The organism is Neisseria subflava, from assembly GCF_003044935.1.
Classification (GTDB): domain Bacteria; phylum Pseudomonadota; class Gammaproteobacteria; order Burkholderiales; family Neisseriaceae; genus Neisseria; species Neisseria subflava_E.
The window spans coordinates 1-57671 of sequence record NZ_POXP01000003.1 but is presented as its reverse complement, the minus strand read 5'-3'; the positions used below and the strand labels follow the sequence as shown (position 1 = coordinate 57671).

At 51.4% G+C, this 57671-nt stretch carries 50 protein-coding genes and 3 tRNA genes; 33 read left to right on the top strand and 20 right to left on the bottom strand.

Annotation, left to right across the window (positions count from 1 at the left end; translation table 11 throughout):
- Positions 1 to 13: 13 nt before the first annotated feature.
- Positions 14 to 2404, top strand: a complete 2391-nt coding sequence (gene gyrB, locus DBY95_RS08180; RefSeq protein ID WP_107723999.1) for a DNA topoisomerase (ATP-hydrolyzing) subunit B — start codon at positions 14 to 16, stop codon at positions 2402 to 2404.
- Positions 2405 to 2614: 210 nt separating this feature from the next.
- On the opposite strand, the gene queA is transcribed toward gyrB, so the two are convergent.
- Complete coding sequence (queA, locus tag DBY95_RS08175) at positions 2615 to 3643, bottom strand: tRNA preQ1(34) S-adenosylmethionine ribosyltransferase-isomerase QueA (protein WP_107723998.1); 1029 nt, start codon at positions 3641 to 3643, stop codon at positions 2615 to 2617.
- A gap of 355 nt (positions 3644 to 3998) precedes the next feature.
- Between queA and accB the strand changes: the two genes are divergently transcribed.
- The 4 genes from accB (at position 3999) to katA (ending at position 7926) form a co-directional block, all read left to right on the top strand.
- Positions 3999 to 4457: an acetyl-CoA carboxylase biotin carboxyl carrier protein gene (accB, locus tag DBY95_RS08170; RefSeq protein WP_049350800.1), complete on the top strand. Its 459-nt coding sequence runs from the start codon at positions 3999 to 4001 to the stop codon at positions 4455 to 4457.
- 71 nt (positions 4458 to 4528) lie between these two features.
- Positions 4529 to 4723 carry a YqaE/Pmp3 family membrane protein gene (locus DBY95_RS08165; RefSeq protein ID WP_039862547.1) on the top strand — a complete coding sequence of 65 codons (195 nt, stop codon included), beginning with the start codon at positions 4529 to 4531 and terminating at the stop codon, positions 4721 to 4723.
- A gap of 28 nt (positions 4724 to 4751) precedes the next feature.
- Positions 4752 to 6113, top strand: coding sequence for an acetyl-CoA carboxylase biotin carboxylase subunit (accC, locus tag DBY95_RS08160; RefSeq protein ID WP_107723997.1), 1362 nt, complete (start codon positions 4752 to 4754; stop codon positions 6111 to 6113).
- A gap of 298 nt (positions 6114 to 6411) precedes the next feature.
- Positions 6412 to 7926, top strand: coding sequence for a catalase KatA (gene katA / locus DBY95_RS08155; RefSeq protein WP_107723996.1), 1515 nt, complete (start codon positions 6412 to 6414; stop codon positions 7924 to 7926).
- 305 nt (positions 7927 to 8231) lie between these two features.
- Here the strand turns inward: katA and groL are convergent, their stop codons facing one another.
- Positions 8232 to 9866 carry a chaperonin GroEL gene (groL, locus tag DBY95_RS08150; protein WP_107723995.1) on the bottom strand — a complete coding sequence of 545 codons (1635 nt, stop codon included), beginning with the start codon at positions 9864 to 9866 and terminating at the stop codon, positions 8232 to 8234.
- Between the two features lie 98 nt (positions 9867 to 9964).
- Positions 9965 to 10252 carry a co-chaperone GroES gene (gene groES, locus DBY95_RS08145; protein ID WP_003744509.1) on the bottom strand — a complete coding sequence of 96 codons (288 nt, stop codon included), beginning with the start codon at positions 10250 to 10252 and terminating at the stop codon, positions 9965 to 9967.
- Positions 10253 to 10668: 416 nt separating this feature from the next.
- On the opposite strand from groES, the gene DBY95_RS08140 reads away from it, so the two are divergent.
- The 7 genes from DBY95_RS08140 (at position 10669) to DBY95_RS08110 (ending at position 19539) form a co-directional block, all read left to right on the top strand.
- Complete coding sequence (locus DBY95_RS08140) at positions 10669 to 12684, top strand: TonB-dependent receptor domain-containing protein (protein WP_107723994.1); 2016 nt, start codon at positions 10669 to 10671, stop codon at positions 12682 to 12684.
- Positions 12685 to 12799: 115 nt separating this feature from the next.
- A complete protein-coding gene (locus DBY95_RS08135; RefSeq protein ID WP_107723993.1) occupies positions 12800 to 13762 on the top strand; it encodes a siderophore ABC transporter substrate-binding protein in 963 nt (320 codons plus the stop codon).
- Positions 13763 to 13994: 232 nt separating this feature from the next.
- Positions 13995 to 14963, top strand: coding sequence for an ABC transporter permease (locus DBY95_RS08130; RefSeq protein ID WP_063068311.1), 969 nt, complete (start codon positions 13995 to 13997; stop codon positions 14961 to 14963).
- Positions 14953 to 15924 carry an iron chelate uptake ABC transporter family permease subunit gene (locus DBY95_RS08125; RefSeq protein ID WP_107723992.1) on the top strand — a complete coding sequence of 324 codons (972 nt, stop codon included), beginning with the start codon at positions 14953 to 14955 and terminating at the stop codon, positions 15922 to 15924. Before DBY95_RS08130 ends, DBY95_RS08125 begins: the two co-directional genes overlap by 11 nt.
- Before the next feature lie 142 nt (positions 15925 to 16066).
- On the top strand, positions 16067 to 17932 hold the full coding sequence (locus tag DBY95_RS08120) for an acyltransferase family protein (protein ID WP_107723991.1): 1866 nt from the start codon (positions 16067 to 16069) through the stop codon (positions 17930 to 17932).
- Between the two features lie 140 nt (positions 17933 to 18072).
- A complete protein-coding gene (locus DBY95_RS08115; RefSeq protein ID WP_107723990.1) occupies positions 18073 to 18699 on the top strand; it encodes an FmdE family protein in 627 nt (208 codons plus the stop codon).
- Between the two features lie 81 nt (positions 18700 to 18780).
- The gene (locus tag DBY95_RS08110; RefSeq protein ID WP_003684210.1) at positions 18781 to 19539 is read left to right on the top strand and encodes an iron ABC transporter ATP-binding protein; all 759 of its coding nucleotides are present in this window, start codon (positions 18781 to 18783) and stop codon (positions 19537 to 19539) included.
- A gap of 68 nt (positions 19540 to 19607) precedes the next feature.
- Here the strand turns inward: DBY95_RS08110 and DBY95_RS08105 are convergent, their stop codons facing one another.
- The 4 genes from DBY95_RS08105 to DBY95_RS08090 form a co-directional block, all read right to left on the bottom strand.
- The gene (locus tag DBY95_RS08105; RefSeq protein ID WP_107723989.1) at positions 19608 to 20900 is read right to left on the bottom strand and encodes a valine--pyruvate transaminase; all 1293 of its coding nucleotides are present in this window, start codon (positions 20898 to 20900) and stop codon (positions 19608 to 19610) included.
- Between the two features lie 141 nt (positions 20901 to 21041).
- A complete protein-coding gene (locus DBY95_RS08100; protein WP_039862543.1) occupies positions 21042 to 21200 on the bottom strand; it encodes a DUF1328 domain-containing protein in 159 nt (52 codons plus the stop codon).
- Between the two features lie 72 nt (positions 21201 to 21272).
- Positions 21273 to 21467: a CsbD family protein gene (locus tag DBY95_RS08095; RefSeq protein ID WP_107723988.1), complete on the bottom strand. Its 195-nt coding sequence runs from the start codon at positions 21465 to 21467 to the stop codon at positions 21273 to 21275.
- A 302-nt stretch (positions 21468 to 21769) separates the two neighbouring features.
- Positions 21770 to 22069: a porin gene (locus tag DBY95_RS08090; protein ID WP_004520970.1), complete on the bottom strand. Its 300-nt coding sequence runs from the start codon at positions 22067 to 22069 to the stop codon at positions 21770 to 21772.
- A gap of 94 nt (positions 22070 to 22163) precedes the next feature.
- On the opposite strand from DBY95_RS08090, the gene DBY95_RS08085 reads away from it, so the two are divergent.
- The 4 genes from DBY95_RS08085 (at position 22164) to DBY95_RS08070 (ending at position 26078) form a co-directional block, all read left to right on the top strand.
- The gene (locus DBY95_RS08085; protein ID WP_107723987.1) at positions 22164 to 22994 is read left to right on the top strand and encodes a carbon-nitrogen hydrolase family protein; all 831 of its coding nucleotides are present in this window, start codon (positions 22164 to 22166) and stop codon (positions 22992 to 22994) included.
- 9 nt (positions 22995 to 23003) lie between these two features.
- A complete protein-coding gene (gene ruvC, locus DBY95_RS08080) occupies positions 23004 to 23549 on the top strand; it encodes a crossover junction endodeoxyribonuclease RuvC (protein WP_107723986.1) in 546 nt (181 codons plus the stop codon).
- 78 nt (positions 23550 to 23627) lie between these two features.
- Positions 23628 to 24512 (top strand): lipid A biosynthesis lauroyl acyltransferase, encoded by an 885-nt coding sequence (locus DBY95_RS08075; protein ID WP_283122214.1) that lies wholly within the window; start codon positions 23628 to 23630, stop codon positions 24510 to 24512.
- A 771-nt stretch (positions 24513 to 25283) separates the two neighbouring features.
- On the top strand, positions 25284 to 26078 hold the full coding sequence (locus tag DBY95_RS08070; RefSeq protein ID WP_039863832.1) for a 3'-5' exonuclease: 795 nt from the start codon (positions 25284 to 25286) through the stop codon (positions 26076 to 26078).
- Positions 26079 to 26161: 83 nt separating this feature from the next.
- On the opposite strand, the gene prmC is transcribed toward DBY95_RS08070, so the two are convergent.
- The 3 genes from prmC to tldD are packed head-to-tail and all read right to left on the bottom strand — an operon-like array spanning position 26162 to position 28920.
- Positions 26162 to 26974, bottom strand: coding sequence for a peptide chain release factor N(5)-glutamine methyltransferase (gene prmC, locus DBY95_RS08065; RefSeq protein WP_107723984.1), 813 nt, complete (start codon positions 26972 to 26974; stop codon positions 26162 to 26164).
- Positions 26964 to 27425 (bottom strand): hypothetical protein, encoded by a 462-nt coding sequence (locus DBY95_RS08060; RefSeq protein ID WP_107723983.1) that lies wholly within the window; start codon positions 27423 to 27425, stop codon positions 26964 to 26966. Before DBY95_RS08060 ends, prmC begins: the two co-directional genes overlap by 11 nt.
- A gap of 52 nt (positions 27426 to 27477) precedes the next feature.
- A complete protein-coding gene (gene tldD, locus DBY95_RS08055; protein WP_107723982.1) occupies positions 27478 to 28920 on the bottom strand; it encodes a metalloprotease TldD in 1443 nt (480 codons plus the stop codon).
- A 261-nt stretch (positions 28921 to 29181) separates the two neighbouring features.
- On the opposite strand from tldD, the gene DBY95_RS08050 reads away from it, so the two are divergent.
- Positions 29182 to 29703, top strand: a complete 522-nt coding sequence (locus DBY95_RS08050; protein WP_107723981.1) for a DUF4189 domain-containing protein — start codon at positions 29182 to 29184, stop codon at positions 29701 to 29703.
- 395 nt (positions 29704 to 30098) lie between these two features.
- Here the strand turns inward: DBY95_RS08050 and DBY95_RS08040 are convergent, their stop codons facing one another.
- The 6 genes from DBY95_RS08040 to DBY95_RS08010 all read right to left on the bottom strand — a co-directional run bounded on the left by DBY95_RS08040 (position 30099) and on the right by DBY95_RS08010 (position 33748).
- Entirely contained in the window at positions 30099 to 30941 is an 843-nt protein-coding gene (locus DBY95_RS08040) for a hypothetical protein (RefSeq protein WP_004520957.1), read from the bottom strand.
- Positions 30942 to 30956: 15 nt separating this feature from the next.
- Entirely contained in the window at positions 30957 to 32717 is a 1761-nt protein-coding gene (locus DBY95_RS08035; protein ID WP_107723980.1) for a bifunctional biotin--[acetyl-CoA-carboxylase] ligase/type III pantothenate kinase, read from the bottom strand.
- Positions 32714 to 33220 carry an adenylyltransferase/cytidyltransferase family protein gene (locus DBY95_RS08030; protein WP_107723979.1) on the bottom strand — a complete coding sequence of 169 codons (507 nt, stop codon included), beginning with the start codon at positions 33218 to 33220 and terminating at the stop codon, positions 32714 to 32716. The genes DBY95_RS08035 and DBY95_RS08030 overlap by 4 nt, the downstream gene beginning before the upstream one ends.
- A 261-nt stretch (positions 33221 to 33481) precedes the next feature.
- Positions 33482 to 33557, bottom strand: a tRNA-His gene (locus DBY95_RS08020).
- A gap of 9 nt (positions 33558 to 33566) precedes the next feature.
- Positions 33567 to 33643: transfer RNA gene (locus tag DBY95_RS08015), tRNA-Arg, on the bottom strand.
- A gap of 27 nt (positions 33644 to 33670) precedes the next feature.
- Positions 33671 to 33748 (bottom strand) — tRNA-Pro (locus DBY95_RS08010).
- A gap of 200 nt (positions 33749 to 33948) precedes the next feature.
- Here DBY95_RS08010 and folD point away from each other — a divergent pair.
- The 12 genes from folD (at position 33949) to aroG (ending at position 46201) form a co-directional block, all read left to right on the top strand.
- Positions 33949 to 34800 carry a bifunctional methylenetetrahydrofolate dehydrogenase/methenyltetrahydrofolate cyclohydrolase FolD gene (folD, locus tag DBY95_RS08005; protein ID WP_107723978.1) on the top strand — a complete coding sequence of 284 codons (852 nt, stop codon included), beginning with the start codon at positions 33949 to 33951 and terminating at the stop codon, positions 34798 to 34800.
- An 84-nt stretch (positions 34801 to 34884) separates the two neighbouring features.
- On the top strand, positions 34885 to 35958 hold the full coding sequence (locus tag DBY95_RS08000) for an AI-2E family transporter (protein ID WP_107723977.1): 1074 nt from the start codon (positions 34885 to 34887) through the stop codon (positions 35956 to 35958).
- A gap of 129 nt (positions 35959 to 36087) precedes the next feature.
- Positions 36088 to 37329, top strand: coding sequence for an aromatic amino acid transporter (locus DBY95_RS07995; protein ID WP_107723976.1), 1242 nt, complete (start codon positions 36088 to 36090; stop codon positions 37327 to 37329).
- A 93-nt stretch (positions 37330 to 37422) separates the two neighbouring features.
- Entirely contained in the window at positions 37423 to 37875 is a 453-nt protein-coding gene (locus DBY95_RS07990) for a cell surface protein (protein WP_107723975.1), read from the top strand.
- 11 nt (positions 37876 to 37886) lie between these two features.
- Entirely contained in the window at positions 37887 to 38465 is a 579-nt protein-coding gene (gmhB, locus tag DBY95_RS07985) for a D-glycero-beta-D-manno-heptose 1,7-bisphosphate 7-phosphatase (RefSeq protein ID WP_039863836.1), read from the top strand.
- 71 nt (positions 38466 to 38536) lie between these two features.
- Positions 38537 to 39268 carry a lysophospholipid acyltransferase family protein gene (locus DBY95_RS07980; protein WP_070826336.1) on the top strand — a complete coding sequence of 244 codons (732 nt, stop codon included), beginning with the start codon at positions 38537 to 38539 and terminating at the stop codon, positions 39266 to 39268.
- 38 nt (positions 39269 to 39306) lie between these two features.
- Positions 39307 to 40029, top strand: a complete 723-nt coding sequence (locus tag DBY95_RS07975; RefSeq protein WP_432760676.1) for a M48 family metallopeptidase — start codon at positions 39307 to 39309, stop codon at positions 40027 to 40029.
- A gap of 172 nt (positions 40030 to 40201) precedes the next feature.
- Entirely contained in the window at positions 40202 to 40573 is a 372-nt protein-coding gene (locus DBY95_RS07970; protein WP_107723974.1) for a hypothetical protein, read from the top strand.
- A gap of 156 nt (positions 40574 to 40729) precedes the next feature.
- Positions 40730 to 42205 carry a surface lipoprotein assembly modifier gene (locus DBY95_RS07965; protein ID WP_234394612.1) on the top strand — a complete coding sequence of 492 codons (1476 nt, stop codon included), beginning with the start codon at positions 40730 to 40732 and terminating at the stop codon, positions 42203 to 42205.
- A gap of 290 nt (positions 42206 to 42495) precedes the next feature.
- Entirely contained in the window at positions 42496 to 43992 is a 1497-nt protein-coding gene (locus DBY95_RS07960; RefSeq protein WP_199903879.1) for a subtype B tannase, read from the top strand.
- 209 nt (positions 43993 to 44201) lie between these two features.
- Complete coding sequence (locus DBY95_RS07955; protein WP_107723971.1) at positions 44202 to 44879, top strand: TIGR02117 family protein; 678 nt, start codon at positions 44202 to 44204, stop codon at positions 44877 to 44879.
- Between the two features lie 278 nt (positions 44880 to 45157).
- Positions 45158 to 46201, top strand: a complete 1044-nt coding sequence (aroG, locus tag DBY95_RS07945) for a 3-deoxy-7-phosphoheptulonate synthase AroG (RefSeq protein ID WP_003683923.1) — start codon at positions 45158 to 45160, stop codon at positions 46199 to 46201.
- Between the two features lie 189 nt (positions 46202 to 46390).
- Here the strand turns inward: aroG and DBY95_RS07940 are convergent, their stop codons facing one another.
- A complete protein-coding gene (locus DBY95_RS07940; protein ID WP_107723969.1) occupies positions 46391 to 48568 on the bottom strand; it encodes a TonB-dependent siderophore receptor in 2178 nt (725 codons plus the stop codon).
- Between the two features lie 211 nt (positions 48569 to 48779).
- The gene (gene wrbA / locus DBY95_RS07935) at positions 48780 to 49385 is read right to left on the bottom strand and encodes an NAD(P)H:quinone oxidoreductase (protein WP_004520937.1); all 606 of its coding nucleotides are present in this window, start codon (positions 49383 to 49385) and stop codon (positions 48780 to 48782) included.
- A 99-nt stretch (positions 49386 to 49484) separates the two neighbouring features.
- Here wrbA and DBY95_RS07930 point away from each other — a divergent pair, with 99 nt between their 5' ends.
- The 4 genes from DBY95_RS07930 to xth all read left to right on the top strand — a co-directional run bounded on the left by DBY95_RS07930 (position 49485) and on the right by xth (position 54200).
- Positions 49485 to 50687 carry a YihY family inner membrane protein gene (locus tag DBY95_RS07930; RefSeq protein WP_107723968.1) on the top strand — a complete coding sequence of 401 codons (1203 nt, stop codon included), beginning with the start codon at positions 49485 to 49487 and terminating at the stop codon, positions 50685 to 50687.
- A gap of 99 nt (positions 50688 to 50786) precedes the next feature.
- Positions 50787 to 52568, top strand: a complete 1782-nt coding sequence (locus DBY95_RS07925; protein ID WP_107723967.1) for an extracellular solute-binding protein — start codon at positions 50787 to 50789, stop codon at positions 52566 to 52568.
- 415 nt (positions 52569 to 52983) lie between these two features.
- A complete protein-coding gene (locus DBY95_RS07920) occupies positions 52984 to 53262 on the top strand; it encodes an ArsR/SmtB family transcription factor (RefSeq protein WP_049331758.1) in 279 nt (92 codons plus the stop codon).
- A 167-nt stretch (positions 53263 to 53429) separates the two neighbouring features.
- Positions 53430 to 54200, top strand: a complete 771-nt coding sequence (gene xth, locus DBY95_RS07910) for an exodeoxyribonuclease III (RefSeq protein ID WP_107723965.1) — start codon at positions 53430 to 53432, stop codon at positions 54198 to 54200.
- 553 nt (positions 54201 to 54753) lie between these two features.
- Here the strand turns inward: xth and DBY95_RS07905 are convergent.
- Both DBY95_RS07905 and uvrB read right to left on the bottom strand, forming a co-directional pair.
- Positions 54754 to 55335, bottom strand: coding sequence for a hypothetical protein (locus DBY95_RS07905; RefSeq protein ID WP_107723964.1), 582 nt, complete (start codon positions 55333 to 55335; stop codon positions 54754 to 54756).
- 24 nt (positions 55336 to 55359) lie between these two features.
- On the bottom strand, positions 55360 to 57387 hold the full coding sequence (uvrB, locus tag DBY95_RS07900) for an excinuclease ABC subunit UvrB (protein ID WP_107723963.1): 2028 nt from the start codon (positions 57385 to 57387) through the stop codon (positions 55360 to 55362).
- Positions 57388 to 57671: the final 284 nt, after the last annotated feature.

The window sequence follows — 57671 nt, the reverse complement described above, 5'->3', positions numbered from 1 at the left end:
GCAAGAAAAGACCATGACTGACCAAAAACACGAAGAATACGGCGCCGACAGCATACAAGTGCTGGAAGGCTTGGAAGCGGTACGCAAACGCCCCGGTATGTATATCGGCGACACGCAGGACGGCAGCGGCCTGCACCACATGGTGTTCGAGGTGCTCGACAACGCCATTGACGAAGCGCTCGCCGGACATTGCGACAAAATCACCGTAACCATCCATGCCGACAATTCCGTCAGCGTGGCCGACAACGGCCGCGGTATGCCGACCGGCATCCATCCGAAAGAAGGCCGCTCCGCCGCCGAAGTCATCATGACCGTCTTGCACGCAGGCGGCAAATTCGACAACAACAGCTACAAAATCTCCGGCGGCTTGCACGGCGTGGGCGTATCCGTCGTCAACGCGCTATCCGACTGGGTAACGCTGACCATCTACCGCGACGGTAAAGAACACTTCGTCCGCTTCGTGCGCGGCGAAACCGAAGAGCCGTTGAAGGTCGTCGGCGATTCCGACAAAAAAGGCACAACCGTACGCTTCCTCGCCAGCAGCGAAACCTTCGGCAATGTCGAATACAGCTTCGACACCCTCGCCAAACGTATCCGCGAACTCTCCTTCCTGAATAACGGCGTAGACATCGAGCTGATCGACGAACGCGACGGTAGACACGAAAGCTTCGCCCTCTCCGGCGGCGTGGCCGGCTTCGTGCAATACATGAACCGCAAAAAAACGCCGTTGCACGAAAAAATCTTCTACGCATTCGGCGAAAAAGACGGCATGAGCGTCGAATGCGCGATGCAATGGAACGACAGCTACCAAGAAAGCGTGCAATGTTTCACCAACAACATTCCGCAACGCGACGGTGGCACCCATCTGACCGCGCTGCGCCAAGTGATGACCCGCACCATCAACAACTATATCGAAGCCAACGAAGTGGCTAAAAAAGCCAAAGTGGAAACCGCCGGCGACGATATGCGTGAAGGCCTGACCTGCGTTTTGTCCGTCAAACTGCCCGATCCGAAATTCTCATCGCAAACCAAAGACAAACTGGTTTCTAGCGAAATCGGCCCCGTTGTCAATGAAGTCATCAACCAAGCCCTGACCGACTTCCTTGAAGAAAACCCAACCGAAGCCAAAATTATCACCAGCAAAATCGTCGATGCCGCGCGCGCGCGCGAAGCCGCCCGCAAAGCCCGCGAAATTACCCGCCGCAAAGGCGTGATGGACGGTTTGGGTCTACCGGGCAAACTGGCTGACTGCCAAGAAAAAGACCCTGCCCTGTCCGAACTCTACCTCGTCGAGGGAGACTCCGCAGGCGGTTCCGCCATGCAGGGCCGCGACCGCAAATTCCAAGCGATTTTGCCGCTCAAAGGTAAAATTTTGAACGTCGAAAAAGCACGTTTTGAAAAAATGCTGGCCAGCCAAGAAGTCGCCACGCTGATTACCGCTTTGGGCGCGGGCATCGGCAAAGAAGAATTCAATGCCGAAAAACTGCGCTACCACCGCATCATCATCATGACCGATGCCGACGTGGATGGCGCGCACATCCGCACCCTGCTCCTGACCTTCTTCTACCGCCAAATGCCCGAGCTGGTCGAACGCGGCTACATCTACATTGCCCAGCCGCCTTTGTACAAAGCCAAATACGGCAAACAAGAGCGCTATCTCAAAGACGAACTGGAAAAAGACCAATGGCTGCTCGGTTTGGCCTTGGAAAAAGCCAAAATCGTTTCAGACGGCCGCACCATCGAAGGCGAAGAGCTTGCCAATACTGCCAAACAATTCCTGTTGGCCAAAACCGTCATCGAGCAAGAAAGCCGCATCATTGACGAACTCGTCCTGCATGCCATGTTGCATGCTTCGCCGGTCGATCTCAGCACGGCAGAAAGTGCAGACCGCGCAGTTGCCGAATTGAGCGGCCTCTTGGACGAAAAAGAAGTCGCGCTCGAACGCATCGAAGGCCACGAAGGACACCAGTTCATCAAAATCACACGCAAGCTGCACGGCAATGTGATGGTGAGCTACCTTGAGCCTAAGTTCCTCAACAGCAAAGCCTACCAAACCCTTACCCAAACCGCCGCCGCACTCAAAGGCATGGTCGGCAAAGGGGCGAAGCTCTACAAAGGCGACAACGAATACGACATCGACAACTTTGAAGGCGCTTTGGACATCTTGATGAGCGTTGCCCAAAAAGGCATGTCCATCCAACGATACAAAGGCTTGGGCGAGATGAACCCGGAACAACTTTGGGAAACCACGATGGATCCTACCGTCCGCCGCCTTCTGAAAGTCCGCATCGAAGACGCCATCGCCGCCGACGAAGTGTTCGTTACCCTGATGGGCGACGAAGTTGAACCGCGCCGCGCCTTCATCGAAAACAACGCCCTGCTGGCGCAAAACATCGACGCCTAAGCATGGAAAGATAAAAGGCCGTCTGAAAAACGATTTTCAGACGGCCTTTTTGTTTTGTGCTTTATTTCTTACAACTCAAATTCCAATAACTTCGCGTGTTTACTTCAATAATTTATTTTAATTCGCGTATTTTAGTAGAGCGTTCAAACTGATTCAGATTCGGGACAACCCAAATAACCTCTGTTTGAAACGCTCCAATCCGTTTCCGATTTATTCCGCTTTCCCCAAAATCATCGCATCGCCATAGCTGAAAAAGCGGTATTCCTGTTCCACCGCATGACGGTAAACGCTGCGGATATGTTCCATGCCCGAAAACGCGCTGACGAGCATTAGCAAGGTTGATTTGGGCAGGTGGAAATTGGTAATCAAGCGGTCGGCAACATTGAAGCGGTAGCCCGGCGTAATGAAAATATCGGTATCGCCGCGACCGGCTTTCAGACGGCCTGTCTCGCGTGCGGCGGATTCCAAGGCGCGCATGGAGGTTGTGCCCACAGCCCACACCTTATTGCCGCGCGCTTTGGCAGCCTCAACGGCGGCAACAGTCTCGACCGGTACGTCAAACCACTCGCTGTGCATTTTGTGTTCTTCAATTTTATCGACGCGCACGGGTTGGAATGTGCCGGCACCGACGTGCAGGGTCACTTCTGCGGTTTCTACGCCTTTGGCTTTCAGACGACCCAACAATTCATCGGTAAAGTGTAAGCCTGCCGTCGGCGCGGCCACTGCGCCTTGATACTTGGCGTACACGGTCTGATAGCGGCTGTCGTCTTCATCATCGGCCGCGCGTTCGATATAAGGCGGCAAGGGCAGATGGCCGTTTTGCTCTAAAAGTTCGTAAACGGTTTGCTCGCCTTCAAATTTCAGGCAAAACAATTCTTCCGCACGCTCCATCATGACGGCACGGATATCGCCTTCAAAAATCAATTCTGTACCCGGTTTCGGCGATTTGGACGAGCGGATGTGCGCCAATGCAGTATGCGCGTCCAATACCCGCTCAATCAGGGCTTCGATTTTGCCACCGCTGGCTTTTTGGCCGAACAGGCGTGCCTTCATCACTTTGGTATTGTTAAACACCAGCACATCGCCCGGTGCGACATAATCGGGTAAATCGCCGAAATGTTTGTCTTCAATCGGCAATGTAGGCAAGGCAACCAGAAGCCTGCTACTGCCGCGCACTTCCGGAGGATGCTGAGCAATCAGTTTTTCGGGCAATTCAAAATCAAAATCGGAAATATCCATTGTCGTGCATACTTTAAAAAAACAGGCGCCATTATACGCGCAAAGTTGGTTTTCAGACGGCATGTTTTGTCGAAAAACCAATAAATTAGAATAAACGCTCTTGAAAAAATCACTTTTTAACGAAAATCAGCGTTCCTTTCTTTTTTCGCCGAAAAACGCCTTTTTTCTATCTTTTACTGGACATTTACCGACAAGTTCGGGAAAATAACCAGATTCATTTCTCAGGCTCCGCCCTGTTCCGACATTATTTAAACGCCGGATGGCAAACCTACCTTCCGACGTCTCAGGAAATCATCTAAAACCACAGCGGCGCATACCCAATATGCACTTTATGCCGCGCTAAAAAGGAAAAGCAATGGATTTGCGTAAATTAAAAAAACTGATTGATTTGGTCGAAGAATCAGGCATTGCAGAAATTGAAGTTACCGAAGGCGAAGAAAAAGTCCGCATTACGCGCACCACTGCCGCCGCAGCTCCTATTTATGCTGCTCCGGCACCTGCCGCAGCCGCTCCGGTTGCCGCCCCTGCCGCTGCTCCGGCCGCAGCCGCTCCAGCTGCCGCCCCTGCCGCTCGCGATTTGTCCAACGCGCAGAAATCGCCTATGGTCGGTACGTTCTACCGCGCCCCCGGCCCGAACGCCGCCGCTTTCGTCGAAGTAGGTAAACAAGTAAAAGCCGGCGATACTTTGTGCATCATCGAAGCCATGAAGCTGATGAACGAAATCGAAGCCGAGAAATCCGGTGTCGTTAAAGAAATTCTGGTTGAAAACGGTACTCCGGTCGAATACGGCGAGCCGCTCTTCATCATTGAATAATCCGTTTTTTCAGACGGCCTTTATCTTTAAGGCCGTCTGAAATTCCTTTTTCTGTTCATTAAGGACAAACCATGCGTCTGATTTTGGCTATTTTCTTGCCATGGCTGCAGTTTTTCACCATCGGCCGTCCGTTTGCAGGCATCATCTGTCTGATTCTGCAATGTACGCTGGTTGGCTGGATACCGGCAGCCATGTGGTCGGTTTACGCTTTGAGCCAATACAAAACCGACCAGAAAATCCGCAACGCATTAGGCGGCCGCCAATAGGCCGTCTGAACCATCCGGAAAGATTATCATGCTGAAAAAAGTATTGATCGCCAACCGGGGCGAAATCGCCCTGCGCGTCCTGCGTGCCTGCCGTGAAATGGGCATCGCCACCGTCGCCGTCCATTCCGAAGCCGACAAAGACAGCCTGCACGTCAAACTCGCCGACGAATCCGTGTGCATCGGCCCTGCCGCATCCGCACAAAGCTACCTCAACATTCCCGCCCTCATTGCTGCCGCCGAAGTCACCGAAGCCGACGGCATCCACCCGGGCTACGGCTTCCTCGCCGAAAACGCCAATTTTGCCGAACAAGTCGAACAATCCGGCTTTGTCTTCATCGGCCCGAAAGCCGACACCATCCGTCTGATGGGCGACAAAGTATCCGCCAAACACGCCATGATCGAAGCCGGCGTGCCTTGCGTTCCCGGCTCTGAAGGCGCATTGCCGGACGATGGTGAAGAAATCCTGAAAATTGCCGATAAAGTCGGTTATCCCGTCATTATCAAAGCCTCCGGCGGCGGCGGCGGCCGCGGTATGCGCGTCGTCGAGAAAAAAGAAGACCTCCTCCAGTCTGTCGAAATGACCAAAGCCGAAGCAGGCGCGGCATTCGGCAACCCGATGGTTTACATGGAGCGCTATCTGCAGCGTCCGCGCCACGTCGAAATCCAAGTGATTGCCGACGAACACGGCAACGCCATCTACCTCGCCGAGCGCGACTGCTCCATGCAGCGCCGCCACCAAAAAGTCATTGAGGAAGCACCGGCCCCGTTCATCACTGAAGAAGAACGCGCCAAAATCGGCAAAGCCTGTGCCGACGCTTGCAAACGCATCGGCTATCGTGGCGCAGGTACGTTTGAATTCCTGTACGAAGACGGCGAATTCTTCTTTATCGAGATGAACACACGCGTTCAGGTTGAGCATCCGGTTACCGAGCTCATCACCGGCGTGGACATTGTCCAAGAGCAATTACGCATCGCATCCGGCCTGCCTTTGCAATACAAACAGGAAGACATTCAAGTCGAAGGCCACGCGTTTGAGTGCCGTATCAACGCCGAAGACCCGTACAACTTCATTCCAAGTCCGGGCCTGATTGAAAGCTGCCACCTGCCCGGCGGCTTCGGCGTCCGCGTCGACAGCCATATTTACCAAGGCTACCGCATCCCTCCTTACTACGACAGCCTGATCGGCAAAGTCTGCGTCGTCGGTAAAGACCGCGACCAAGCCATGGCAAAAATGCGCGTAGCCCTTGCCGAGCTGGCGATTACCGGCATCAAAACCAATACGCCGCTGCACCGCGACTTGTTCAGCGACCCAGGTTTCCAAAAAGGCGGCGTCAGCATCCACTACTTGGAACACTGGCTGGAAGAACGCAAAGCCAAACAGGATAAATAATCCTTTGTTTTGACTAAAAATCAGGCCGTCTGAAACGCAAAATAAAGTTTCAGACGGCCTTTTTTTACAGCCTTACCATTAATAAAAACTAATGAAATTTAATTCCTAATTGTCAATATTAATTCTAAATCGATTTCATAGTTCCAATAGCTAAAACCTTTCTGTATAGTTCGACTCATAGCTTAATACAAACGAAATTTAAATATCGATATTAAATTTTTATTATCCGTTCGGATATAAGCATCCCGTCCGGCAAACCGTCTCATCAACCTATGAAAACTTCACAAAGGAAATAACTATGTCCATCTCCAAATGCCCTGTCACCCATCTGACCATGAACAACGGCGCGCCCGTTGCCGACAATCAAAACAGCCTGACCGCCGGTCCGCGCGGCCCTCTGCTGGCGCAGGATTTGTGGCTGAATGAAAAACTCGCCGACTTCGTGCGCGAAGTCATCCCCGAACGCCGTATGCACGCCAAAGGTTCAGGCGCGTTCGGTACGTTTACCGTAACACACGACATCACAAAATACACCCGCGCCAAAATCTTCAGCGAAGTCGGCAAGCAAACCGAGATGTTCGCCCGTTTCACCACCGTGGCAGGCGAGCGCGGCGCAGCAGATGCGGAACGCGACATCCGTGGCTTTGCATTGAAGTTCTATACCGAAGAAGGCAACTGGGATATGGTCGGCAACAACACGCCCGTGTTCTTCCTGCGCGACCCGCGTAAATTCCCCGACCTAAATAAAGCCGTCAAACGCGACCCGCGTACCAATATGCGTTCTGCCACAAACAACTGGGACTTCTGGACGCTGCTGCCCGAAGCCCTGCACCAAGTCACCATCGTCATGAGCGACCGCGGCATCCCCGCCAGCTACCGCCATATGCACGGCTTTGGTTCGCATACTTACAGCTTCTGGAACGAAGCGGGCGAGCGTTTTTGGGTGAAATTCCATTTCCGCAGCCAGCAAGGGATTAAAAACCTGACTAACGAAGAAGCCGCAAAAATCATCGGAGACGACCGCGAAAGCCACCAGCGCGACTTGTACGAAGCCATCGAACGCGGCGAGTTTCCGAAATGGACGATGTACATCCAAGTTATGCCTGAGGCTGATGCGGAAAAAGTACCTTACCATCCCTTCGACCTGACCAAAGTTTGGCCGAAAAAAGACTATCCGCTGATTGAAGTGGGCGAATTCGAGTTGAACCGCAATCCCGAAAACTTCTTCGCCGATGTGGAACAATCCGCCTTCGCCCCGAGTAACCTCGTGCCCGGTATCGGCGCCAGCCCCGACAAAATGCTGCAAGCCCGTCTGTTCAATTACGCCGACGCGCAACGCTACCGCTTAGGCGTGAACTTCCGCCAAATCCCAGTCAACCGCCCGCGTTGCCCCGTCCACAGCAACCAGCGCGACGGACAAGGCCGCGCCGACGGCAACTACGGCAGCCTGCCGCACTACGAACCCAACAGCTTCGGCCAATGGCAGCAACAGCCCGACTTCGCCGAACCGCCTTTGAAAATCAACGGCGACGCGGCGCACTGGGACTACCGACAAGACGATGACGACTATTTCAGCCAACCGCGCGCCTTGTTCAATCTGATGAACAACGCGCAGAAACAGGCTTTGTTCGACAACACCGCCGCAGCCATGGGCGATGCACCAGACTTCATCAAATACCGCCACATCCGCAACTGCTACCGTTGCGATCCGGCATACGGTGAAGGCGTAGCCAAAGCCCTTGGACTGACTGTCGAAGATGCTCAAGCGGCACGAGCTAACGACCCGGCTTTAGGTCAACCTGGTTTACTGTAAGGAGGCATTATGTGGATAGAAATTGAAGAAATCTTGTCTCAAGCTGTCCGATACAGCCGTTCGGGCAAAAAGTAACGGTTTAAATCATTAAGCAGGCCGTCTGAAACATAAAATAAAGTTTCAGACGGCCTTTTTTGATGATGAAGTTTATTTGATTACTTCTAATTAAATTGAACTGGTTACCCTTATTTCTCTGCAAATCATGGCATACCCCCTCACCATCTCACGCTTCTTACTGGCAAATAAAAAACCGCACGGCTACTTGCCGTGCGGTTTTGCTTTTTATCTGAAGGTTTCAGACGGCCTTACAGCATGCCGCCCATACCACCCATGCCGCCCATATCAGGCGTAGCAGGTTTTTCTTCAGGGATTTCAGCGATCATACAGTCTGTAGTCAGCATCAGGCCGGCGATAGATGCGGCGTGTTGCAGCGCAGAACGGGTTACTTTGGCAGGGTCAAGTACGCCCATTTCGATCATGTCGCCGTATTCGCCGGAGCCTGCGTTGTAACCGTAGTTGCCTTTGCCTTCCAACACTTTGTTCACCACCACGCTAGGTTCGCCGCCTGCGTTGGCAACGATTTGGCGCAGCGGAGACTCAACGGCGCGCAATACGATTTGTACGCCTGCGTCTTGATCGGCATTGCCGGTGTGCAGGTTTTCCAGAGCGGCACGTGCGCGCAACAGGGCTACGCCGCCGCCTGCAACCACGCCTTCTTCAACGGCTGCGCGGGTAGCGTGCAGCGCGTCTTCCACGCGGTCTTTTTTCTCTTTCATTTCAACTTCGGTAGCAGCACCAACTTTAATCACTGCCACACCGCCGGCCAATTTAGCCACGCGCTCTTGCAGTTTTTCTTTGTCGTATTCGCTGGTCGCGGTTTCGATTTGTTGGCGGATTTCGGCAACACGCGCTTCGATTTGGGCTGCGTCGCCGAAGCCGTCGATGATGGTGGTGTTTTCTTTACCGATTTCGATGCGTTTGGCTTGACCCAAGTCGTCCAAAGTCGCTTTTTCCAGAGACAGGCCGACTTCTTCGGAAATTACCACACCGCCGGTCAGGATAGCGATGTCTTGCAACATGGCTTTGCGGCGGTCGCCGAAGCCAGGGGCTTTAACGGCAACGGTTTTCAGAATACCGCGGATGTTGTTCACCACCAAAGTCGCCAAGGCTTCGCCTTCTACGTCTTCAGCGATAATCAAGAGCGGACGGCTGGCTTTGGCCACTTGTTCCAAAACAGGCAACAAATCGCGAATGTTGCTGATTTTTTTGTCGAACAACAATACAAACGGATTGTCCAAAGCAGCGATTTGTTTTTCAGCGTCATTGATGAAGTAAGGGGACAGGTAACCGCGGTCGAACTGCATACCTTCAACCACGTCCAGCTCGTTTTCCAAAGATTTGCCGTCTTCAACGGTAATCACGCCCTCTTTGCCGACTTTTTCCATCGCTTCGGCGATAATCGCGCCGACTTGTTCGTCAGAGTTGGCGGAAATAGAACCGACTTGGGCGATTTCTTTAGAAGTGTCGCAAGGTTTGGCGATGTTTTTCAGCTCGTCAACCAAAGCGGCAACGGCTTTGTCGATACCGCGTTTCAGGTCGGTCGGATTCATGCCGGCGGTCACGTATTTCATGCCTTCGGCAACGATGGATTGCGCCAATACGGTTGCAGTAGTGGTACCGTCGCCGGCTACGTCGTTGGTTTTAGACGCAACTTCTTTCACCATTTGCGCGCCCATGTTTTCAAATTTGTCTTTCAATTCGATTTCTTTTGCAACAGACACACCGTCTTTAGTGATGTGCGGGCCGCCGAAAGCGCGGTCAAGTACCACGTTGCGGCCTTTAGGGCCCAGAGTTACGCGTACGGCGTTTGCCAATACATTGACGCCGTTTACCATTTTTTGGCGAACTTCATTGCCGAATTGTACGTCTTTTGCTGCCATTTAAATTCTCCAAATCAATATTAAAAATCTGTTTGAGGCCGTCTGAAAACTTCATGTTTGATTCAGACGGCCTTTGGTTCTGAAACTTAATTCAACAATTATTCAACGATACCGAAGATGTCTTCTTCGCGCATTACCAACAGCTCTTCGCCGTCGGCTTTTACAGTTTGGCCGCTGTATTTGCCGAAGATCACTTTGTCGCCGACTTTGACATCCAGCGGACGGCGCGCGCCGTCTTTACCGATTTTGCCCGCACCCACGGCGATTACTTCGCCCATGTCGGGTTTTTCAGCAGCCGCACCCGGCAAAACGATGCCGGAGGCGGTTTTTTCTTCAGCTTCTAAGCGTTTGACGACTACGCGGTCGTGTAAAGGGCGGATGGTCATGTCTTAATGCTCCGATAAATAAATAGATTGAAAACAATTGTCTGTCGGACATGACAGACACGGTTTGCTTGAAAATAGCGGCACACTTAGTAGAAAGCCTGCCGTAATGGCGGGTAGATTTGGGTTGTCTGCGACAAATTCAAGGGAAAAAGTAAAAATTTCTATGCAGTCTTTCCAAATATTTTCATACGCAAAAATGCCCGAACACATATTTTTCAGACGGCCTGATATACCAACTGCAAAGTTCGTTTAAAAACAACCCATTTCCTTTACAAATTCAATACAACTCTTTACAACCGTTTCTTTTATATGCATTATTATAAATGATGATTATTCTTAATTGCATATTTTAAAGATAATTTCTCTTTATTTGCTTTTATTTTTTATTACTGTCATTTTATTAAGGACATTTCTCAATGAATACGCCCCTGTTTCGACTAAGCCTGCTGTCACTGACACTGGCGGCCGGTTTTGCACACGCAGAAAATGAAGCCAAAGACAATGTTGTGCTTGATACCGTTACCGTCAAAGGTCAGGCCACAAGCGCCACACACCGTGTAACGACAAAACGTATGGAAGAAACGACTTCCACTGATTTAAAAGACGTATTGTTCAACGAACCCTCTATCAGTTTCGGCGGCGGCAACGGTCAGTCGCAGTGGGTAACCATCCGCGGCATGGGACAAGACCAAATAGACTATAAAGTTGATGATACTTACACCGACAGCCAGATTTTCCACCACAACGGCCGCTTTATGCTTGACCCCGCATTGGTAAAAGTCGTTGCCGTGCAAAAAGGTACGGGTTCAGCCTCTGCAGGTATTGGTGCAACCAGCGGCGCAATTGTTGCCGAAACGGTTGAAGCCAAAGATTTGCTGAGAGAGGGTCAAAACGTCGGTTTCAAAGTCAATGCCGGTATCAGCAGCAATAAAGGCTATTCACGCGGCGCAAGCGTTTATGGTCAGGCAGGTGGTTTTGACGCTTTGGTTTCAGGTAATTTCGTACGCGACAAAGAATACACAGCAGGCAAAGGCTACCGTAATCTGCTCGGAAGCGATAAGGTTTTAAACAGTGGATTGGGTTCACGCGGCTTGTTGGGCAAAATCGGCTATCGTTTTAACGAAGACAACCGCATTGAATTAAGCCACCGCCAAGAAAAACAATATGGAGAACGCGCCCTGCGCGAAGAGTTCGATTTCTCACAAGTCTTCCAAACCGACCGCCGCACGGGTCAATACGTTTTGGATGCCAACGGCAACCGCATTCCGAATACCGCCAACAACGCGCCGCGTTACCGCACGCTGACCCAAGACACCACCAACTTGGAATTCAAAGGCGGAAACTTGGGCTTTATCGACAAAATCAAAGCCAATGTTTACCGTTTGAACACCAAACGTGATGAAGTCCCCAATCCAAATTATGAATTGGACGGCGAAGTACGGACATACGGAGCCAATCTGAATCTCGACAGCCGTCTATTTGACCGCCATACCTTGAAATACGGAGTAAACTGGCGCACTCAAAAAAGCAGCTCAAAAGGAGAAAACAGCGAGAAGAAAAGCGATGCCGGCGTATATGTAGAAGGTATTTGGGATTTCTCTCCAGTTACACTGACCACAGGTTTGCGCTATGACCGTTGGAAAATGAAAACCAGCAGTAATACAGAAAATTCAGACGGCAACCTCAATCCGAGCATCGGGTTGGTTTATGACATTACTCCTGATTTCTCCATCAACACCAGTCTGAACTATGCAACCCGCAGCCCCCGCCTGTACGAAGCAGCTTTAGCAAACAACAGGCCGATTGTTTCATCGCCTGACTTGAAAGCAGAACGCTCGCGAAATGCAGAAATCGGCTTTAACTACCACTGGAATTCTGCCCTGACGCTCTCCGGCAGCTATTTCCATCAGCAAATCAAAGATGTACAGGCCATCCGTCAAGAAGGGCGAAACAACGTCTGGTATAACGGCGGCAAGCTGAAAAACACAGGTTACGAACTGAACGCAGCCTACCGCTGGAAAGGTCTGACCGCACGTGCAGGCGTAGCCTACAGCAAACCGAAGCTGAACGGCGATACCGCCGACAAAGTAACGACCGCCATCCCGATGGGACGCACATGGACAACCGGCCTGTCTTACCAATTCGACAATCCGAACCTGGAAATTGGCTGGCGCGGACGTTATGTCCAAAATGCAGGCTATGCACCGACCTCGCGCGGCTCTGACGTGGCTCTGAATGTCGTCCGTGCAGGCTACGGTGTCAACGATATCTTTGCCAACTGGAAGCCGACAGGCAAAGACGATTTGAACGTCAACTTCGCTGTCAATAATGTCTTTGATAAAAACTACAAGCCGCACAGCCAGCGCGCAGGTGCCAGCGCCCTATCTGAACCAGGCCGTGATGTCCGCTTGAGCGTAAACTACCGCTTCTAAGCAATCAGCTTGAAAAGGCCGTCTGAAAGCAAAAGTTTTCAGACGGCGTCTGGCTTTATAGTCCGATACAAGTTATCATTTCGATTTACTTTATTCCCGACCACGGAGAAACCCTATGTTACGTTTGACCGCTTTAGCCGTATGCTGCACCCTTGCTTTGGGTGCGTGTTCACCGAAAGATTCTGCTTCCAATCAGGCGCAAACTGCTTCCGCTTCTGCCGCCCAAACCGAAGGCGCAAGCCTGACGGTGAAAACCACGCGCGGTGAGGCAACAGTGCCGCAAAATCCGGAGCGTATCGCCGTTTACGATTTGGGCATGCTCGACACTTTAAACAAACTGGGTGTGAAAACCGGTTTGTCCATCGACAAAAACCGCCTGCCCTACTTGGACGAATATTTCAAAACCACGAAACCTGCCGGCACGCTGTTTGAGCCTGACTACGAAGCCTTAAACGCTTACAAACCGCAGCTTATCATCATCGGCAGCCGTGCAGCCAAAGCGTTTGATAAGTTGAACGAGATCGCGCCGACCATCGAAATGACCGCCGAAACCGCCAATCTGAAAGAAAGTTCCAAAGAGCGCATCGACGCGCTGGCGCAAATCTTCGGCAAACAGGCCGAAGCGGACAAGCTGAAAGCGGAAATCGATGCTTCGTTTGAAGCGGCGAAAACTGCTGCGCAAGGCAAAGGTAAGGGTTTGGTGGTATTGGTCAACGGCGGTAAGATGTCGGCTTTCGGCCCTTCCTCACGTTTGGGCGGTTGGTTGCATAAAGACATTGGCGTTCCCGCTGTTGATGAATCGATTAAAGAAGGCAGCCACGGCCAGCCTATCAGCTTTGAATACCTGAAAGAGAAAAACCCTGATTGGCTGTTTGTTTTGGATCGCGGCGCGGCCATCGGCGAAGAAGGCCAGGCTGCGAAAGATGTGTTGAACAATCCGCTGGTTGCCGAAACAACCGCTTGGAAAAAAGGCCAAGTCGTGTACCTCGTGCCGGAAACCTATCTGGCGGCCGGCGGCGCACAAGAATTGCTGAACGCTTCCAAACAGGTAAGCGATGCGTTTAATGCGGCCAAGTAATTCCGTGTGGGCATAGCCGCCCGCTTCTTTCAGACGGCCTGAAAGGTTTGATGATGCACAGGATCAAGCTGCTTGACCTGAAGTCATTGGATTTAGGCCGTCTGAAAATACATGGTGCAAATGGACAATTTTTGCCTGTTTGCATCTGTTTTTATGATGGGCAAACCTGCCCTTTTTTGCCAAATACCTTAACCCTTCTTTCAGACGGCCTTATTTTTTTCCGAACCATTTTATGTTTCACAAACCTTCATTTTTAAATGCGGTCAACGGCGTGGCGCTGCTGATATTGTTTGCCGTCAGCCTGTCGGTCGGCGTGGCCGAATTCAAATGGTCCGCCCTGTTTTCGCTATCCGACAGTCAACAGGTCATGTTCATCAGCCGCCTGCCGCGCACGTTTGCGATTGTGCTGACGGGTGCGTCGATGGCGGTGGCCGGTATGATTATGCAGATTTTGATGCGCAACCGTTTTGTCGAACCGTCGATGGTGGGCGCAAGCCAAAGCGCGGCTTTGGGTTTGCTGCTGATGACCCTGCTGCTTCCGGCCGCGCCGCTGCTGGCAAAAATGTCGGTTGCCGCCGTTGCCGCGCTGATCGGGATGTTGGTCTTTATGTTGCTGATCCGCCGCCTGCCGCCGACCGCACAACTGATGGTGCCTTTGGTCGGGATTATTTTCGGCGGTGTGATTGAAGCGGTGGCCACCTTTATCGCGTATGAAAACGAAATGCTGCAAATGCTCGGCGTGTGGCAACAGGGCGATTTTTCCGGCGTGCTGCTCGGGCGGTATGAATTGTTGTGGGCAACGGGGATTTTGGCTTTGTTTGCCTATTTGATTGCCGACCAGCTGACGATTTTGGGTTTGGGCGAAACGGTGAGCGTGAACTTGGGGCTGAACCGGACGGCGATTCTGTGGTCGGGGTTGATTATTGTGGCGCTGATTACGTCTTTGGTGGTTGTGACTGTCGGCAATATCCCGTTTATCGGCCTAGTCGTGCCGAACATCATCAGCCGCCTGATGGGCGACAAGCTGCGCCAGAGCCTGCCTGCGGTGGCCTTGCTGGGCGCGTCTTTGGTGTTGCTGTGCGATATTGTCGGACGCGTGATTGTGTTTCCGTTTGAAATTCCGGTCTCTACGGTTTTTGGCGTGATGGGGACGGTTTTGTTTTTGTGGCTTTTATTAAGGAAACCTGCTCATGCCGTCTGAAAAAAATATCGGTTTTATGGCAGGAAGCAGTCGTCCGTTGTGGGTCGCCTTTGCACTGTTGCTGGTTTCCTGCGTCCTGTTTATGACGCTCAACGTCAAAGGCGATTGGGACTTTGTCTTGCACCTGCGTTTGACCAAGCTTGCCGCGCTGCTGATGGTCGCCTATGCGGTCGGCGTGTCCACGCAACTCTTCCAAACGCTGACCAATAATCCGATTCTGACCCCTTCGATTTTGGGTTTCGATTCGCTGTATGTGTTTTTACAGACCTTGCTGGTGTTTACGCTCGGCGGCGTGGGCTATGCTTCCCTGCCGTTGACAGGCAAATTCGGCTTTGAACTGGTCGTCATGATGGGCGGCTCGCTGCTGCTGTTCTATACGCTCATCAAACAGGGCGGACGCGATTTGTCGCGCATGATTTTAATCGGCGTGATTTTCGGGATTTTGTTCCGCAGCCTGTCATCGCTGCTTTCGCGCATGATTGACCCCGAAGAATTTACCGCCGCGCAGGCGAATATGTTTGCCACCTTCAATACCGTCCACTCGGAATTGTTGGGTATCGGCGCAATCGTGTTGCTCATCAGCGCCGTCGTGATCTGGCGAGAACGCCACCGCCTCGATGTTTACCTGCTAGGCCGCAATCAAGCCATCAATTTGGGCATCAACTACACGCGCAATACCTTATGGTTGTTGCTCTGGATCGCCGCGCTGGTTGCGACTGCGACCGCCGTTGTCGGCCCGGTAAGCTTTTTCGGCCTGCTGGTTGCCGCGCTGGCCAACCATTTTTCTCCGTCGGTCAAACATTCCGTCCGCCTGCCCATGACTTTTTGTGTCGGCGGCATCCTATTGGTCGGCGGGCAAACCATCTTCGAACACTTCCTCGGCATGCAGGCCGTATTGAGCGTGGTCGTCGAATTTGCAGGTGGATTGGTATTTTTATATTTGGTGTTGAAAAAGAAATAAATTAAACGTGCCCATACGCTCGCAAAAATAAATTCAGGCCGTCTGAAATCCATGTTTTCAAAATATTTAATCCTTGAAATGAAACTAAATTTCTGACATGTACTCATAGTAAACATTACTGGATTTACTAAAATTACAAAAAATGAGCACGACATTAAAATACCGTCCCGACTTGGACGGCATACGGGCGTTGGCAGTCTTGGCTGTCATTATTTTCCACATTGATGCCGCTTGGCTGCCCGGTGGTTTTCTCGGTGTGGATATGTTTTTCGTTTTGTCCGGCTATCTGATCACCACCATCATCAGCCGCGAAATGCAAAACGGCAGTTTTTCGTTTTTAGAGTTTTACAAACGCCGCGCGAAGCGTATTTTGCCTGTTTTTTCCTGCGTATTGCTGTGTACGAGCGTGGCCGCCGCAATCTTTTTCTTGTCGTTTGACCTGCGCCAATACGTCAAATCCGCAGCGTTTGCGTTGCTGTTTTCGGCCAACCTGTTTTTTGCACGGCGCGGCGGCTATTTCGATGCCGATGCGGCGGAAAAACCTTTGCAACACATTTGGTCTTTATCTCTGGAAGAGCAGTTTTACTTTGTTTTTCCAGTTTTGCTGACTGCTTTTTTCCGATTCAGCAAAGGGCGCAACATCCGCCAATTCATCCTTTTGCTGATTGTATTGAGCCTGTTGTCCGTCTTTTTGCCCACCTTCGGCATGGACCCTTATTTCCTGCCTTATGTGCGCGCATATGAGCTGCTGATCGGCGCACTTTTTGCCTTTATTCCGCCCTCTCAAAACAACGACCGCTTCAGCACGTCTTTGGTCGGCTGGATGATGATGGCGGTGATTGCCGCCATGCTGCTGCTTCCTTACGGCGTATTGCCCGGCGAAGGCAATATCGAACGGCTGCTGTGCTGTACGGCGGTTGGCGGCTTGATTTACTCGGGCAAAACCCTGCAAACGCAAAACGGCTTCAATACCGCCAAACTGTTGAGCCTCAAGCCTGTTGTGTTTATTGGTTTGATTTCCTATTCGCTGTATCTGTGGCATTGGGTGGTCTTGGCCGTCATGCGCTATGTTTACATGGACAACGCTTTGCCGATGTCCGCGATTGTATTGGCCGTCGTACTGATGTCCGGCTTGTCCGTTTTGTCCTATTACTTTGTCGAAACACCAGCGCGACGGATAAAGAATTTCACCACCAAGAAATTCATCGGGGTAATCGCCGCCTATTTCGCCCTGCTGATTCCTGCCGCCGGCTACCTGCTGACTGCCAAACCGGCCGCATACGAGGCAAACCTATATACGGTTGACGAAAGTAAAATCTGCGCGGATACCTTGACCAAAACCGACTGCTCTGTCGGCGCGGAAAATCAAAGCAGCAAAGTCCTGCTGATGGGTGACTCCCACGCCGCCCACCTGACGCCCTTTATCGATATGGTGGGCAAACAGGAAGGCTTTGCCGCCGATGTTATTTCGTCCAACAGCTGCGGCGTTGCCTTCGGCTTCCTTCTGCCGCAAAGCGACCGCCGTGCCAACCGCTGCAACCCTTACAACCGCTTTATCGCACAAAAGGTCGAAAACTATCCGGTGGTCTTTATCTCGCAACGTTGGTTCCTGCATACCGACAAGCCCGGTTTTACGGAGCATTTCGGCAAAATGCTCGATACCCTGATCCAACAGGGCAAACAGGTTTACGTCTTTGCCGACACGCCGATGAACGCGCAACTGCCCCTGCGCCATTACTACCTGAAACAGCGTCTCGGCATCGATATGCAATACGTTTCCGAGCATAAAAAAGCGGAAATTGCCCGCTCCGCCGAAGCCGACAAAACCATAGAAAACATCGTCAAACAGCGGCCTGCCGTGCATTGGGTCAACATTATGGGTCCGATTCCGGCAGACAAAACCATAGACGGCTTGCCGATATATTTTGACACCAACCACCTCAACACCCACGGTGTGACAAAACTGGCGGAAAAATTTATACAGGACAAAAAAATACTCCTAAAATAACACCGCAGTTTCAGTCCGAAACCTTTGCCGCAATACTGAATGCAAATGCCGCTCAAAGCGCAGCAAACAGTATGCCGCAAAGGTTTCAGGCCGTCTGAAACCTTCAGACGGCCTTAGCAAACCCATAAAGGACAACCCTCATGACACAAGAACGCCTCCCTTCATTCTTCGATAATGCCCCGACCATTACCGTCCAAGACGCATTGGCCGACTTCCTCGGCGCGGCCGAAAACGGCATCCTCACTTACCACTACGCCGATGCCGTGCGCCTGTGCGGCCACTCCTGCCCGACCGTCGCCGGTGCCTACCTGATGGTGGTCAAAGGCCTGAAAGCCCTTTACGGCGAAGAGCTGCCGCAGCGCGGCGACATCGAAGCCTTTATGCAGGGCGAGCGTGACGAAGGCACGACCGGTGTTACCGCTTCCGTCGTCCAACTCCTTACCGGCGCGGCACCCGAAACCGGCTTTGGCGGCGTAGGCCCGGCCGGACGCTTTGCCCGCCGCCATTTATTGTCCTTTGGTGCAGGCGAAATCAACGGCACACTCGCGCTCCGCCGCCGCGATACCGGCAAAACCGTTGCCGTCAGCCTCAACGCCGCGCTTCAACCCTTTGCGCCGCAAATGCGCGACATCATGCCCAAAGCCGTCAGCGGCAGCGCAAGTGCCGACGAACTCAAACAATTCGGCGAGCTTTGGCAAGAACGCGTCCGCGCCTTCCTGATTGACCAAGCCGACAATCCCGAATTTGTCACCGTCAACGAAATCTAAAACGTCATAATCAATAAGTTTCAGACGGCCTTAAAACTCAAGGCCGTCTGAAACCCCAATTTCCCATTTTCGGACCCGCCTATGATTACCATCCGCAACGTCAGCCACACCATCGGCAGCAACCCCATCCTCAACGACGTCAGCCTCGACATTCCCGAAGGCGGCATTACCGCGCTAATCGGTCCGAACGGCGCAGGCAAGTCCACCCTCCTCTCCTTTATGGCGCGCCTGCAGCCCTTGGTACACGGCGACATCAGCTACGCAGGCAAAGACATCAAAACTACCCCCACCGCCGAACTCGCCCGCACGCTTTCCATCCTCACCCAAGAAAACAGCATCATGAGCCGCATTACCGTGCGCGACCTGCTCATGTTCGGCCGCTATCCCTACCATCAAGGCAGGCCGTCTGAAAACGACAAAACCATCGTCGAAGAAGCGCTTGCTGAGTTCCACCTGCAAGACTTCGCCGACCGCTACCTGACCGAGCTTTCCGGCGGCCAACGCCAACGCGCCATGATTGCCATGGTGTTCTGTCAGCGCACCGACTACGTTTTACTCGACGAACCGCTGAACAACCTCGACATGTATCATGCCCGCTCCCTCATGCAAATCCTGCGCCGACTGACCGACGAACACAAACGCACCACCGTCGTCGTCCTGCACGACATCAACCAGGCCGCCGCCTATGCCGATTACGTCGTCGCCATGAAAAACGGCCAAGTCGCCATGCAGGGCAAGCCCAACGATATTTTCACCGCTGAAAACATCAAAACCCTATTCGATATGGACGTCAACGTCCTCGATTACGAAGGCAAAAAACTGGTTATCCACCATATCTAAATCCGACAAAAAGGCCGTCTGAAACCCGATTACCCACGTTTCAGACGGCCTTTGCCTATTCAAAGCGTTTATTTTTTATCGTACAAACCGCGCACCACACGACCGATCGCGGCAATTCCTTTTTCCAGCGTTTCCACGTCCTGCGCAATGCTCATGCGGATGCACTCGTGTGCGTGCGGATAGTCTTGCCTATCAATACCGACAAAGAAATGCTCGCCCGGAATAATCAGCGTACCTTCAGCCTTGAGCATTTCGTACAAAGTTTGCGACGAAACGGGCAGGTTTTCAAACCAAAGCCACAAGAAAATCGCACCTTCAGGCTTGTGGATTTTCAACGGATACGCGCCCAATTCGCGTTTGAGCAGGGAAACCGCCGTTTGCGCCTGCCGACGGTAAAACGGCTGAATCACTTGGTCGGCCAACTGTTTCAGACGGCCGTCGTTTAACAGCGGAGCCGCAATCGCCGCGCCAAAACGGGTTGGCGACAGGTTCACAATCGCATTCAAACTGCTGACGGCTTTGACCACTTCCGGCGCGGCGACAATAATGCCGGTACGCACGCCGGGCAGGCCGATTTTAGAAAGGCTGAAGCAGAGGATGATGTTTTCGTGCCAGTTGAGCGTCACATCGCTGTAAATAATATTCGGGAACGGCATTCCGTAAGCGTTGTCGATAATCAGCGGAATCCCGTGCTCCTGCGCCAACGCATCCAAACGCGCCATCTCGCCGTCGGTCAACACATTGCCGGTCGGGTTGGTCGGGCGCGAACAGCAAATCGCGCCGATTTTGCCCTCTTTCAATTCAGGCAGGCTCTCCAGCGCGTCAAAGTCCACGCGGTATTTGAAAAATCCCGCTTCGCCTTCGTGTTCGACATTTTCAATTTTCGGTTTTACCGAAATAAAATGCTGCCCCTCGACATGCACGTCGGCATAACCGATATATTCAGGCGCAAGCGGCAACAAAATGGCTTTCTCAGCCGTTTGGCCGTCTGAAAGATTGAATTTGCCGCCAAATAGGTTAAACAAATAGAAAAACGCGTTTTGCGAACCATTGGTCAGCGCGATATTGTCTGCCGTCAGGTTCCAGCCGTATTCGCGGTTGAGAAACTCAGTCAAAGCCGCAATCAGCGCCGCATCGCCCTGCGGATTGGAATAATTGCCGATATTCTCAACAGCGTGTTCCGCCGCCAACTTGGAAAACACATCGGCGAACACCGCATTGACTTCGGCGATCCGCGCCGGATTGCCGCCGCCGAGCATATTGACGGGCTTGTCGCTTTTGAGCGCGTCGCCCAAATCGTCCATCAACTGCAAAATACCGCTGTGTTGTGTGAATTTTTCGCCGAATGCTGAAAACTGCATGGAAACTCCGTTGCTGGGTGCGTGAAAACAATAAACCGCTATTATAAGAACAAAGGCCGTCTGAAAACCAGTTATCCTGATTTTTCAGACGGCCTATTTGACGGAATAGTGGCTTGATACAACCTTATTGGTTTGCAAGTATTATTTCTTCCTGCCAAAAATCAGTGATATCACCGACAAGATCAAGAAACCGGCAAATAAAATTTTGGCTATGCCTGCCGCACTACCTGCAATACCACCGAAACCTAATACAGCTGCAATAATAGCGATTATAAAGAAAACGATCGAATAATGAAGCATGATTTTTTCCTTTCGGTTTAATATAAAAACGGTCGAGGGAGAGACGACCGTTTATTGTGAAATTCAACGGTCTTAGTTGTTCAACCAATCATTAATTTCTTTTTCAACTTCATCTTTAGTGCGACCGTAACGCTCTTGGAGCTTACCAGCCAACTGATCGCGCTTGCCTTCGATGATTTCTAAATCATCGTTTGTCAGCTCACCCCATTTTTCTTTGGCTTTACCTTTGAGTTGCTCCCATTTTCCTTTGATAATATCTTCATTCATGGTTATACCATCCTATCTTATTGATTAGTATTTAACTCACGGATAAAACCGCTTGCATTTAACCTTACTCGATAATTTATTAATTTTCAAGCAAAGACAATGCTGATTTTTTAATCAATCAACCAATATCTTATTAATCTCCCACTTAATCAATAAGTTATACAAAACCGTTAAATTTTGAAAATATTAAGATATTATTGATTACCTCCTTTTAAGTGTATTCTTTAAATTAATCGACCTCACTATAAAAACACAGGCCGTCTGAAAGTCTTTCAGACGGCCTTTACTATCCAATCTTTCCTTTAACGGCCAAAATTGTCTCGACGTTCGCGCCAGTCTTGGCGGATGGAGCCGCTTTTGCCGACCGGTGTATCTTGTTCGACTTCCCAAATAAAATTCGTTCCGCCGCCAATCGGATGCGAGCCGCGCAAGCCGATGTGGCTGCCTTGGTCGGCAACGGCAGTTCGGCTGTATGTTTGTCCGCCGAAACGGGTTTGCGAGGTTTCGATACCACTTTTGATGCTGCCGTAAAGCTGTACGTCGGCATGTGCAGCGAGTGCGGCGGTGGAAAGTGCGGCAGTGAGGAGAAGTTTCAAGTTCATGGTTTATCCTTTTTTGGAGAGGAATTGTGTGACGATTGTATCGGCCTTGTGCGTAAACAAGTTACAATTCTTGCAAAATCTGACAGGAGTTTTGATGATGCGCTCTTTACGCGCCGCCGCTGTGCAAATGGTGTCGTCCACCGACCCCGAAACCAATATTTCCACCATGAAGCGCCTTGTCTGCGAGGCTGCCGAACAAGGGGCGGATTGGGTGTTGCTGCCCGAATATTGGCCGCTGATGGGCAAAAACGATACGGACAAGCTAGCATTTGCCGAGCCTTTGGACGATGGACGAGTTGGCGAAACCTGCCACACCCGTTTTCAGACGGCCTTAAGCGAAACGGCAAGGGAATGCGGCGTGGTATTGTTTAGCGGCACGGTTCCGCTTCAAAGCCCAGACGCTGGCAAGGTGATGAACACGATGTTGGTGTATGACCGCGACGGCAATCGAATCGGGCTTTACCACAAAATGCACCTTTTCGGCTTTTCCGGTTTGGGCGAACGCTACGCTGAAGCCGATACGATACTGGCAGGAAGCGATGTGCCGAAGTTAAGCGTGGACGATGTTCCGCTGGCGGCCGGCGTCTGCTACGATTTGCGCTTTCCTGAGTTTTTCCGCGCCCAGCAGCCGTTTGATGTTTTGCTGCTACCTGCCGCGTTTACTTACACGACCGGCAAGGCGCATTGGGAATTGCTGCTGCGCGCCCGTGCGGTGGAAAACCAATGCTACGTCATTGCATCGGCACAAGGCGGACTGCATGAAAGCAGCCGCCGCACATTCGGCCACAGTATGATTATCGACCCTTGGGGCGATGTGTTGGCGACGCTGCCGGAAGGCGAAGGCGTGATTTGTGCCGATTTGGATACCGCGCGCCTGCAAAGCGTGCGCACACGCCTGCCTGCACTGAAACACCGATTACTTTAAACACGCACTATGTCCCAGTTCCAACCTACACGCATTCTCGGCATCGACCCCGGCAGTCGCGTGACCGGCTTCGGCGTTATCGATGTTCACGGCCGCGAGCATCATTATGTTGCTTCCGGCTGTATCAAAACACCGACCGGCGCGTCGCTTTCCGAACGCATCGCCGTGATTGTCCGCCATATCGACGAAATCATCCGCCACTATCAGCCGCATCAGGCGGCCATCGAGCAAGTGTTCGTCAACGTCAATCCGGCTGCGACGTTAATGCTCGGTCAGGCGCGCGGTGCAGCGATTGCCGCTTTGGTTATGCACGATTTGCCCGTATTTGAATACACCGCGCTTCAAGTCAAGCAGGCTGTGGTCGGCAAGGGCAAGGCCGCCAAAGAGCAGGTGCAGCATATGGTGGTCCAAATGCTCGCACTTTCAGGCACGCCTCAAGCCGATGCCGCCGACGGACTCGCCGTTGCCCTCACCCATGCCCTGCGCAATCAAGGATTGGCTTCGCAACTTAACCCCGACGGCCTGCAGGTCAAACGCGGCCGTTTCCAATGGTAAGCCGACATTCAGGCCGTCTGAAATAGTGTTCCAGCCCGTTTTCAGACGGCCTTTCGGTTATAATAGCCCTTTGCCCACATACAGCGAGCCTTCATGAAAGCCGCCTTCCTTTTTCTCTACCTCATCCGCCTACTGCCTTTTTGCGTGTTGCACAAGATTGCCGACGCGATCGGCATTCTCGCTTATTACGCAGTCAAACCGCGCCGCAAAGTCGGTGAGGTCAACCTCAAAAAATGCTTTCCCGAGCTGAACGACAGCCAGCGCACTGCCCTGCTCAAACGCCATTTCCAACACATGGCGAAACTGATGCTCGAATACGGCCTCTACTGGTACGCGCCTGCAGACAAGCTGCGCTCGTTGGTACGCTATCAAGACAAACACCATCTTGACGAAGCCCTCGCCGCCGGCGAAAAAGTCATCATCCTCTATCCGCACTTTACCGCATTTGAAATGGCGGTTTACACGCTCAATCAGGATGTGCCGCTGACCAGCATGTATTCGCACCAAAAAAACAAAGCCCTGGACGAGCAAATCCTGAAAGGCCGCTACCGCTACAACAATGTTTTCCTGATCGGCCGCACAGAAGGCCTGCGCGCCATCATCAAACACCTGCGCAAAAGCGATGCGCCCTTTCTTTATCTGCCCGACCAAGACTTCGGCCGCAACGATTCCATTTTCGTCAATTTCTTCGGCATTCAGACGGCCACGATTACCGGTCTCAGCCGTATCGCCGGCATGACCAAAGCCAAAATCATTCCCGCCATTCCCACGCGCGAAGCCGACAATATCGTAACCCTGCGCTTCTATCCGGCTTGGGACAATTTCCCGACCGAAAATGTCGAAGCCGATACCCAGCGTATGAACGACTTCATCGAAGAGCGGGTACGCGAGCATCCCGAACAATATTTCTGGCTGCACAAACGCTTCAAAACCCGTCCCGAAGGCGAAAATAGCTTTTATTGACTACATTGAATTACAATTTGAATATGCAAAAAGCGGTGAAATCCTTCTTTCGCCGCTTTTTCATTTTAATTGAATCAAACCGAAACTCATGTTTGATTTTAAACAATCAAATAATATTCCGCTTTAAATGCTTTAAAAACAACTTTTTTCATCGTGATTGAAACTTTCAAACAACCCTATATTTTTCTCAAATAAAAAACATCAGACCCAATACACTTTTTTCATTTACATATTAAATTTAATTTCTTTTAAAAACAATATATTACAAAACAGTTCACCTGAAAAAATGCATTTCAATCATTCAAAATATGAAATAAAATTAAATTAAAATTTAAAAAAAACAAAATAAATATCTAAATTTAAAATAATTATGAAATATAATTGCAAAAATATGACAATACCTGAAATTTATACTGAAACAAGCCTTCGGAAAAAAATACTTGGCAAACTGTAAAATTTCGCGTAAATTTCACTACATCAAATTACAAAATGTTCAGACAGTCTCGCCTGTTTTAGATATTTTTGTAAGCAGTTTTCTGATATTGCAAGAAATTGCGGTATTTTAGAGGATTTCGGTGCAATGCCCGAAATGAAAGTTTACCGATGCAGAGTTGAGCTGCATCTGTAAAGCCGCAGGTGAAAGCCTGTATTGTTTGTGAAGCGTAAATCTCTGATTTGAGGTATTGGGGCAATCCTGTGGGGGATTGCCTCTTTTTTTATCTGCGCCGTCATGCCACAATGACATCATCCCTTATCCAACCCGATCACGCCATGACTCCGATACTCGCCTTCGACATTGAAACCATTCCCGACGTAAACGGCATCCGCCAGCTCTACGATTTGCCTGCCGATTTGCCCGACAACGAAGTCGTCCTGTTTGCCCAGCAGCAACGCCGTGCCAAAACCGGCAGCGACTTTATGCAACACCATCTGCACCAAGTCGTCGCCATCTCCTGCTGTATGCGCTGGGGTCAGGACAAAATCCGTGTCAGCACCATCGGCGATCCCGAAGACAGCGAAGAAGTCATGATTGCCAAATTCTTCGAGGTCATCGAAAACTATACGCCGCAACTCGTCAGCTGGAACGGCGGCGGTTTCGACCTGCCCGTCCTCCACTACCGCGCCCTGATACACGGCATCAGCGCCGCCCGCTATTGGGACATGGGCGACGGCGACTTTGGCGACAGCCGCGACTTTAAGTGGAACAACTACATCAGCCGCTACCACACCCGCCATTGCGACCTGATGGATTTGCTCGCCCTCTACCAACCGCGTGCCAGCGTGCCTTTGGACGATATGGCCAAACTCTGCGGCTTCCCCGGCAAACTGGGCATGGACGGCAGCAAGGTTTGGGACGCTTATCATGCAGGCCGTCTGAAAGACATCCGCGACTATTGCGAAACCGATGCCGCCAATACCTACCTGATGTATATGCGCTTTCGCATGATGAGCGGCGCGCTCGATGCCGACGAATACGAAGTCGAAATCAAACGCATCAAACATTATCTGGCCGCACAAGCCGAAGAAAAACAACACTGGGCGGAGTTCGTCGCTGCTTGGCGTTAAACCAGGCCGTCTGAACAGCTAAACCAGAAAACCAAAAGGGCGTGATCGACACGCCCTTTTTTAATTCCGACAAACCATGCCCATTAAGCAGGCAAACGCCCCAGCGTTACCCTGTCCAATCCAGCCAAATCCTGTTCGGTTGCCACTTCGGCAAAACCGTTCTCCAGCATAATATTCCGCACTGCTTCGCCTTGGTCATAGCCATGTTCAAACAGCAGCCAGCCGTTGGCTTTCAGGTATTTGGGGGCTTCTTGGGTAATGTGGCGGATATGGCTGAGGCCGTCTGAAAAGTCAGTCAGCGCGTTTTGCGGTTCAAACCTCAAATCGCCTTGCGATAAATGTTCATCGCCGTCCTCGATATACGGCGGATTGGAAACAATCACATCGTATCGGCCTTCAGACGGCCTGTCGGTATCAAACCACGAACCCTGCGCAAACTCCACTTTTGCGCCCAATTCGGCCGCATTTTGATGGGCAGTATCCAAAGCACCGACGCTGATGTCGGATGCACGAACATCGGCATCAACGCGTTCAAGCGCGACGGTCACGGCAATGGTGCCGCTGCCCGTCCCCAAGTCCCACACGCGGCCTTGCGGCGGCAAGCGTTTGAGCACGGCTTCCACCAAATGCTCAGTTTCAGGGCGTGGAATCAGCACATGGGGATTGACGGCAAAGCGTCGTCCGTAAAACTCGCGCTCGCCCAACAGATAGGCCATCGGCTCGCCTTTCAGACGGCATTGTACCAAAGCCTCCAAGGTTTGCAGGGCAGACTCTGCCAAATCGTCCGTACCGCGTGTAACCAGCTGCGCACGCGTGTAACCCAGCGCATATTGCAACAACATCCGCGCTTCGTTTTTGGGCAGTACCGATTGGCGCAACCATTCATCAAGCGTCATTTTTCGTCCCATCTGCCAGCGTTGTGGCTTTTCTTTCCTTAATCTTTCCGGCAAACGTGCCGATGGTGGCAACCGCAAATGCGGCATACCACAAATAAAATCCTGCACCGTAACGCACGATATCCGATGTATTCCCTGCCTCATCGACGTGTACGGCTTTCACACTGAAAGCCACCAGCGCCAAGCCCCAAAGTGCCGCATGGACAGGCACGACCTTCTTCCGCAACGCCAGCAAAACAATGGCCGCCAACCAAACATAATTGGCATAGGCCGCACAATATCTTATATCCAAAGAAGCAAATATCGATCCCAAAATCAAAACGGTCACACCCTTCATGCTTTCATGATTGCCCAAATAAAATGCAACATTGGACAAAGACGCTATCCACAGGGCAACCGACACCAGCAACATCACTATGGGAAAACTTGATTTCCGATTCTGTTCCTGCATGGTTTTATCCTAATGCAAAAGGCCGTCTGAAACCTTTCAGACGGCCTGCCGTTTAAATTTCGCTACCGCCGACGGTCAGTCCGGCATCAATCCTCAGGGTCGGTTGTCCGACGCCGACAGGAACGCTCTGCCCTTCTTTACCGCAGACGCCGATGCCGCTGTCGAGCGCGGAATCGTTGCCTATCATAGAAACGTGTTTCAGCACTTCGGGGCCGTTGCCGATGATGGTTGCACCTTTGACAGGATATTGCAGCTTGCCGCCTTCCACCCACCACGCTTCGGATGCGCTGAACACGAATTTACCGCTGGTAATGTCCACTTGTCCGCCGCCAAAGTTGACGGCGTAAATGCCCTTATCGATGGACGCGATGATTTCTTCCGGCTCATAGCCGCCGTTTTCCATAAAAGTATTGGTCATGCGCGGCATAGGCGCGGAAGCGTAACTTTCGCGGCGGCCGTTGCCGGTCGATTGCATACCCATCAGGCGGGCGTTGGTTTCGTCCTGCATATAGCCGACCAAAATACCGTCTTCAATCAATACAGTACGGCGGGTTTCGTTGCCTTCGTCGTCGATATTGAGCGAGCCGCGTCTGTCGGCAATATCGCCTTGATCCACAACGGTAACGCCTTTGGCAGCCACGCGCTCGCCGATTCGGCCGGAGAAAACGCTGGTTTCTTTACGGTTGAAATCGCCTTCCAAACCATGTCCGACCGCTTCGTGCAACAACACGCCCGGCCAGCCGTTGCCCAAAACAACGGTCATCTCGCCGGCAGGCGCAGGACGGGATTCGAGATTGGTCAGCGCTTGTTTGACGGCGGAATCGACAAACCGATGCACCAAGTTTTCATCGAAATACGCCAAATCATAACGTCCGCCGCCGCCCGCGCTGCCCTGCTCGCGACGCTCGCCCTGCTTGGCAATGACGGTAACGTTCATGCGTACCATCGGGCGGATATCGGCAGCGTGTTTACCGTCCAAACGGGCGATGTACACCATGTCATATTCGCAGGTCAAACCGGCCATCACTTGCACGATACGTGGATCAGTGGCTTTGGCCAGCGTTTCGACTTTGTTCAACAGTGCGACTTTGGCAGCGGAATCGAGGCTGGCAATAGGGTCAATCGCCATGTGGACAGGCTTGCCGTAGGCAGGTGTCGGCACTTTGACGCTGGCCTCGCCGCCGGTCGCACCAATCACGCGCACGGCTTTGGCAGAGCGGTTGATCGAATCGATACACAGGCTGTCGGCGTAGGCAAAAGCAGTTTTATCGCCCGAAACGGCACGCACGCCCACACCCTGATCGATTTGGAAGCTGCCCGATTTGACGATGCCCTCTTCCAAATGCCAGCTTTCATAGGCAGTACGCTGACAATAGATGTCGGCATAATCGACATGGTTGGCGCCGATAATGCTCAGGCTTTGGGCGAGCAAATCGGGGGAAAGGTGGTTGGCTTCGAGCAAATCTCGCTGTACGGCGGCGTAGGTTTGTTGCATAATTTTTCAGACGGCCCGACAAGCAGGCAAAGTTAATTTGGCCTTGATTATACGGTATTTTATATGGCTTTGGATATGTTGATTGCTTGGGTTTATGAGTGATTGAAACAAATCAAAAGGCCGTCTGAAATATAGGAATATAGGGTTGAAACGTTTGCCTTGCCCTATTTCAACGTCAGCCGCGTAAAGAAGATAACAAATCATCGTATGATTGATGCAGTGGCAGACTGATAAAGATTCAAATAATAGATTGGACTTAAAATGAAAAAATTACTTGTTGTATTGCTAGGACTGGCAAGTCTTAATGTTTATGCCAACGGCTGTGGCGGTGAATACCAGCCTGCAACGGGAACCTGTCGCATTATTGACAGTTCTGGCAGACAAATTTTATATAACGTTGGCAGACCTCAATCTTCTAATAATGGTTCGGCTCAGAGCCAACCAAGGGTTGTTAATATCGATGTTCCTTCAAAATATGGGGCTTGGGCAATCAATCCTAAAACAGGTATATCAGGTGGAGCACTTGAGATGGATTCACTTGCTGCTGCAAAAAGAGAAGCTATTAAGACCTGTGAACGAGGAGGGCAGAATAAGCCGTGTAAAATTGGGGCTTGGGTTCGAAACGGCTGTATTGCCGTTGCTCAAGGAAAAGATGGTAGACTATTTTATGGAATGGAAGCTCCCGGCCTCTCTGAACCAGCAGCCTTAAGGAAGTGTCAGGCTTCTGGAACTTCCCAATGTAAAGTTACCACAACAGAAGGCTGCTCTATGCCTAAATTCTAATAGACAAAAGGTCGTCTTTGTTCAGACGGCCTTTTTCAATCATGGCAAAGCCAACGCCAAAATTTAATTTCCATACAAAACAATCTATTACAAAAAAAATCCCTTATTTTTTTATTTTTGCTATTGATAATAGTTATTATTAGCGTATAATCAAACTCACTCGGAAGACGTCCTAATCCGAGCCATTAAACGACAGATTTTATCCCCCTCTTCCCCATTATCTCTTGATACTCGGAGTGCGCATATACGAAACATACCTGTTCCCCTTTATATCAGATACTCAAAACCGAAAAACATGAAACCCACTGCCGATACAGTGGGTTTCGTGTTTTGTGTCGCTTGGTTTATCAGGCTTGGGACTACTGTTCAGGCCGTCTGAAACCGAATAGACCTGATTACCGGCAGGTTTTCATGTTCAACTTGCCATAACGGCCGACAATGTTTCTGATGTCTTGGGCATCGCGCTCGTCGACCGCCATAAAGACCACGGTCATGCGCGCTACGCTCAAACCGGTATCGGGCGCGCTTCTGTCTTCCTGTTCGACAATGCGCGCGCCGCCGAAACCTGCGCTGGACAAGCGTGAAATCAAAACTTGGGCGGAAGAGCGACTGCGTGTTACGTCAATGCTGATTTCGCCGTTGTGAATGCTGCCGCTAAAGCCGCGGCTGCCCAAGGCATCCAGCTGGGCGGAAGTGTCGCCGTCGGCAGGCAAGACCACGCGGAAGGTTTTGGAAGAAGTCTCGCCACCGGATGCGCCGTTGCGTTTTTCGATACTGCGGCTGGCCGCATGAGGCCATTTGCCCAACAAGCCTTTGATGCGGTGGTAATCGTCTTCATCCATCACTACGGTGGCGCTGCTGGTACACAAGCGTTCCACGCCGGCCGCGTCCATCTCTTCTTCGGCGGCACGGCGTTCTTGCGCTTCTTTCTCGCGGCGCATTTTTTCTTTTTTCTCTTTCAACTGCTGCGCTTCTTGCTTTTTACGCAAGGCTTCTGCTTCTTCGGATTCAGGTTCGGCCATAATCAGGCCGTCTGATTCATCCGCCACCCAATCGGGTTGCGATGCCTGCTGAGGCTCGGCTTTAGGCGCGTCCAAAGAAGATGGGCGCAATAATTCGTGCGTACCGCCTTCCAAAGCAGATTCGGGTTTGGCGGTTTTATGTTGTGTCCGATAGGCAACCATGCTGCCAAAAACAATGATGTTGAGTGCGACCAAGACCGCAAACAGCCATTTCATGATGCGTTTTCCTTTTTATTGTCCGTTGCGATGGGCAATCCAATGCAAGAGCCCGTGAATCACGAGATTATCGACGATTTTCACTTGATTGTCATGAACGAATGACTCCGGCAGCGCCTGCACGACTCTGGCCGCACCGCCGCCCGTGATAATAATATCGACCGGTTTGCCCTCACCCGTTTTGTCTTTCAGACGGCCATGCATCATCATCAACGCGCCGCAAACGGCATCCATCATGCCGCTGGCAATGGCGTTCGGCGTTGTGGTTGGGAACGGATATACCTTGCCGATGGGGCGGTTGAGGTTGGCGGTCTTGAGCGCCATCGCCTCTTTCATCAAGTGGAAACCGGGCATGATGGTGCCGCCGAGATAATGATTGTCTTCCGTCAGCGCGTCGGTGGTTACGGCGGTGCCGCAGCTGACGACGACGCAGGCGTTTTGCGTAAAGCGGCGGCTGCCCAGCGCATTAAACCAACGGTCGGAGCCATGTTCTTCAGGGCGGCGGTAATGGTTGCGGATACCCAAAGCCTGCGGCATGGAAGACAGCCATTCGACCGGACGGGTTAATTGTTCTTCCACCATCGCTTTTTTTACCGAACCGCACACGGCGCAACCGACAATCTTTACATCTTCATCGGCAAATTGCAGCCATTCTTCGCCCAGCTGGGTCAAATCACGATACGGCGCACGGCTGACTTCGGTAAATGTGCCGTTCTCCACCCACGCCCATTTCAATTGGCTGTTGCCACCGTCCAGCAGCAAAAAGCGTTCCGGCTTGGCGGCGGCGGGTTGTGCTGGACGGTTATCCGGGCGCAAGCTGATTTCGCCGCTGACAATGGTTTTCTCGCCATTGTCGGTCAACAAACGCAACGCACCTTGCGCATCCACGCCTTTGACTACGCCTTCATGAACAATGCGTCCTTCTTGAAGCAGCAAGACCAGCCTGCCTGTGTCGCGGTTGGCGGCATCGTATTCGCCGACACATGACGCAAATCCGTTTTGCGCGTATTCGTTCAACAGCGCATCGAGTTGCGCCAACACCGCATTCAATAAAGTTTTGACGCTTACGCCCTGCTTAGAGGCCGTCTGAAACAAAGCCTGCACGGAAGTAGCGTTTTCCACTTCTTTCGGCAATACAAAATTAATGCCGATGCCGATGACGGCTACGGTTTTATTTTCCACCCGCGTCGTTTCAATCAACACGCCGGCCAATTTATCGTTGGCCACGACCAAATCGTTCGGCCACTTGATGTTCACGTCCAAACCAATATCGACAAGCGCACGGCGGCAAGCCAATGCCACCACCAACGCCAGCGAACCCAGTTCATATTGCGGCTTGTCAAACGCCCAGCCCAGGCTGAACATCAAGCATTCGCCCTGTCGGTTGACCCAGCTTCGCCCCTGCCGTCCGCGTCCTTTGGTTTGAAAATGCGCCACACACAAAGCCTTGTGCGCCAAACCTGCCGACCGGCGCGCCAACGCCATGATTTCATCGTTGCTGGACGAACATTCGTGTTTCAACTGCGCACGAAAACCCTGTTTTCCGGCCATTTGTTGCAGAGATTCTTCAGCAAACACAGCCAAAGGGCGCACCAAACGCCATTGCCCGTCGTGCTGGCGCAGCAAACCGCGGATATGGCCCGGCATCTGCTGCCAGAATCCGTTTAATTGTTGCGGCTTCATCCCGACCACTCGCGCCAACTGAGAAACATGTTGCGGCAGGCCGTCTGAAAGCGCGGCGAGCAAGGCCCAATGGCGGCTGTTCAAATCCGTCATGCGCCTCCTCCGGCTTCACGGATTTTCGCCAACGTTTTGGTGGTCGAAGTCTGGTGTAAAAACGGAATCGAAAATACTTTGCCGCCGCGCGCAAACGTCTCGGCCGCACCGACAATCTTATCCACAGGCCAGTCGCCGCCTTTAATCAACACATCGGGTTTGACCATTTCAATCAGCGCGGCCGGCGTGTCGTCATCAAACCATGTGACTAAATCCACGCTCGCCAATGCTGCTGCCACTGCCGCGCGGTTTTCCAAAGGATTAATCGGACGGTCGTCCCCTTTGCCCTGACGGCGTACCGAAGCATCGGTATTCAACGCCAATACCAAAGCCGCACCGGCCGATCGCGCCTGCGCCAGATACGTTACATGGCCTCGGTGGAGAATATCGAAACAGCCGTTGGTAAACACCAGCGGACGGGGCAATGCCGCCAAACGCTCCGCCAGCTTTTCGGGCGGACAGATTTTGGATTCGAATTCTGGAGCTGACCATTCGGACATGATGCGGTTCCTTTGGAAATAAAACAGAAAATAATCGGGGTATTATAAAGGATAACGGCGAAACGCCATAAAAAGATACCGAACGGTACGATATTCGGGCTTGACTGCGTATTCATCGGCATTTGACAGACACCGCAGACGCCGTTTTTGCCGCAGCCATGATGGAACGGTTTGATGAACACTGTTTTTGAAACCCAATAAACTTGAAGTAAAATTCAGGGCATAAACGGAAAAAAGCCTGCATACAATATGCAGGCTTTCATCTGGGGTGGCTGATGGGGCTCGAACCCACGACAACTGGAATCACAATCCAGGGCTCTACCAACTGAGCTACAGCCACCGTAAAAATTGGCACGCCCGACAGGAATCGAACCTGTAACCCCCGACTTAGAAGGTCGGTGCTCTATCCGGTTGAGCTACGGGCGCTCATGCCGATTCGTGCTAAGAATTTTGTGGTCGGGGCGGTGGGATTCGAACTCACGACCCTCTGCTCCCAAAGCAGATGCGCTAACCGGGCTGCGCTACGCCCCGACTGAAGACCCGAACTATACAGACCCTTTTCATCCCGGTCAACACTTACTTTGCTTTATTTTTCTATTTTTTATTTATCTTATTATTTTTAATCATTATTTATTTTTATGTTTCGTCATCAGGTCCACTCTTTTGTGTCAGGCCGTCTGAAAAATGCGATAATTTGAACGCAATATTTGTCCCTATTTAGAAGGAAAATCATGACTGCTCAACTTATAGACGGAAAAAAAATCTCCCAGCAACGCATCGAGGCGGTCGCGCAGGCGGTAAAGGCGCGTCAGGAAAAAGGTTTGCACACGCCTTGTTTGGCGGTGGTATTGGTCGGCGACGACCCTGCCAGCGCGGTTTATGTACGCAATAAAAAACTGGCCTGCCAAAAAAGCGGCATTGAATCGCGCTCTTACGAGCTGCCGTCTGAAACCACGCAAGACGATTTATTGAAACTGGTGGACGAATTGAACGGCGATTCTGCCGTCGACGGTATTTTGGTACAACTGCCGCTGCCGGCCCACATCGACAGCCAGGCAGTTTTGGAACGTATCGTGCCGCATAAAGATGTGGACGGCTTCCACCCTTACAACGTCGGCCGCCTAGTCGTCAAAATGCCGCTGATGCGCCCTTGTACACCCAAAGGTGTGATGACTTTGTTGGAAGCCTACGGCATCGACCCGAAAGGCAAAAAAGCAGTCGTCGTCGGCGCGTCCAATATTGTCGGCCGTCCGCAGGCGTTGGAATTACTGCTGTCCCGCGCGACGGTAACCATCTGCCACAGCGCCACGCAAAACCTTGCCGATGAAGTTGCTGCCGCAGATATTTTGGTGGTCGGCGTAGGCATTCCGAATTTCGTTAAAGGCGAATGGGTCAAACCCGGCGCAGTCGTTATCGATGTGGGCATCAACCGCTTGGACGACGGCAGCCTGTGCGGCGATGTGGAGTTTGATGTCGCCAAAGAACGCGCTTCCATGATTACGCCCGTTCCCGGCGGTGTCGGCCCGATGACGATTGCTACTTTGTTGGAAAACACGGTACACGCGGCCTCATTGCACGATTAATCGCTGTCATTAAGTTAGGCCGTCTGAACATGATTTTTCAGACGGCCTGACCTACTTTTTTGCTTTTTACCTTATTGGCTTCACATGTCCTTACTCTCTTCCCACTCCGACAACCCGACTTTCCGTAACGCTTCCTATATCCTGATGGGCTTGGCCTTGCTGATTGTCTTGCACTACCATTTTCTGCCACTGCTGCTGTCGGTTATCCTGACCTATATCTTTATTACGCGCACCAACGGCGTGATCCTCAAACTCCGCCGCCGTGTTTTACCGCGCAACACGCGACTGCATAAATCGCTCAACGCGCACAATATCAACCTGATTTCCACTACGCTGACGCTGGCCATCGTATTCAGCATCATTGCGATGATGTCTTTGGGCATTTACCACCTGATACATGGCGGCCACGTCGGCTTTATGCTGGCCAAGCTGGCGGCGATTTTGGAAGACACCAAAAACAGCCAAGACCTGCCTGCTGCCATTCTCAATATGTTGCCCAACAATATGGCCGAAATCAAAGCCTCGGCAATCAAGCTGATTGAAGAATACCGCGCCGCGCTGACCCGTATCAGTAAAAACAGCATCACGTCCTTCGTGTACATCCTCATCGGCATCATCATCGGCGCCATGCTCAGTTTCCACCGCCTGAAAATGCGCAAAAACCGCCGCAAAATGCCATTGTTTAAAGCCGAATTGGTGCACCGCATCGTCAATTTTGAAACCAGCTTTGAACGCGTGTTCCTCGCCCAAGTCAAAATCTCACTGATCGACACCTTCCTAACCGGCCTGTACCTTTACTTGGTTTTACCGCTGTTCGGCGTTGACCTGCCGTTTAAAATGACCGTTCTGATCGTCGCCTTTATCGTCGGCCTGATTCCGGTGGCGGGCAACCTGATTTCCAACACCATCATCATTATTTTGAGCCTCGGCGCATCGCTTTACGTCGCCCTCGCCTCGTTGGTTTTCCTCGTCGTCATCCATAAACTCGAATATTTCCTCAACGCCAAAATCATCGGCTCGGAAATTGAATCCAGCGCATGGGAATTGCTGGTGGCGATGGTCGTCTTTGAACGCATTTTCGGCATCGGCGGCATCATCGTCGCGCCGGTTTATTACGCGTATCTGAAAAACGAATTGAAACTGCGAAAATTGATTTAATCAGTTGCATTTATACACATCAAAGGCCGTCTGAAAACGACAATCGGGTTTTCAGACGGCCTTTGCTTTACCTTTTCTTACACTTTACGGCATAATGGCAGCCACGCATTTCTAGAAGAAAGATAAACAATGTCAACCAAAACCCCTTCCCTATTCGGCGGCGCGATGATTATCGCCGGTACGGTTATCGGCGCAGGCATGCTTGCCAACCCGACCGCCACATCCGGCGTATGGTTTGCCGGCTCGCTGGTCGTGTTGCTGTACACCTGGTTTTCCATGCTCTCCAGCGGCCTGATGATTTTGGAAGTCAACACCCATTATCCGCACGGTGCCAGCTTCGACACTATGGTTAAAGACCTGCTCGGCCCGGCTTGGAACGTCATCAACGGCGTTGCCGTCGCTTTCGTTTTATACCTGCTCACCTACGCCTACATCTTCGTCGGCGGCGACCTGACCGCCAAAGGCATCGGCAGCGCAGTAGGCGGTGAAATCTCGCTCACCGTCGGCCAACTCGTCTTCTTCGGCATTCTCGCCTTTTGCGTTTGGGCATCCGCACGCTTGGTTGACCGCTTTACCAGCATCCTCATCGGCGGCATGGTATTGACTTTTATTTGGGCAACCGGCGGCCTGATTGCCGATGCCAAAATGCCTGTCCTGTTCGACACCCAAGCCCCTGCCGGCACCAGCTACTGGATGTATGCCGCCACTGCCCTGCCCGTCTGCCTTGCCTCATTCGGTTTCCACGGTAACGTTTCCAGCCTGCTCAAATACTTTAAAGGCGACGCGCCTAAAGTGGCCAAATCCCTATGGGCAGGAACGCTGATTGCGCTTGTGATTTACATCCTCTGGCAAATCGCCATCCAAGGCAACCTGCCGCGCAACGAGTTCGCACCGGTTATCGCCGCAGAAGGACAAGTTTCCGTCCTGATCGAAACGCTGTCCAAGTTCGCCCAAACCGGCAATATGGACAAAGTGTTGACTCTGTTCTCCTACATGGCAATCGCAACGTCCTTCCTCGGCGTAACACTCGGCCTGTTCGACTACATCGCCGACATCTTCAAATGGAACGACAGCATCTCCGGCCGTACCAAAACTGCCGCACTGACCTTCCTGCCGCCTTTGATTTCCTGCCTGCTCTTCCCTACCGGCTTCGTTACCGCCATCGGCTACGTCGGTCTGGCCGCAACCATCTGGACAGGCATCATCCCCGCCATGCTGCTCTACCGCTCGCGCCATAAATTCGGCGCCAGCAAAAACTACAAAGTTTACGGCGGATTCTGGCTGATGGTTTGGGTCTTCCTCTTCGGCATCATCAACATTGCCGCCCAAATATTGAGCCAACTGGAGCTTGTTCCCGTATTTAAAGGTTAAATTCCCTTAAGGCCGTCTGAAACACCCTCTTTCAGACGGCCTAATTCATTATTTTCCGCTACAATACCCTCTTTCCCCCAACGAACCCCGTCCATGTACGACAATATCCGTTTCCATCTCGACGAAGACTATCCCGACCAGCTCCCGCCCGAAAACGCCGCTACCCACATCGGCATGTACTGGCAGTGGGCGGCACAGGCAGGCCTCGTCAAACCCGTCTGGCAAACCGCCCCAGAAACCGCAGCCGACTTCGCCGCCATGACCTCGGGCAAAATCAGCGGACGGCACTTCCTGCTCAAACACATGGACGGCGCATTGACGGCGGACGACTTTACCGAACTCGGCCACCGGTTTACCGAGTTCTACTACACCGACGAAGAAGACGGCTACGGCGCATTTATGGAAGACTACGTCCTCGCCCTTGACACGCCCTCGCTCGGCGGCTTCTACCACGTCAAAAACACCCCGGAAACCTTCGCCAAACTGACACCCGTTTTTCAGACGGCCTTTGAAAAATGGAAAAGCAGTTTGAAAGCAGAAAAATAAGAGCCCACACCATGAAACTCATCATCCTCGACCGCGACGGCGTCATCAACCAAGACCGCGACGATTTCGTCAAATCCGTTGACGAATGGATTCCCATCGAAGGCAGCATGGATGCCATCGCCTTTTTAACGCAGGCAGGCTACACCATCGCCGTGGCCACCAACCAATCCGGTATCGGCCGCAAATACTTTACCGTGCAAGACCTGACCGAAATGCACGCAAAAATGCACCGCCTTGCCGTTCAAGCAGGCGGCACCATCGACGGCATTTGGTTTTGCCCGCATACCGCCGTTGACAACTGCGAATGCCGCAAACCCAAGCCCGGCATGATTATCGACATTATCGAACGCTTCAAGGCCAATGCCGCCGAAACCTGGCTGGTCGGCGACAGCCTGCGCGACCTGCAAGCCATTGATGCCGCAGGCGGCAAATCCGCGCTCGTCCTGACCGGCAAAGGCAAAAAAACACTGGCCAAACACGAGCAAGACCTGCCCGAGCACACCCAAGTCTTCGACAACCTGCTCGCTTTCTCGCAATACATCATGCGTGAAAACACACAAATCGAAGAAGCCGCGCAAGCCATCCTATAAACGACAAGGCCGTCTGAAAACTGCCGACAACGGTGTTCAGACGGCCTTCAAACGACTGACTTTCCCCCGATATGCTGATTATCCGCAACCTGATTTACTGGTTCATCCTTTCCTCTAGCATTATTTTGCTGTTCCCCTTTATGCTGCTTGCCCTGCCCTTTCAAGGCGGCGCGCACAAAATGGCGCAAGTTTGGGTGCGTATCCTCAACTGGTCGCTCAAGCACATCATTGGTTTGAACTACACCTTAAGCGGCGCGGAAAACATTCCCGACCACCCTGCCATCATCTGCGCCAAACACCAAAGCGGCTGGGAAACCCTCGCTCTGCAAGAGATTTTTCCGCCGCAAGTCTATGTTGCCAAACGCGAGCTCTTCAAAATCCCTTTCTTCGGCTGGGGCTTGAAGCTGGTTAAAACCATCGGCATCGACCGCAGCAACAGCCGCGAAGCCAACAAACAACTCTTAGAACAAGGCCTTGCGCGTAAAAACGAAGGCTATTGGATTACCATTTTCCCCGAAGGCACACGCCTGTCGCCCGGTGAAAAAGGCCGCTACAAGCTCGGCGGCGCGCGCATGGCAAAAATGTTCGAGATGGACATCGTCCCCGTCGCACTCAATAGCGGCGAGTTTTGGCCGCGCAACTCCTTCCTCAAATACCCCGGCACAGTCAGCGTCATCATCGGCAAACCCATTGCCCACAACAACGGCAATGAAGCCGAACTCATGGCCCAATGCGAGCAATGGATCGAAAGCCAACAGCCCCTGATTACCGGACAAGGCCCGTTCGCGCCCAAAACCAAATAAATCATTCCATCGGGTGGACCGCTATACCCACCCTTTCCATGCCGTCCAATATTTTTCTCAACATCATGCCCCACCTCCATACCCACACCCTTTCAGACGGCCTGACCATTCATATCCAGCTCAAACGCAGTGCCAAGAAAAACCTCATCTTGCGCCCCGTTTCCGCCGATACCGTCAGCATCAACATCCCTCCGTTTGTTACCCAGCGCACCTTTACCCAATGGCTGAACGACAACGAAGCCCTACTGCGCCGTACCCTAAACAAGACACCGGCCCGACAAACACCCACCGACACACTTCCCGAATGGATTTGGTATCAAGGCGTTCAGACGGCTTTGTCCATCCACACGGCAAACCACATCCAAATCAGGCCGTCTGAAATTCTGTTGCCCGAAAAAGAAAACGCCGCCCAACTCATCCATTTGCGCCGCTTCCTGCACGAGCGTGCACACGAATATCTGCTGCCACGCCTCGAAGGCCATATCCGAAACACCCGCCTAACCCCGAGCGCCATTTCCCTTTCCAACGCCAAAACCTTCTGGGGCGTTTGCCGCCACACCACCGGCATCCGCCTCAACTGGCGGCTCATCGGTGCGCCCGAATATGTCGCCGACTACGTCTGCCTGCACGAACTCGCCCACCTGCGCCATCCCGACCACAGCCCTGCATTTTGGGCTCTAACCCACTCGCTCACGCCGCATGTCGACCAAGCCAAACAATGGCTGAAGGCGCACGGCAGCGAATTGTTCCGCCTCGGCTAAGTCTTTCCAGCAGCATTTTTCTGCAAGCAAACACCAGCCCAAAGCAAAGAATCAACGTCCTCCAAACAAATCATGTAGCCGCGCGTAAAATCAGGTTTATCCGCTTGCCGCCCCCTCAGGCATGCCGATAAGATGATTTCGTTCTCAAAACCCTTTTCAGAAAGGAAAACCGATGACCAAAGCAAAATCGTTACTGGCCACCGGCATTTTGGCTCTTTTCTCCGCCACGGCATTCGCCTCCCCGCTGCCTTCCGAAATTTACCGTCCGGATGGCGCGCACACCATCAAAGCCGATCATCAAGGCGACGGCGAATTTGAATACGAAGCCGAACTTTCCGGCCAACGCAATTCCATTCCTTCCTTGGCCAAAAAAGTGATCGCCCACGCGCGTAGCAAAGGTTTCCATGTGGTTGAGTCTGAAATCAAACACGACGATGCTGATCTGAAATTCAAACGCGGCAAACAAGAGCTGGACGTTTCCATCGAAGACAAAGGCCAAGGCCGTATCGAATACAAAGCCGATTTGGACTTGGATCAAAACTAAATCCGACTCGCAAACAAAGGCCGTCTGAAATCCCATCAGGTTTCAGACGGCCTTTTGTCGTCTTTATCAGATAAAATGGCAATCGGTTTACAAAATTTCCGACTCAAAACATTGTACAATCTGCCCACTTATACCGATAACATTCCAAACATTGCCATGAAAAAACGTCTGCTCCTCCTCGCCATCCTTCCCCTTTCCCTTCAAGCCGCCGATGTGCCGCCTGACGTAAAACCCGAGCTTCAAGTCAACACAGCCGAACCCCAACAGCCTGAAACGCACAACATCCCTGCCGAGCAGACAAACAGGCCGTCTGAAAAAATCATCAACGTCGATGCCGACACCCTGCTTGCCAACACCGAATTACTGGCACGCGTCATGTATTCCGCCGTCGTCGCCCACAACATCCCCGGCATCAAAGCCGTTTTGCCCATTTACGAACAATGGCCCGAACACGACCGCGCCATGGCGCGCTATGCCAAAGGTTTGCTTGCCCAATCTGAAGGGCGCGCCGCCGAAGCCGTCGGCTATTACCGCCGCTTTATCGCCGAGCAGCCCGATGCTTCCGCCGTCCGCTGGCAGCTTGCAACCGCCTTGTTTGAAGACAAACAAAACGAAGCCGCAGCCGACCAGTTCGACAAACTGCAAACCGAATCCCTCCCTCCTGCCTTGCAAGAACGCCTCGAAACCTACCGCAAAGCCCTACGCGAACGCGACTCATGGCAATTCAACGCCGGCTTGAACATCACGCGCGAACAAAACATTAACCAAGCTCCCGGCCAACGCCGTCTGGGCAACCACCTGAACGACGAACAATGCCGCGCCGTGCGCCTTGCCTATCCTGACGACGACTGCTTCCGAGGCTGGACATTCCCCGAACCCATCGATGCCACCGCCATCCATTACCAAATCGGTGCAGAAAAAAAATGGTCGCTGCCACGCGGCTTCTATGCCACGGCAGGCGCAGACCACTACGGCAAAATCTACCCCAAACACACCAACTACAACGACCTCACCACACGCTTCTCAGCAGGCATCGGCTATGCCGACCAGCACAACGATATCGGCATTACCCCGTTCCACGAACGCCGCTTCTACGGCAACGACCCCTACACCTACACCAACGGCGCACGCCTCCACTACAACCATTGGTGGCAACCCAAGCTGCAAACCCTCAGCGCATTTGAAGCAGGCCGTCTGAAAAACAGCCGCCGCGAGCATTCCAACAATACCAGCCAACTGCTCAGCAACTCCATCGTGTACTACCGCAACGCGCGCCAATACTGGGTAGCCGGTATCGACCTCTACCGCGAACGCAACCGCGACGACAAAAGCGACAGCTTCAACCGCTACGCCCTGCGCACCACATGGGGACAAGAATGGCCCAAAGGCCTCTCCACCGTCCTACGCCTCAGCGCCGCCCAACGCCATTACCAAGCCCCCAGCTTCTTCAGCAACGAACAAAACCGCCGCGACAAAGAAGCCTCCGCCTCCCTGAGCGTATGGCATCGCGCCCTCCATTTCAAAGGCATCACCCCACGCCTGACCATTGCCCACAACAAAACATGGAGCAACGACAAGTTCTACGAATACGGCAAAACCAAAATGTTTGTCGAATTGAGCAAAACGTTCTGACAAGCAGAACCAATCTGTGAAGAAAGCAAGAATGCCTGTTCTGCATACTGATTTACAAGACAGATTCAAACTTTTACAGATACCGAATCAATAGATTTTTTAAGGCACAACGCCTTATTAAATTCATATTTATCAAATAGATAAAATTCAAACCGATATTACCTTACAAACGTAACGTACAACACCGCATAACGCTACAAAAAAATCAGGCCGTCTGAAACCCGACTTGGTGTTTCAGACGGCCTGAGTATTGGTTATCATATCCGTTCACCTCTTCAGAAAGTATGATGATGAACGCCCTAAACAAAACCCTCTTATCCGTTTCTGTCGCGCTGGGATTGAGCGCCTGCGCTTCCGTCAAAACCGCAGACACCTACGACCTAGACTTCTCCAAACAAAAATACACCGAACAAAGCATCGAAGTGAACGGTCAGGCGGTTAAATTCCGCGCTTACGAAGGCGTAGTTTACGTCCGCAATCCTGTCGATACCCGTTACGAAATCATCAATATTTATGTACCCGAAGCCTATTACAACGGCGGTGAGATAGACGGTTTCAACGCCGAAACCGCACCGATTTTCCTGCCCAACCAAATCGGCGGCTATATGCCGGCCAAACCCGGCAAACCTGCTTTAGAAGGCAAACGCGGCGAGCCTGAAGACGGCCAAAAATCGCCCAACGCCGCCCTGGTTGCCCTCTCCAAAGGCTACGTCGTCGCATCCCCTGGCGCACGCGGCCGGACAGAACCCACCGGTAAAGCACCTGCCGCTATCGTTGATTTGAAAGCCGCCGTCCGTTACCTGAAAGCCAACGACAAAGTCATGCCCGGTGATGCCGAAAAAATCATTTCCAACGGCACAAGCGCAGGCGGCGCAATGTCCGCCCTCTTAGGCGCAACAGCCGACCAAAAAGATTACGAAAACCACCTCGAAGCCTTAGGAGCGGCAGACGGCAGCGACAAAGTTTTCGCCGTATCCGCCTACTGTCCGATTACCGATTTGGACCATGCCGACATGGCTTACGAATGGCAGTTCAACGGTATCAACGACTACAAAAAAATGAACATTTCCATGCTCGACTACCGCGTCAAACGCGAGCTGGTCGCAGGTACACTGACCGATAACGAGAAAAAACTGTCCGACCTCCTCAAACCCCTATACCCCGCATACCTCAACAGCCTGAACCTGAAATCCCCCGAAGGCAAACCCCTGACACTGGACGCCCAAGGCAACGGCAGCTTTAAAAACCATATTGCCGGTTTAATTGCCCAATCCGCACAAGCCCAGCTTGATGCAGGCAAAGACCTAAGAGACCGCACTTGGCTGACCGTCCGCAAAGGCAAAGTCGTCTCCGTCGATTTCGATGCCTACGCCAAAGCCGCCGGCCGCCAAAAAACACCGCCGGCCTTTGACGGCGTAGATTTAAGCACAGGCGAAAACCAACTCTTCGGCACCAATACCGTCGACAAACGCCACTTCACCGCGTTCTCCATGCAACACAACACCGCCGCCAACGCCGAAATCGCAGATGAAGAAACCATCAAAATCATGAACCCGCTCAACTACATCGGCAAACCGGGCGTAAATCTGCCGCAAAACTGGCGCATCCGCGTCGGCACCAACGACCGCGACACCTCACTGGCAGTCTCCGCCATCTTAGCCGCCAAACTGCAAAACAACGGCCAAACCGTTGACTACGCCCTGCCTTGGTATGTCGGCCACGGCGGCGATTATGACTTGGACGAACTATTTGCCTGGATGAAACAGGTCAGCAGCTCTGCAAAATAAGCGTTCCAACATGGATTGAGATGAGATTTGGTATCCCGTTTTAATTGGAAAAAGGCCGTCTGAATATTTCAGACGGCCTTTTTTTATTCAAGTTAAACAACCATTTTTATCATTAGTCGCAAGATACCATCTATTCATTTCTAATGAAAAAAGTACAAATTTAATGGAAAATACACACCTTCAAACTTAATTGCCTTTAAAAAAAACGAATGCGTTCCTTCCTTCACATCCTCAAAAAAATCGGCAAAATAGCGCTGATTATCCCTATTTTTGCCCTATTGTATTTTTTGTCTGCTTGGATGATGGCTTCATTGCCGCTTAATGAAGAGCAGCCCAAAGGGGAAATTACTTTATTTTTAGTCAGTAACGGCGTGCATACTGATGTAGTCATGCCGCTGAAGAATGATATTTTTGATTGGTCGAATGTCGTCAATCCAAAAGACACGCTTTCTACTAATCCTCAAATAACGCATATCGGTTTAGGCTGGGGGGAGCGCAATTTTTATTTATACACGCCTGAGTGGAAAGATTTGACTTTCTCCAATGCTTTAGGTGCATTAAGCGGGCTGAACCGTACGCTGATTCATGTTACTTATTATCCTTTTGAACCACGAGAAAATAGCCACGTCGTCAAATTTTTGGTCACGCCTGAGCAATACAGGAATTTAACAAAATCGCTCTTGGCCGGTTTTCAACAAAAAAATGGGCACCCCATCTTGCTAAAAGGAATTCATCATCAATCTAACGATGCTTTTTACGAAGCCAAAGGGCGCTATCATTTATTCAATACTTGTAACACTTGGTTGAATGACAAATTGGTTGAAAGCGGCCTTAAAGGCGTGTATTGGACTCCTTTCTCTTCGCCCTTGCTGGAACAATATCGATAGCCTTCACGCTTCTCAATTTTTGGTCTATGTAAGACTTCAGGCCGTCTGAACATTTTCAGACGGCCTGTATTTTGATAAAACCCCAAAACCCTTTATTATATAAATAAAATTCTTAAATAGCATTAAATATTAATTTTTATAAACAAACTGATTTTAAATTCTATAAAATAATTAAAATAAAGAAATTTTAGAATAAAATTGCTAAAACAAAAAACTAAGCCTTGTTTAATTCTGCTAAAACCTGTAACCTGTATCAAAAATAAACAAGAGAGTCCATCATGTCCCAACACCACCCTACCGATGACATTAAGATCAAAGAAGTCAAAGAGTTACTCCCTCCAATCGCACATTTGTATGAGCTGCCTGTTACGCCTCAGGTTGCCAATTTAGTTTATAAAACGCGTCATGAGATTTCGGATTTGGTTCACGGCCGCGACAACCGTTTACTGGTCATTATCGGCCCATGCTCGATTCACGATACTAAGGCGGCGGTAGAATATGCGCAAAAATTGCTGCCTTTGCGCAAAAAATATGAGAAAGAGCTGCTGATTGTAATGCGCGTGTATTTTGAAAAACCGCGTACAACTGTTGGCTGGAAAGGTCTGATTAACGATCCGCACTTGGACGGTACGTTTGACATTAACTACGGCCTGCGCCAAGCGCGTCAGTTGTTGCTGACTTTGAACGAAATGGGCATGCCTGCTTCGACTGAATTCTTGGACATGATTACGCCGCAATACTACGCCGACCTGATTTCTTGGGGCGCGATTGGTGCGCGTACGACTGAAAGCCAGGTACACCGCGAATTGGCCAGCGGCCTCTCCTGCCCTGTCGGTTTTAAAAACGGTACGGACGGCAATCTGAAAATCGCCATCGACGCCATCGGTGCCGCCAATCATCCGCACCACTTTTTGTCTGTAACCAAAGCCGGTCATTCTGCGATTGTCCACACCAGCGGCAACCCTGATTGCCATGCGATTTTGCGCGGCGGTAAAGAGCCTAATTACAGCGCAGAACACGTTAAAGACGCGGTTGCGCAGCTTCAAAAAGCCGGCGTGAGCAGCAAACTGATGGTGGACTGCAGCCATGCCAACAGCCGTAAAGACTTCCGCAAACAAATGGATGTAGCGCGCGATGTTGCGGCGCAGCTGAAAGCCGGTGAAGAAAACATCATGGGCGTGATGGTGGAAAGCCACTTGGTTGAAGGCCGCCAAGACAAGCCTGAAGTTTACGGTCAAAGTATTACGGATGCCTGCATCGGTTGGGATACGACTGAAGAATTGCTGGCCCTGCTTGCCGAAGCGAAAGGTTACCAAGCGTAAGTGCGAAATCATTAAAAAGACCGGATATGTTCCGGTCTTTTTTGTGCCTGTCATTTTGATTTCTTTGCTCAAGATACCGAGCAAGTTTTAGTCAGGTTTGACATCAAAACAATATGAGAAAAAAATTCAGGTCGTCTGAAAACCCGATAATTTAGGTTTTCAGACGGCCTGCACTATTTTTCTTTTCAATTAGAACGTATGTTTAACCGTTGCAGTCACACTACGCGGCGTGCCGTAAACGTGAATATCCGGCATGGTGCGATAGCGTTTGTTAAACACGTTTTCAAAGTCCAAACTGATGCGGGTGGATTTGCCAATTTTGTAATGACCGGTCAAGTCCAGCGTTGCGTACGGACGTTGGGTCAATGCGGCGGCGGCGGCCGGATTGATGTCTGCAGGGTATTCATCCAGCGTGTGGCTGCGGCTTTGCCAGTTGACGTTGGCACCCAGGTTCAAACGGTCGGTCACGTCATACGCGGTAAAGAGTTTGAACAAATGAACCGGATAAGACGGATGCAGTTGAACACCTTCGCTGTCTTTGATTTTGGAACGTGCATAAGACGCATTCAGCAGCCATTTGTCGCTCAGGCGGCCGCCGACAGAGAGTTCCACGCCTTTTGTTGTGGTGTTGTCGGCTGCACGGTAGTATTCCTCGCCATTCGCGAATTTGCCTGCAACCACGCCCAAATGGTCGCGTTTGTTCATAAAGACGGAGGCGGAAGCATTCAGACGGCCTTCAAACCATGACGCTTTCAAACCGGTCTCGTAGGTTTTGCCGCGCTGCGGTTTGAGCGCCGCGCCGTCTTTGGTCAGGTAACGTACTTGCGGACGGAAAATGGTGGTGTAAGATGCATAGGCGGTCAGATTGTCGCCGATGTCGTAGGTTACGCCCAAATAAGGAATGAAAACGTTTTGTTTGTGGCTGCTGTGTGCGAATTTGTTGCGGTCAGTGCTGTAACGGTAACGCCAATCCACAAAACGGCTGCCGCCGATAAAGGCGAGCTTATCGGTCAGTTTGAAACGGGTCGAGCCGTAAACCGACAGGTTTTTCATGTGTGAAAAACCATCGCGTAGATATGGCATATCGGGTTTGGCGATGTTGCCGTTAAAGAGGCGCAAATCAGGAATCATCGACTCGCCTTCTTCATAGAAAGACAGGTTTTCTTTGTTGTCCTGATAGCTGATGCCGACATTGAACTCGTGCGAGCGGCCCAACGCCGGATAATGGCCGTCCAAGGCCAATGAAAAATTCTGGTCGCGGTATTTGCTGCGATCGCGGTCAGACGTAAAGAGCGCGGAATAGTCGGATTTGATGACATAAGTACCGGCAATGCCTGAAACGATGTCATTTTTGCCCGAAACATGGCTGTAATCGCCTGTCAGTTTCCAGCCGTTGTCAAACTCATGACTGAGGGAAGTGAACACTTCGGCACTGGTGTCTTTGCCGTATGCCCAGCGTGCGGACGAATTGCTGCGTGGCGAAGACTCAAACGGTTTGAATCCGTCTTTACGATTGCCTGCTGCGGTCAGGTAGCTGAAACGCGAGCTGCCGGTATTGCGGAAACGGTGTATTTCCGTACCGAGGCGCCATTGGGTTTGCGGCGTGATATCGTAAGACAAAGTACCGTAGAAAGTGTGATTATGGCGCGATGTACTCGGCAGGTAATCGCCGCCATGGTCGCTGACCAAAATAGCGCGGCCGCGCAAGGTATTGTCTGCATTCAAAGGCTGATTGGCATCAAGGACGAAGCGGTAGTGTTTCCACGAACCGACACCGGCTTCCACACTGATGGCTGGCTTGGCAGTCGGTTTTTTGCGTTCCAAAGCAACCGTACCGCCCGGCTCGCCCATACCGCCGTTGGACAAACCGCTTGCGCCGCGCACGACGACGACTTGTTCGTACAATGTGCTGTCCAGATTGTTGGTGCCGCGGCGGATGGCTTTACCGTCGTAAAGGAATTTGGGCGCGCCGTCTACGGAAATGCTGTCAATCGCCTGACTGCGCGAAATAAATTGGCTGTGGCCGGATACGTTGTTGCCCATTTTGCTGTGGAACACGCCTGGCGTTTGTTTCAATACGTCCTGCAAGGTATCCAAACCTTGGTCGTCCATTTGTTTTTCTGTGACAACGGACAAGGACTGCGGCGTTTCGCGCTGGGTCAGGCGGATGCCTGTTGCGACAGAGGAAGCAGGAATGGTGTAGTTGGAAGTAGTCTGTTTTCCGACACCTTGGACGGTAACTGTCGGTAAATCGACACGCTCTTGCGGCTGGGTATTTTCTACTTCGGTTGCGAAAGAATACGCCGAACACAGCGCCAGACTGACGGCAAAGCTTAATTTGCCATAGGGAAATACGGGTAGTGACATAGCTTCTCCAGTTAGCTGATGTTTTAATTTGGTGGCAGATTCTATCAAAAAGATGTAGTCCGATGAAACTATACTCTAGCCCCTATTTTCTAAGTAGTTCGTTTAATTCAAAATATTTATTTTTAAGCTAGTCCTAATTAACTAAAAAGGCCGTCTGAAAACCCGCATCATCAGGTTTTCAGACGGCCTTAATCTTTTTATTACAAGGTAATCAGTCTGCCAATTTTCTTGCCAATTCTGCCAAACGCTTACCTTGCGCAAAGGCAATATCGTTTTCTTCGGCAGTCAATGCCGGCTTGCTGTCGTGGCCGGAAACATGGCTTGCGCCATAAGGCGTGCCGCCGCTTTGGGTATTGCTGAGCGCGGACTCGGTATAGGGAATGCCGCTGATGACCATGCCGTGGTGTAACAGGGGCAGCATCATGGTCAGCAGGGTGCTTTCTTGGCCGCCGTGCAGAGAAGATGTACTGGTGAATACGGTGGCAGGTTTGCCGACGAGTTCTGCACCGAGCCAAAGGGGAATGGTACCGTCGATAAAATATTTCATCGCGGCGGCCATATTGCCGAAACGTGTCGGGCTGCCGAGCGCAAGGCCGGCACAATTTTTGAGGTCGTCGGCAGTCGCGTAGGGCGCGCCTTCGTCGGGAATGGCTTTTTCAACGGCTTCGCAAACGGTGGAAACTTTGGGAACAGTACGCAACACGGCTTCGCAACCGTCCACGCTTTCAATACCGCGCGCGATTTGGCGGGCAAGGTTGCGCGTGCTGCCGTTTTGGGAATAAAAGAGGACGAGGATTTTCAGAGGATTTGGGTTCATTTGGGGTTTCCGTTACAATGCTGTCAGGTTTCAGACGGCCTTTTAAATACTCAGGCCGTCTGAAAAGAAGAAATTTCAATTTAAAAGTGGGAAAAGGTTATGCCGTTTTCGCAATGGTGGCAAGGTTTTTTAAAGAGTAAAGGCGTGGCGTTTGCTTGGTTTGTCATGCACCGTTTTGATGAGGAGCGTGTGCCGCAGGTGGCGGCAAGCATGACGTTTACGACGCTTTTGGCTTTGGTACCCGTGTTGACGGTGATGGTCGTCATCGCTTCGGCCTTCCCCGTTTTCGACCAATGGTCGGGGGAATTTGTCTCTTTTATCAACCGCACCATTGTGCCGCAGGGCGCGGATATGGTGTTCGACTACATCAATGCGTTCCGCGATAAGGCCACCAAGCTGACGGCCATCGGCAGTGTGATGTTGGTCGTAACCTCGCTGATGCTGATTCGGACGATAGACAATGCGTTCAACCGGATTTGGCGCGTCAATTCGCAACGGCCTTGGATGATGCAGTTTTTGGTGTATTGGGCGTTGCTGACGTTTGGACCTTTGTCTTTGGGCGTGGGCTTGTCGGTCGTGATCGGTCAGGTGCAAGTAGTGGGCGGCTCGGAATGGCTGAGGGTTATCACTACGGTTTCATTTATTACGGTGCTGCTGTGGGGTTTATACCGCTTTGTGCCCAACCGTTTTGTGCCTGCCAGCCATGCTTTGGTCGGCGCGGCTGTAACGGCGTTTTGCTTGGAAACGGCACGCTTTTTATTCGCTTGGTACATGGGCAACTTTGACGGCTACAAATCAATTTACGGCGCATTTGCCGCAGTACCATTTTTCCTGTTGTGGCTCAACCTGTTGTGGACGCTGGTATTGGGCGGCGCGGTTTTGACCTCGTCCCTGTCCTACTGGCGCGGCGAAGCGTTCCGCCGCAGTCTGGATGCGCGCGGCCGCTTTGACGATGTATTGAAAATCCTGTTGCTGCTCGATTCTGCCCAACAAAACGGCAAGGCGTTGCCGGTGCAAGAGTTCAGACGGCATATCAATATGGGCTTTGACGAATTGGGCGAGCTTTTGGAAAAACTGGCGCGACACGGCTATGTCTATTCCGGCCGTCAGGGCTGGGTCTTGAAAATGGGGGCGGAGTCCATCGACTTGGCAGAGCTGTTCAAACTCTTCGTCTACCGTCCGCAAACGCTTAATAAAGATAAGGTCAATCAAACGGTTGACCACATTATGCAGCCCTGCTTGGAAACCTTGAACATGACGCTTGCCGAGTTCGGCGCCCATACGAAAAAACAATCCTCTTAAACCTGACGCCGTCTGAAACCAAAAATATCAAGTTTCAGACGGCCTTTGCTATAATCGGCACACTACTGAATACTACATTCGACCTACAAGGAAAAATAGATGAAAACACCAGCCCTACTCTCTCTGCTTGGTTTGATTCCATCTGCCGCCTTTGCCGCCCACGGCGTAGGCCTTGGCCAACCACCCAAATATCCGGCCAACTTCACCGCCTTCGAATACGTCAATCCCAACGCCCCAAAAGGTGGCACGTTTACCACGCCTTTCCTCGGTGCTTTTGACACGCTCAACCCCTTTACCCTCAAAGGCAACCACGAATACGGCATCAGTATGCTGACGCTCGACACCCTGACCGAGCAAAGCATGGACGAACCTTACGCCGTTTACGGCCTGATTGCCGAAGACATCGCCCTGGCGCCGGACGGTCTTTCCGTTACCTTCAAAATCAACCCCAAAGCCAAATTCCACAACGGCGATCCCGTTTTGGCCAAAGACGTTGCCGCTTCATTTAACATCCTGACCAAAGACAAAGCCGCCGCCCCCATGTACCACTTCTACTGGAGCGACGTGGCCAAAGTAGAAACGCCCAACGACCGCACCGTCGTGTTCCGCTTCAAGCAGCGCAACTCAGAATTGCACATGATTCTCGGCAGCCTGCCCGTCTTCTCGCATAAAAGCTATCCCAAAGGCCTGGCCGCCGCGCCCAACAGCCTACCCATCGGCTCCGGCCCCTACCGTTTTGCCAAAGCTGAAAACGGCCGCATCAGCGAGTTTGTCCGCGACAAAAACTACTGGGCGCAAAATCTGCCCGTGCGCAAAGGCCGCTACAACTACGACCACATCCGCATCAAATACGTCAAAGACGAAGTTGTCCGCATCGAAGGGCTGAAAGGTGGCCAATATGACTTCGTACAAGAAAACGTCGCCCGCAACTGGGCGCGCGCCTACTCCGACGAAGTCCTCAAAAAACGTAATCTATCCAAACACGAATGGGTACAAAACAGCACCGCAGGCATGCAAGGCTTCGTCATCAATATGCGCCACAAGCCCTTGGACAATATTTACGTCCGCCGTGCCTTGATTGAAAGCTTCGACTACGAAAGCGTCAACAGCCGCATCTTCTACGGCGCATACCGCCGCACCGACAGCTTTTTCACCAACAGCACCATGGCCGCAACCGGCAAGCCCGACCGTGCAGAAACCGCATTGCTCAAATCATTGGGCACCAAGCTGCCCGACGGCGTATTAGATCAAGACGTCCCTATGCCGCCGGTTACCGACCCCAAACTGGGCGTGCGCCCGAACCTGCTCAAAGCACGCGCCCTGCTTGAAAAAGGCGGCTATCAATACAAAAACGGCAAAGCAGTCGACAAACAAGGCAAACCGCTGACTTTTGAATTCCTCGCCCCAAGCAAAAACTACGAGCGTATTACCGCAAAATGGCAGCGCGACCTCGCCAAAATCGGCATTACCATGAACGTGCGTACCGCCGACTCCGCCGTGTACCAAAAACGCATGAACGACTTCGATTTTGACGTAACCACCGGCTACTACGGCAACAGCGAAAGCCCCGGCAACGAGCAATACGACTACTTCAGCTGCGCCGCCGCCAAAACCGAAGGCAGCCGCAACCTATCCGGCGTCTGTCATCCCGCGGTTGAAAAACTGCTGACCCATTTCAACAGCTTTACCAACCGCCAAGAGCTGCAAACCACCTCGCGCTCACTCGACCGACTAATCCGCCACCAATACACCATCGTTCCAAACTGGTTCGCCGACCGCTATCGCGTCGTGTACCGTAACGATGTGGGCATTCCGTCCAAGCTGCCGAAATACTACGACCCCATCACCTTCGCCATGACCGCAGGTTGGAAGAAAAAGTAGTCGCATTTCGACAACACATCCAAGCGTCTGACAAGTCCTGGGCGTGTAGTCCTAAGCATATAATCATAAAACCTTGTTGTTTGTTTAAAAATAATCAATCAACTGATTTCAAACAAACATAAAAGAAAAAACAACTTAAAACCAAATCAAAGGCCGTCTGAAACATCCGTCAGCAAAATCGTCTGCAACGGAACATTTCAGACGGCCTTTTCGTCTCTTTTCAATCCATTTTCGCAACCGAAGCAAAATATCGAAAATGAACAAAAAAATTGCAAAACAATGCCCTCAAATTTTACAAAACCGTGTACACTGCAAGGTAAGAGTTTGAATTATAAGGTTAATCTTAATAAAAACCACAATCATCCAAATTTAACCTAAATCAAGCATTCATATAACAGACAAAAGGAACAATAATATGGAAATCAAGCGTCTCTCTACCATTCTCAAACTGATTGCCAACCCCGAACGTATGGCCATTCTTTTTCTGCTGCTTGACGGCGACCGCAGCATTACCGAACTGGCACAGGCACTCGACTCCTCCCCAACTGGCATCGCCAACCACCTCGCACGCCTGCGCACCGAAGGCATCATCGATTTCACACGCTACCACCGCATCATCGAATACCGCATCATCTCCGAAGAAGCCACCACCATCCTCAATACCCTGCGCACGCTCAAAGACCAAGCCGAATAAACATATTATTCCACATCACAATATCAAGGCCGTCTGAAACATCAGCTTTCAGACTGCCTGCCCCTTTCAGCCCATATCGAAAAATAAACCAATCCGCTATACAATACCGCCCATGCCCACAGGCACAATCCGCCGCCTTCCCACCCAACAGCACACACGGAAACATCATGAAAATCGCCACTTGGAACGTCAATTCCCTCAACGTCCGCCTGCCCCAAGTACAAAACTGGCTGGCCGACCACCAAGCCGACATACTCGCCTTACAAGAACTCAAACTCGACCAAGACAAATTCCAGGCCGCCGCCCTGCAAATGATGGGCTGGCACTGCGTCTGGAGCGGCCAAAAAACCTATAACGGCGTCGCCATCATCAGCCGCCACGAGCCGCAAGACGTACATTGTGGCCTTCCCGCCCTTCCCGACGACCCGCAACGCCGCGTCATCGCCGCCACCATCAACGGCGTGCGCGTCATCAACGTCTATTGCGTCAACGGCGAAGCACTGGACAGCCCCAAATTCCAATACAAAGAACAATGGTTTGCCGCATTGACCGAGTTCGTCCGCGCCGAAATGGCCACACACCCCAAACTCGTCCTGCTCGGCGACTTCAACATCGCCCCCTCTGATGCCGACTGCTACGACCCCGAAAAATGGCACGAAAAAATCCATTGCTCCTCCATCGAAAGACAATGGTTTAAAAACCTGCTCGACCTCGGCCTGACCGACAGCCTGCGCAAAGTCCACCCCGAAGGCGCGTTCTACACATGGTTCGACTACCGCGGCGCCATGTTCCAACGCAAACTCGGCCTGCGCATCGACCACATCCTCACCAGCCCCGAACTCGCCGCCACTCTTACCGACGTTACCGTCGACCTAGAAACCCGCGCCCAAGAACGCCCCAGCGACCATGCGCCGGTGATTGCTGAGTTTGACTGCTAACACTTTGAATTAAGAAAAAATAAGGCCGTCTGAAAATTGGATTTCAGACGGCCTTTATTCTAAAAGTTTTCAGATGACATTTGAGGTCTTCTGAAGATTTGAAACAATGGTTTGAACAGCAAAAAACGCGTGCGTGCGTACCGCACACACCCTTGTATATCGGAACTCCCGTATCATAGCAACAAACCGCTACGTCGGCCTTAAAAGTTTGTACCATCCGCAGGTAGTATGTAGCGTAGCCACGCACGCGGTTGGTAAGAATGCAGGCTACGGCTTGCTGATTATCTGGTATCCGGAGAAAATTGAGGGGGTATTTGGGTAGAATCAGTGAATATTTGGAGTGAAAACAGCCGAAAATCTGTGTTGGGGTTTCGACTGTTGGGAGAAAAAGGAATTTTGCAAAGGTCTCAATCCAATAGTATTAATAAACAAATAAGATGCTCTGATACAGTTATGAAATGACTATATTAAAAATATGGTTCTATAAATGTATTTTACAGCCAGCAGGTAGGGGCGTGATTAATAAATGGCTACCTTGTGCTTACTCAATAATTTATTCCTTAATAAATGGCTTATATTGTTCATAACTAAAAATTTCTTTTTGGATTTGTTGTTCACTACCCAACAATCCATAAATAGGAAAGAAAACAAAAATAACTAAACAAACCACACCTAAAGTAATAGCTCCTTGAGACCAATTAAATGATTTAAATATATTAATAAATAAAATTATTACAAAAACAGCTAAAATACCAAAGATTAATTTAATCCCTATAAATGAGACTTTTCGTTTTTTATAACACAACAAAGTATCATCCCATTCAATTACTGCAATGCCTTTTGCCATGCCACCTTTAGCAAAAATTATTTTTAGCAGTTCTGGAAGTTGAATATTCTTAGACAATAAAAAATCTAATTCAACTATTGATAATTCTTTTAAATAAGGCACCTTTTGTTGTTCTATTTGCTGTATCAAGTTAGGTTTATTTTCTTGCAACAATTTCGGTCTAATATTTTCAAGATAGGTTTGAATGATACTTAACTCTTCTGGCGTTGGCTCTAATTCTCCCAATAAGAACTTTTTTATATTTTTTTTGCTTAATAGGAAAAATATTAAATTAATATAGTCTTTCATACTTTATATCCTTTCTCTAATTATTTACTCTACTCCAAATAACAACCCTTCCTTAATTCCCCGAATTCTATCCCGCAACACAGCAGCCTCTTCAAACTGCAAATCCCTAGCTGCCTGCTGCATAGCTTTTTCCAGTTTGGCGATTTCTTTAATCGCGTCTTCTTCGTTGTGGATTTCGCCGACTTTGACCTTGTTTTTGCCTTTCAGACGACCTTTGCCGCTGTCTTCTTCGTGGTACACGCCGTCGATGATGTCTTTGACCTGTTTTTTAATCTGCTGCGGAACGATGCCGTGTTCTTCGTTAAATTTAATCTGTTTTTCGCGGCGGCGCTCGGTTTCGTCGATGGCGGCTTTCATGGAATCGGTGATTTTGTCGGCGTACAAAATAGCGACGCCGTTCACGTTACGCGCGGCGCGGCCTATGGTTTGAATCAGGCTGCGGTGGGAGCGCAGGAAGCCTTCTTTGTCGGCGTCGAGGATGGCGACAAGAGAGACTTCGGGGATGTCCAAGCCTTCGCGCAAGAGGTTGATGCCGACGAGTACGTCAAACAGGCCGAGACGCAAATCTCTAATAATTTCAACGCGCTCGACGGTGTCGATATCGCTGTGCAGGTAGCGCACTTTGATGCCGAGTTCGCTGTAATAGTCGGTGAGTTGTTCCGCCATGCGTTTGGTGAGGGTGGTAACGAGCACGCGTTCGCCTTTTTGGATGCGGTCGTTGATTTCGCTCATTAAGTCATCGACTTGGGTGGCGACGGGGCGAATGATGATTTGGGGATCGACCAGCCCTGTGGGGCGGACGACTTGTTCGACCACTTGTCCGGCGTGTTCTTCTTCGTATTTGGCGGGGGTAGCGGAAACGAAGACGGTTTGCGGCATGACTTTTTCAAATTCGTGGAATTTGAGCGGGCGGTTGTCGCGGGCGGAAGGCAGGCGGAAGCCGTAGTCGACCAGGTTTTGCTTGCGCGATGCGTCGCCTTTGTACATGCCGCCGATTTGGGTAACGGTCACGTGGCTTTCGTCGATGAACATGATGGCATTGTCAGGCAGGTAGTCCATCAGCGTGGGAGGCGGTTCGCCCTCTTTTTTGCCAGAGAAGTGGCGGGAATAGTTTTCGATGCCTTTGCAGAAGCCCATTTCGTAGAGCATTTCGAGGTCGAAGCGGGTACGCTGTTCGATGCGTTGCTGTTCGACTGGGCGTTGTTCGCGGGCGAAAAATTCGATGCGTTCGCGCAATTCTTCTTTGATGGACTCGCAGGCGCGCAATACAGTATCGCGCGGGGTAACGTAGTGGCTGGACGGGAAGACGGTGTAACGGCCGACGCGTTGGATAAGGCTACCTGAAAGCGGGTCGAACATATCGAGGCGGTCGATTTCGTCGTCGAACAGGCTGATGCGCAAGGCGTTTTCGGAGCTTTCGGCGGGGTACACGTCGATCACGTCGCCGCGCACACGAAAGCTGCCGCGTTTAAAATCCAAATCGCCGCGTTCGTACTGCATGGAAACAAGCGTGGCGATAATGTCGCGCTGCTCGATGGTGTCGCCTTCTTTGACGGACAACACCATTTGTTGATACTCGGTCGGGTCGCCGATACCGTAAATGGCGGACACGGTGGCGACGATAATCACGTCGTCGCGCGTCATCAGGTTTTTGGTGGCAGAAAGGCGCATCTGCTCGATGTGCTCGTTGATCGCGCTGTCTTTTTCTATGAACAAATCGCGGCTGGGCACATAGGCTTCGGGTTGGTAATAGTCGTAGTAGGAGACGAAATATTCCACCGCGTTTTCGGGGAAAAACTCGCGCATTTCGGCGTAGAGCTGGGCGGCAAGGGTTTTGTTGTGCGCCATGATGATGGCGGGGCGGCCGCTTTGCGCGATGACGTTCGCCATGGTATAGGTTTTGCCCGAACCGGTTACGCCGAGCAGGGTTTGGTAGGCCAGGCCGTCTGAAAGCCCTTCGAGCAGGTCGGCAATGGCAGTAGGCTGGTCGCCGGCGGGGGGAAAGGGTTGGTGGAGTTTAAACGGAGAATTGGGGTATTGGATGACTTCCATAAGACAGCCTGTTTTATATTCAGGTAAAGAGAAGATTATAACAAAGGGCCGTCTGAAAATTGATAGTGTGCCAATCTGATAAGACTAAATATTTCTTCTCCTTCCTTAGCTAACTGAGGTTGGTTGTGTTAGCTGGACAATTAAACTACCCTCTCCCAGGACGTGCCTGTGCACGTCCTTTTTACTTTCTTATCTCCTTTCCACTCTATTGTCACCCCATAAAAGGCTTACACTCCGCATCATTGCCCCTAAATATCTCCTCACCGTCCGTACAGCTGCCCTTC

Coding starts and splice junctions, on each gene's coding strand:
- DBY95_RS08110 (WP_003684210.1), top strand. CDS start 18,781: ATGATTACCATCCGCAACGTCAGCCACACCATCGGCAGCAACCCCATC.
- queA (WP_107723998.1), bottom strand. CDS start 3,643: ATGGATATTTCCGATTTTGATTTTGAATTGCCCGAAAAACTGATTGCT.
- accB (WP_049350800.1), top strand. CDS start 3,999: ATGGATTTGCGTAAATTAAAAAAACTGATTGATTTGGTCGAAGAATCA.
- DBY95_RS07995 (WP_107723976.1), top strand. CDS start 36,088: ATGTCAACCAAAACCCCTTCCCTATTCGGCGGCGCGATGATTATCGCC.
- DBY95_RS08000 (WP_107723977.1), top strand. CDS start 34,885: ATGTCCTTACTCTCTTCCCACTCCGACAACCCGACTTTCCGTAACGCT.
- DBY95_RS07930 (WP_107723968.1), top strand. CDS start 49,485: ATGCCGTTTTCGCAATGGTGGCAAGGTTTTTTAAAGAGTAAAGGCGTG.
- groES (WP_003744509.1), bottom strand. CDS start 10,252: ATGACCATCCGCCCTTTACACGACCGCGTAGTCGTCAAACGCTTAGAA.
- DBY95_RS07970 (WP_107723974.1), top strand. CDS start 40,202: ATGACCAAAGCAAAATCGTTACTGGCCACCGGCATTTTGGCTCTTTTC.
- folD (WP_107723978.1), top strand. CDS start 33,949: ATGACTGCTCAACTTATAGACGGAAAAAAAATCTCCCAGCAACGCATC.
- DBY95_RS07990 (WP_107723975.1), top strand. CDS start 37,423: ATGTACGACAATATCCGTTTCCATCTCGACGAAGACTATCCCGACCAG.
- DBY95_RS07940 (WP_107723969.1), bottom strand. CDS start 48,568: ATGTCACTACCCGTATTTCCCTATGGCAAATTAAGCTTTGCCGTCAGT.
- DBY95_RS08040 (WP_004520957.1), bottom strand. CDS start 30,941: ATGAAATGGCTGTTTGCGGTCTTGGTCGCACTCAACATCATTGTTTTT.
- gyrB (WP_107723999.1), top strand. CDS start 14: ATGACTGACCAAAAACACGAAGAATACGGCGCCGACAGCATACAAGTG.
- DBY95_RS08085 (WP_107723987.1), top strand. CDS start 22,164: ATGATGCGCTCTTTACGCGCCGCCGCTGTGCAAATGGTGTCGTCCACC.
- tldD (WP_107723982.1), bottom strand. CDS start 28,920: ATGCAACAAACCTACGCCGCCGTACAGCGAGATTTGCTCGAAGCCAAC.
- DBY95_RS08130 (WP_063068311.1), top strand. CDS start 13,995: ATGTTTCACAAACCTTCATTTTTAAATGCGGTCAACGGCGTGGCGCTG.
- DBY95_RS08050 (WP_107723981.1), top strand. CDS start 29,182: ATGAAAAAATTACTTGTTGTATTGCTAGGACTGGCAAGTCTTAATGTT.
- DBY95_RS07920 (WP_049331758.1), top strand. CDS start 52,984: ATGGAAATCAAGCGTCTCTCTACCATTCTCAAACTGATTGCCAACCCC.
- DBY95_RS07965 (WP_234394612.1), top strand. CDS start 40,730: ATGAAAAAACGTCTGCTCCTCCTCGCCATCCTTCCCCTTTCCCTTCAA.
- aroG (WP_003683923.1), top strand. CDS start 45,158: ATGTCCCAACACCACCCTACCGATGACATTAAGATCAAAGAAGTCAAA.
- DBY95_RS08060 (WP_107723983.1), bottom strand. CDS start 27,425: ATGCAGGAACAGAATCGGAAATCAAGTTTTCCCATAGTGATGTTGCTG.
- DBY95_RS08090 (WP_004520970.1), bottom strand. CDS start 22,069: ATGAACTTGAAACTTCTCCTCACTGCCGCACTTTCCACCGCCGCACTC.
- DBY95_RS08125 (WP_107723992.1), top strand. CDS start 14,953: ATGCCGTCTGAAAAAAATATCGGTTTTATGGCAGGAAGCAGTCGTCCG.
- DBY95_RS08120 (WP_107723991.1), top strand. CDS start 16,067: ATGAGCACGACATTAAAATACCGTCCCGACTTGGACGGCATACGGGCG.
- DBY95_RS08140 (WP_107723994.1), top strand. CDS start 10,669: ATGAATACGCCCCTGTTTCGACTAAGCCTGCTGTCACTGACACTGGCG.
- prmC (WP_107723984.1), bottom strand. CDS start 26,974: ATGACGCTTGATGAATGGTTGCGCCAATCGGTACTGCCCAAAAACGAA.
- DBY95_RS08115 (WP_107723990.1), top strand. CDS start 18,073: ATGACACAAGAACGCCTCCCTTCATTCTTCGATAATGCCCCGACCATT.
- gmhB (WP_039863836.1), top strand. CDS start 37,887: ATGAAACTCATCATCCTCGACCGCGACGGCGTCATCAACCAAGACCGC.
- DBY95_RS08070 (WP_039863832.1), top strand. CDS start 25,284: ATGACTCCGATACTCGCCTTCGACATTGAAACCATTCCCGACGTAAAC.
- wrbA (WP_004520937.1), bottom strand. CDS start 49,385: ATGAACCCAAATCCTCTGAAAATCCTCGTCCTCTTTTATTCCCAAAAC.
- DBY95_RS08135 (WP_107723993.1), top strand. CDS start 12,800: ATGTTACGTTTGACCGCTTTAGCCGTATGCTGCACCCTTGCTTTGGGT.
- DBY95_RS07960 (WP_199903879.1), top strand. CDS start 42,496: ATGAACGCCCTAAACAAAACCCTCTTATCCGTTTCTGTCGCGCTGGGA.
- xth (WP_107723965.1), top strand. CDS start 53,430: ATGAAAATCGCCACTTGGAACGTCAATTCCCTCAACGTCCGCCTGCCC.
- DBY95_RS07980 (WP_070826336.1), top strand. CDS start 38,537: ATGCTGATTATCCGCAACCTGATTTACTGGTTCATCCTTTCCTCTAGC.
- DBY95_RS07925 (WP_107723967.1), top strand. CDS start 50,787: ATGAAAACACCAGCCCTACTCTCTCTGCTTGGTTTGATTCCATCTGCC.
- DBY95_RS08105 (WP_107723989.1), bottom strand. CDS start 20,900: ATGCAGTTTTCAGCATTCGGCGAAAAATTCACACAACACAGCGGTATT.
- groL (WP_107723995.1), bottom strand. CDS start 9,866: ATGGCAGCAAAAGACGTACAATTCGGCAATGAAGTTCGCCAAAAAATG.
- katA (WP_107723996.1), top strand. CDS start 6,412: ATGTCCATCTCCAAATGCCCTGTCACCCATCTGACCATGAACAACGGC.
- DBY95_RS08035 (WP_107723980.1), bottom strand. CDS start 32,717: ATGACGGATTTGAACAGCCGCCATTGGGCCTTGCTCGCCGCGCTTTCA.
- DBY95_RS08100 (WP_039862543.1), bottom strand. CDS start 21,200: ATGCTTCATTATTCGATCGTTTTCTTTATAATCGCTATTATTGCAGCT.
- ruvC (WP_107723986.1), top strand. CDS start 23,004: ATGTCCCAGTTCCAACCTACACGCATTCTCGGCATCGACCCCGGCAGT.
- DBY95_RS07905 (WP_107723964.1), bottom strand. CDS start 55,335: ATGAAAGACTATATTAATTTAATATTTTTCCTATTAAGCAAAAAAAAT.
- DBY95_RS08095 (WP_107723988.1), bottom strand. CDS start 21,467: ATGAATGAAGATATTATCAAAGGAAAATGGGAGCAACTCAAAGGTAAA.
- uvrB (WP_107723963.1), bottom strand. CDS start 57,387: ATGGAAGTCATCCAATACCCCAATTCTCCGTTTAAACTCCACCAACCC.
- DBY95_RS07955 (WP_107723971.1), top strand. CDS start 44,202: ATGCGTTCCTTCCTTCACATCCTCAAAAAAATCGGCAAAATAGCGCTG.
- DBY95_RS08165 (WP_039862547.1), top strand. CDS start 4,529: ATGCGTCTGATTTTGGCTATTTTCTTGCCATGGCTGCAGTTTTTCACC.
- DBY95_RS07975 (WP_432760676.1), top strand. CDS start 39,307: ATGCCGTCCAATATTTTTCTCAACATCATGCCCCACCTCCATACCCAC.
- accC (WP_107723997.1), top strand. CDS start 4,752: ATGCTGAAAAAAGTATTGATCGCCAACCGGGGCGAAATCGCCCTGCGC.